The sequence below is a fragment of the Pantoea rodasii genome, assembly GCF_002095465.1.
GTDB classification, from domain to species: Bacteria; Pseudomonadota; Gammaproteobacteria; order Enterobacterales; family Enterobacteriaceae; genus Pantoea; species Pantoea rodasii.
Genome location: NZ_MLFP01000001.1, coordinates 288,358 through 346,028, shown reverse-complemented (window position 1 = coordinate 346,028; position 57,671 = coordinate 288,358). Strand labels below are relative to the sequence as shown.

35 protein-coding genes and 3 pseudogenes (2 of these 38 only partly in view) are annotated in these 57,671 nt (G+C 55.4%); 19 read left to right on the top strand and 19 right to left on the bottom strand.

Annotated features, from left to right (window positions below; translation table 11 throughout):
- The 9 genes from HA45_RS01570 to speA form a co-directional block, all read right to left on the bottom strand.
- Positions 1-453, bottom strand: the beginning of a protein-coding gene (locus HA45_RS01570; protein ID WP_100703516.1) for a capsule biosynthesis protein. Its footprint begins 696 nt before the window's first position; the window shows 453 of its 1,149 coding nt (coding positions 1-453); it begins with the start codon at positions 451-453; the stop codon falls past the left edge of the window.
- 1,038 nt (positions 454-1,491) lie between these two features.
- On the bottom strand, positions 1,492-2,715 hold the full coding sequence (locus tag HA45_RS01565; RefSeq protein ID WP_420849075.1) for an HlyD family type I secretion periplasmic adaptor subunit: 1,224 nt from the start codon (positions 2,713-2,715) through the stop codon (positions 1,492-1,494).
- The gene (locus HA45_RS01560) at positions 2,715-4,898 is read right to left on the bottom strand and encodes a type I secretion system permease/ATPase (protein WP_100703514.1); all 2,184 of its coding nucleotides are present in this window, start codon (positions 4,896-4,898) and stop codon (positions 2,715-2,717) included. The genes HA45_RS01565 and HA45_RS01560 overlap by 1 nt, the downstream gene beginning before the upstream one ends.
- Positions 4,895-6,346, bottom strand: a complete 1,452-nt coding sequence (locus tag HA45_RS01555; protein WP_100703513.1) for a TolC family outer membrane protein — start codon at positions 6,344-6,346, stop codon at positions 4,895-4,897. The genes HA45_RS01560 and HA45_RS01555 overlap by 4 nt, the downstream gene beginning before the upstream one ends.
- Before the next feature lie 76 nt (positions 6,347-6,422).
- Positions 6,423-22,163, bottom strand: a complete 15,741-nt coding sequence (locus HA45_RS01550; RefSeq protein ID WP_169718921.1) for an Ig-like domain-containing protein — start codon at positions 22,161-22,163, stop codon at positions 6,423-6,425.
- Positions 22,106-23,977 (bottom strand): Ig-like domain-containing protein, encoded by a 1,872-nt coding sequence (locus tag HA45_RS01545; RefSeq protein WP_244563355.1) that lies wholly within the window; start codon positions 23,975-23,977, stop codon positions 22,106-22,108. Before HA45_RS01545 ends, HA45_RS01550 begins: the two co-directional genes overlap by 58 nt.
- Positions 23,895-24,320, bottom strand: a complete 426-nt coding sequence (locus HA45_RS27830; protein WP_244563354.1) for a BapA/Bap/LapF family prefix-like domain-containing protein — start codon at positions 24,318-24,320, stop codon at positions 23,895-23,897. The genes HA45_RS01545 and HA45_RS27830 overlap by 83 nt, the downstream gene beginning before the upstream one ends.
- A gap of 470 nt (positions 24,321-24,790) precedes the next feature.
- A complete protein-coding gene (locus HA45_RS01535) occupies positions 24,791-25,327 on the bottom strand; it encodes an EAL domain-containing protein (protein ID WP_244563353.1) in 537 nt (178 codons plus the stop codon).
- Between the two features lie 716 nt (positions 25,328-26,043).
- On the bottom strand, positions 26,044-28,023 hold the full coding sequence (speA, locus tag HA45_RS01530) for a biosynthetic arginine decarboxylase (protein ID WP_100703510.1): 1,980 nt from the start codon (positions 28,021-28,023) through the stop codon (positions 26,044-26,046).
- 793 nt (positions 28,024-28,816) lie between these two features.
- Between speA and metK the strand changes: the two genes are divergently transcribed.
- From metK to ruvX, 10 genes and pseudogenes are all read left to right on the top strand, one after another.
- The gene (metK, locus tag HA45_RS01520) at positions 28,817-29,968 is read left to right on the top strand and encodes a methionine adenosyltransferase (protein ID WP_100703509.1); all 1,152 of its coding nucleotides are present in this window, start codon (positions 28,817-28,819) and stop codon (positions 29,966-29,968) included.
- Positions 29,969-30,258: 290 nt separating this feature from the next.
- Positions 30,259-30,654 carry a polymorphic toxin type 44 domain-containing protein gene (locus HA45_RS01515; RefSeq protein ID WP_100703508.1) on the top strand — a complete coding sequence of 132 codons (396 nt, stop codon included), beginning with the start codon at positions 30,259-30,261 and terminating at the stop codon, positions 30,652-30,654.
- Positions 30,584-31,015, top strand: coding sequence for a hypothetical protein (locus HA45_RS01510; RefSeq protein WP_158087304.1), 432 nt, complete (start codon positions 30,584-30,586; stop codon positions 31,013-31,015). Before HA45_RS01515 ends, HA45_RS01510 begins: the two co-directional genes overlap by 71 nt.
- A gap of 524 nt (positions 31,016-31,539) precedes the next feature.
- A complete protein-coding gene (locus tag HA45_RS01505) occupies positions 31,540-32,934 on the top strand; it encodes a sugar porter family MFS transporter (RefSeq protein ID WP_100703506.1) in 1,395 nt (464 codons plus the stop codon).
- Between the two features lie 195 nt (positions 32,935-33,129).
- Positions 33,130-33,642, top strand: a complete 513-nt coding sequence (locus tag HA45_RS01500) for a SprT family zinc-dependent metalloprotease (RefSeq protein WP_100703664.1) — start codon at positions 33,130-33,132, stop codon at positions 33,640-33,642.
- Between the two features lie 76 nt (positions 33,643-33,718).
- Entirely contained in the window at positions 33,719-34,426 is a 708-nt protein-coding gene (gene endA / locus HA45_RS01495; RefSeq protein ID WP_100703505.1) for a deoxyribonuclease I, read from the top strand.
- Between the two features lie 75 nt (positions 34,427-34,501).
- Positions 34,502-35,233 (top strand): 16S rRNA (uracil(1498)-N(3))-methyltransferase, encoded by a 732-nt coding sequence (gene rsmE, locus HA45_RS01490; RefSeq protein ID WP_100703504.1) that lies wholly within the window; start codon positions 34,502-34,504, stop codon positions 35,231-35,233.
- Between the two features lie 91 nt (positions 35,234-35,324).
- A complete protein-coding gene (gshB, locus tag HA45_RS01485; protein ID WP_100703503.1) occupies positions 35,325-36,269 on the top strand; it encodes a glutathione synthase in 945 nt (314 codons plus the stop codon).
- An 82-nt stretch (positions 36,270-36,351) separates the two neighbouring features.
- Positions 36,352-36,914 (top strand): annotated as a pseudogene (locus HA45_RS01480) (YqgE/AlgH family protein).
- Entirely contained in the window at positions 36,914-37,330 is a 417-nt protein-coding gene (gene ruvX / locus HA45_RS01475; protein WP_100703501.1) for a Holliday junction resolvase RuvX, read from the top strand. Before HA45_RS01480 ends, ruvX begins: the two are co-directional and overlap by 1 nt.
- A gap of 4 nt (positions 37,331-37,334) precedes the next feature.
- Here the strand turns inward: ruvX and HA45_RS01470 are convergent.
- Positions 37,335-38,326, bottom strand: a pseudogene (locus HA45_RS01470) (type IV pilus twitching motility protein PilT).
- A gap of 16 nt (positions 38,327-38,342) precedes the next feature.
- On the opposite strand from HA45_RS01470, the gene HA45_RS01465 reads away from it, so the two are divergent.
- The 4 genes from HA45_RS01465 to hemW are packed head-to-tail and all read left to right on the top strand — an operon-like array spanning position 38,343 to position 41,354.
- Positions 38,343-39,050 carry a YggS family pyridoxal phosphate-dependent enzyme gene (locus tag HA45_RS01465; RefSeq protein WP_100703499.1) on the top strand — a complete coding sequence of 236 codons (708 nt, stop codon included), beginning with the start codon at positions 38,343-38,345 and terminating at the stop codon, positions 39,048-39,050.
- Between the two features lie 12 nt (positions 39,051-39,062).
- The gene (locus tag HA45_RS01460) at positions 39,063-39,617 is read left to right on the top strand and encodes a YggT family protein (RefSeq protein WP_100703498.1); all 555 of its coding nucleotides are present in this window, start codon (positions 39,063-39,065) and stop codon (positions 39,615-39,617) included.
- Positions 39,618-39,637: 20 nt separating this feature from the next.
- Positions 39,638-40,231 carry an XTP/dITP diphosphatase gene (locus tag HA45_RS01455; RefSeq protein ID WP_100703497.1) on the top strand — a complete coding sequence of 198 codons (594 nt, stop codon included), beginning with the start codon at positions 39,638-39,640 and terminating at the stop codon, positions 40,229-40,231.
- Positions 40,224-41,354, top strand: a complete 1,131-nt coding sequence (gene hemW / locus HA45_RS01450) for a radical SAM family heme chaperone HemW (protein ID WP_100703496.1) — start codon at positions 40,224-40,226, stop codon at positions 41,352-41,354. Before HA45_RS01455 ends, hemW begins: the two co-directional genes overlap by 8 nt.
- 209 nt (positions 41,355-41,563) lie before the next feature.
- Here the strand turns inward: hemW and HA45_RS01445 are convergent, their stop codons facing one another.
- The 3 genes from HA45_RS01445 to trmB form a co-directional block, all read right to left on the bottom strand.
- Positions 41,564-42,280, bottom strand: a complete 717-nt coding sequence (locus tag HA45_RS01445; protein WP_100703495.1) for a YggN family protein — start codon at positions 42,278-42,280, stop codon at positions 41,564-41,566.
- Between the two features lie 195 nt (positions 42,281-42,475).
- Positions 42,476-42,802 (bottom strand): YggL family protein, encoded by a 327-nt coding sequence (locus HA45_RS01440; RefSeq protein WP_034823275.1) that lies wholly within the window; start codon positions 42,800-42,802, stop codon positions 42,476-42,478.
- Positions 42,802-43,521, bottom strand: a complete 720-nt coding sequence (gene trmB, locus HA45_RS01435; RefSeq protein ID WP_100703494.1) for a tRNA (guanosine(46)-N7)-methyltransferase TrmB — start codon at positions 43,519-43,521, stop codon at positions 42,802-42,804. The genes HA45_RS01440 and trmB overlap by 1 nt, the downstream gene beginning before the upstream one ends.
- 154 nt (positions 43,522-43,675) lie before the next feature.
- On the opposite strand from trmB, the gene mutY reads away from it, so the two are divergent.
- From mutY to HA45_RS28870, 4 genes and pseudogenes are all read left to right on the top strand, one after another.
- On the top strand, positions 43,676-44,761 hold the full coding sequence (mutY, locus tag HA45_RS01430) for an A/G-specific adenine glycosylase (protein ID WP_100703493.1): 1,086 nt from the start codon (positions 43,676-43,678) through the stop codon (positions 44,759-44,761).
- Positions 44,761-45,033: an oxidative damage protection protein gene (locus tag HA45_RS01425; RefSeq protein WP_100703492.1), complete on the top strand. Its 273-nt coding sequence runs from the start codon at positions 44,761-44,763 to the stop codon at positions 45,031-45,033. The genes mutY and HA45_RS01425 overlap by 1 nt, the downstream gene beginning before the upstream one ends.
- A 54-nt stretch (positions 45,034-45,087) precedes the next feature.
- Positions 45,088-46,167, top strand: a complete 1,080-nt coding sequence (mltC, locus tag HA45_RS01420) for a membrane-bound lytic murein transglycosylase MltC (protein WP_100703491.1) — start codon at positions 45,088-45,090, stop codon at positions 46,165-46,167.
- A 479-nt stretch (positions 46,168-46,646) separates the two neighbouring features.
- A pseudogene (locus HA45_RS28870) lies at positions 46,647-48,100 on the top strand (amino acid permease).
- 48 nt (positions 48,101-48,148) lie between these two features.
- On the opposite strand, the gene HA45_RS01410 reads toward HA45_RS28870, so the two are convergent.
- Positions 48,149-50,299, bottom strand: a complete 2,151-nt coding sequence (locus HA45_RS01410) for an ornithine decarboxylase (RefSeq protein WP_100703490.1) — start codon at positions 50,297-50,299, stop codon at positions 48,149-48,151.
- 549 nt (positions 50,300-50,848) lie between these two features.
- On the opposite strand from HA45_RS01410, the gene acuI reads away from it, so the two are divergent.
- The gene (acuI, locus tag HA45_RS01405) at positions 50,849-51,832 is read left to right on the top strand and encodes an acrylyl-CoA reductase (NADPH) (protein ID WP_100703489.1); all 984 of its coding nucleotides are present in this window, start codon (positions 50,849-50,851) and stop codon (positions 51,830-51,832) included.
- A gap of 286 nt (positions 51,833-52,118) precedes the next feature.
- Here the strand turns inward: acuI and HA45_RS01400 are convergent, their stop codons facing one another.
- The 5 genes in view from HA45_RS01400 to HA45_RS01380 are tightly spaced (at most 50 nt apart) and all read right to left on the bottom strand, a layout consistent with a single transcriptional unit that may run on beyond the window.
- On the bottom strand, positions 52,119-52,898 hold the full coding sequence (locus HA45_RS01400) for a heme ABC transporter ATP-binding protein (RefSeq protein WP_100703488.1): 780 nt from the start codon (positions 52,896-52,898) through the stop codon (positions 52,119-52,121).
- Positions 52,891-53,892 carry a FecCD family ABC transporter permease gene (locus tag HA45_RS01395; RefSeq protein ID WP_100703487.1) on the bottom strand — a complete coding sequence of 334 codons (1,002 nt, stop codon included), beginning with the start codon at positions 53,890-53,892 and terminating at the stop codon, positions 52,891-52,893. Before HA45_RS01395 ends, HA45_RS01400 begins: the two co-directional genes overlap by 8 nt.
- On the bottom strand, positions 53,885-54,709 hold the full coding sequence (locus tag HA45_RS01390) for a heme/hemin ABC transporter substrate-binding protein (RefSeq protein WP_100703486.1): 825 nt from the start codon (positions 54,707-54,709) through the stop codon (positions 53,885-53,887). Before HA45_RS01390 ends, HA45_RS01395 begins: the two co-directional genes overlap by 8 nt.
- Positions 54,706-55,728: a hemin-degrading factor gene (locus tag HA45_RS01385; RefSeq protein ID WP_100703485.1), complete on the bottom strand. Its 1,023-nt coding sequence runs from the start codon at positions 55,726-55,728 to the stop codon at positions 54,706-54,708. Before HA45_RS01385 ends, HA45_RS01390 begins: the two co-directional genes overlap by 4 nt.
- Positions 55,729-55,778: 50 nt before the next feature.
- On the bottom strand, positions 55,779-57,671 hold the 3' portion of the coding sequence (locus HA45_RS01380; RefSeq protein WP_100703484.1) for a TonB-dependent hemoglobin/transferrin/lactoferrin family receptor. It continues 477 nt past the right edge of the window; 1,893 of the gene's 2,370 nt are visible here — the last part of the coding sequence; its start codon lies off the right edge, out of view; its stop codon occupies positions 55,779-55,781.

Here is a 57,671-nt window from a genome sequence, read left to right as displayed (position 1 = left end):
GCCGGTTTTATCGTCGTAAGCAATACTGATGCGGTCGCGGTAGTACTGCAGGAAGCGCTCGGCCGTCTCTTCCTTCGCCAGATGGTTGAGGAAATCCAACCCGCTGTGGCTAAAGGCCTCATGGAAATCGAGCTGCTTATCCAGCACTTTCAGCATGTCCGGCGAGTTGATGTACTCCTTCAAATAGAGCGCATCTTCTGCCGAGCTAGGATTCGAGGCGCCTAACAGCAAACCAAAATTGAGGCTGCTGCTGGTAAGATCGTCAGAGCGTTTAATCGCAACCTTGGATTCGCTCATAAAGCGCGGTTGGCTGAAGATCACCAGGTAGATCAGCAGCAGCGCCATCGGCAGCAGAATGATAATTTTCGCCAGGTGCTTCTGGATTTCCGCCAGTGAAACGGCAGAAAAACGCGTGCGCATCGTGGATGCGGCGGACTTCACTTTCATCAACATGTAACAGTCATCAATTATTGTTGGGGTGTCCAAACTCCAATTCGAGTTTGGCAACATCTCTCACACCCACTTCTCCATGGTCAGCCGAAATTTTGTTCAAGGCTGGTTATTTTTATTCAGTTAATAGGCAATCAAAAGCGCAGAGACTCAGAGGTTCTGCACCCTATTGGCGGATTTTTAAATTCTATTGGATCATGCTGAGAGTTGAGGCTAAGCGCTGAATGCCACTTAACCAACATCGAAGAAACTGAAGGGATCAATCCCGACAAAATGCTGCCGCTTTGCTGCTCCTGAATAACAACCTGTGTCATGACAGTTCCTTTGCATGGGGGTTCTAGCAATTGCTCACGCCACACTCCCAAGCCAGTGGAAGCACAACGGCTAATTTTGTTAACGTTTCTGTTCTATCCCATCTGAAAACCAGACGGTTTATCTCGCTGCGTGACAAGTTAAGGCGTGCGCATAAGCATCCGCTTAACGGGTAGTGAGGTAAGCTCTTTTTATTATTTTTCACTGCGACGCTCACGGAAAAATCTGAAGTGAGCAAGGGATAGAAATTCGACACTCTATGTAACATACAGCAACAGGCGGCACAAGAATTTTAAGCATATTCTTATTGAAGGCTTATCATTTAAAAGGTCAATCCTTAACCACCCCAAAGAGAATTACTGATATAAAACGCTTTAATTCATCTGTTTAACCAGAATTTAAATCAAATCCCCAACACTCCACACTAAATCGCACTAAAATTTTCTAAAAAATGTCAAAAAGCTTCCAATAATTACCATTGCAACCCTTTAGGTCATGGAAAATCAAGAAAACCCCCTGAAAATTGCCTTTGTTAGCTGCATCCTTTCAGCATTAAATTTGGCGAACAGATTAACGCTAATACTGGATAAAAATGACACCACCACGCAAAACCGTCCCCACCTGCGCCCCAATTAAACATTAATTTTCTTTAAGTCACCTGACTTACTGGCACAAAAAAAGCCGCCATCTATTTCTAAACGGCGGCTTTTATACCTGGAGGTTATGCAATCAACGCTCGCGCATCGCCTCTTTCGCCTTGTTAAACGGTTTCACCAGATAATCCATAATGGTCTTCTCGCCGGTCTTGATATCGACCGTAGAGACCATCCCCGGACTGATCGAGTAACGCTTGCCGGCTTTGTTCTGCACGTAATCATTATCGGTGCGGATAAACACGCGGTAGTAGTAGATCTCAGGCTTGACCTCATCCTGAATGGTATCCGGCGAAATGCTCTCCACCACGCCATCCATCCCGCCATAAATGGCATAGTCATAGGCTGAGATCTTCACCACCGCCCGCTGGCCAGGATGGATAAAAGCGATGTCTCGTGGGGACAGACGCGCCTCAATCAGCAGCCGATCATTGAGCGGTACGATGTTCATCAACTCACCGTTGGGAGGAATCACCCCGCCGACGGTGGAGACTTTGATGTTTTTCACGATGCCGTTCATAGGCGAACGGATGGTCAAGCGTGTGACGGTGTCCTCGCGCCCTTTAATCACCTCGGCAAGGCTGTCAGCTTCAGCACTGGCCTTCGCCAGTTCTTCACGCGCCTGCACATAGTATTGCGAGCGCATGTCAGTGAGCTTCAGCTCCAGGTCCGATTTATCACGCTGTAAACGCAGCACTTCAACGCTACTGGCTGCCCCGGTTTTGGCTAATTTTTGGGTAATCGCCAATTCCTTGTTGGCCAGCGCCAGCGACTCGTTAAACTGCCTGGTTGAGTCAGTAAGCTGAGCGCGTTTGGTTTTGTACAAACGTGTCTCGGAGGCAATCAAATCGGGATACGCTTTAAGCTCATTTGGGAACGTGAGGGGATCGTCGTTAACTTCGGCCCTTAATCGCGATGCCGCCGCCAGTGCCGCACGATAACGCGCCGCACTTTCGCCGACGCTGGATTGTGAACGCGTGGCATCAAGCCGGGCAACCACCTGCCCCGCTTTCACCCGGTCGCCTTCATGCACCAGCAGTTCGGTGAGAATGCCGCCCTCCAGTGATTGCAGCACCTGATCGCGTGAACTCGGGATCACTTTACCCGTGCCGGTTGAGACCTCATCCAGCACGCCAAACCAGGCCCACACCAACGATACCAGGATCAACGCGGCGCTGATGGTGATCAGCCGTACCGCACCGGTGTAATGGGTCTCAGATTTCAGTTCCCCCAACAGATCGTCAGAAGAGTCGACTTCCGCCGCTGTCACCAGCCGCAGCTTGCCAGGAAGTTGCTTCATCATGGGCGCACCTCCGGTGGATTACCGCCTGCACGCGGCGGCGGTAGCGCATTCTCTTTCGGGCTGTCCATCACCAGTTGCCCATCCTTCAGCACCAGCACGCGATCCACCAGCGCGAGGATCGCTGCTCGGTGCGTTGCCACGATCAGCGTGCGGCCATTCAGCCACACACCCAGACGCTCGATAAACTCTCTCTCGGTATGGTCATCCAGCGCCGCCGTGGGCTCATCCAACAGGATAATGTTGGGATCGCGCAACAGCATGCGCGCCAGCAATACTGACTGGCGCTGGCCGCCCGATAATCCTACCCCGCCTTCCATCACCGGATGATCGAGACCGAGTGGCAAACGGCGGATAAAGTCTGCGCCGCCGCTTACCGTCAGTGCGCCGAAGATGGCATCATCGGTGGCGTGGGCCGCCCCCATTGTCAGGTTTTCGCGCAGCGTGCCGTGGAACAGGCGTGCGTTTTGCGTCATCAAACCGACGTTACGCCGCACATCCGATACATCAATATGTGGCAAGCTGAGGTTATCCAGGCGCAGTTCGCCGCCGACCAGATCCATGCCGCCGATCATCGCCTGCAGCAAAGTCGATTTCCCTGAACCGTTGCGCCCTAATACCGCGACGCGTTCACCGGGCTTGATGGTCAGGCTTTTGATACGTAGCGCGACGGTGAGTGAATCGGTGTAGTAGCGGAACATCGCATCATTGAACTGATAGTGGCCAAACAGCACCGGGCAGTGAATACGCGTCTCATCTTTACTGTTTTCCACCGGCAGGTTCATTAACGCATCCAGGCTGCCCTTGGCGGCTTTCACCTGTTGCCAGCGTGCCAGCACGCCGCACAGTGTTGCCATCGGCGCAATCATGCGGGATGAGAGCAGCGAGGCCGCGACGATCGCACCGGTAGTGATATCACCGTTGATCACCATTGGCGCACCGACCACGATCACGCTGGCGTACACCAGCCCCTGAACCGTCACACCCCAGCTGATCAGCGAGTGCATCACTTTGCGCATCTCCACACCGGATTGCGCCGTGATACGGATGTAGCTGTTCCACTGTTGCAGGAAGCGATCTTCCGCCTGCATCAGCTTGATGTCCTCCAGCCCTTGCACGCTCTCCACCAGCACCGCATTACGCAGCGTCGATTCTTTGAGGTTTTGCTGCGCCAGCTTTGCCAGCTTCTTCTGGCTGAGAATGCCGGGCAATATCATCAGAAGCACGGCAATCGGCGCGATCCACGCCAGCTGTGGCGCAATGATTGCCATCACCAGCATAAACAGCAGGAAGAACGGCATATCGACGATGGCGGAGACAGTGGTTGAAGTGACCATCTCGCGGATCGATTCCAGCTCGCGCAGCTGCGAGATAAAGGTGCCCGTAGAGCGCGGCACCGCGCTGTTACGTAGCCGCAGCGCATGACCAAACACGCGATCCGAAACGCGCATATCGGCGCGCTTGCCAAGCAAATCAGTGACATGATCGCGCCCGACACGCAGGATGTAAGTGAACACCACAGAGATAATCACCCCGATATAGAGCACATACAGCGTGGGATAGGATTGCGCCGGAATCACGCGGTCATACACCTGCATCGAGAAAATAATCCCGACCATCGCCATTAGGTTGATCAGGAAGGAGCCCAGCATCACATGGCTATAAGGCCGCAGATCGTGCAGCACCAAACGGCGCAGCCAATCGGGTTTTACGGTCGCCAGATAGCGATCGACACGGCTGTCTTTCGCGGCGGTCACCGGGCGTAGTGCCGCGGCGAAGCGGATCTCCGGCAGCAGCGTTTCCAGCGCTACCGGTGACGGTTGCTCATCCCCGGAAAAGTGCACGCGCACTTCATCCTCGCCATCAAAGCTGGTGATAACCCCAACCTGCCCATCGGCCAGTTCCACCGCCAACGGCAAACGCCAGGTGGTGATTTCCCACTTGTTTTCTTCATACAGCTGCAGCGATAAACCCGCCTGACGCGCTAAATGGCGCAGCGCTTTATCGCGCGACTGCTTACCCTGCCATTCGGCAGCGGCCATGATCATGCCCGGTGAACAGGGCAAACGATAATGGGTGGCGATCTGAATGATGGCGGTTGCCCATCCATTCAACGGGACATCACCGCCCGTTGCGCTGCTGGTATCGCCGTTAGGGGCATCGGGAAGTTGTAATTGGGTCATGGCTGGATCTCCACATTCTGGATCCGCTGATTATTCAACGCGAACGCCGACCGGATGTGCCCGGTGCTGTATAAGCAGTCAAGCTGCAGCGTTCGTAATTGGCTGATGGTCTGTTGCAGCGTTAATCGCGTCTGGAATACCTCCTGCTCGGCGTTGAGCACATCCAGTAAAGGACGGGTGCCGAGTTGCAGATATTGGTCTTGATAGAGCTGCTGAGTTTTCTCACCCAGCGTCTGTTGCCGCGCCATAATCGCCAGGCTCTGCGACAGGCTGAGCGCTTGCGTCTGAGATTCACTCAGCTGTTGCCGTGCTTTAAGCCGCGCCGAGTTCACTGCTGCATTCGCCGCCAGTACCGCATTCGCCGCCGCATCGCGCGCAGCGGTGATCCCGCCGCCCTGATAAATCGGCATTTCTACTTTGACGAAGGCCTGATATTGAGTGCGATCCAGTGTTTCACTGCCGGAATAGTGGTTGTTGAGATAGTGGGTAACCTGCGGCTCCAGTGAGATGGTCGGCAGGTTTTGCGCATTGGCGTTATCCAACTTAGCTTGTGCCTGGTTGGCCTGCGCCCAGGCTGAGAGTACCGCTGGGTTGAGTTTGTCATCGGCTTTTCCTACCGCGCACGAACGCGTCAGATTGACCGGGAAATCATCGTTCACTTTCTTCACCAGCGGCCAGCCCAGATAGGTCGCCAGCGTGGCACGCCAGCGATTAAGGTTAGCCTGATACTGGATCAGGGTAGTACGTGCGCCTTCGATACGCGCATCGGTTTGCGTAGCATCGGAAAGCGAGGCGGCGCCCTCGTCATTACGCTGTCGTGCCAGATCGCCAATTTTACTCAGCGAGTCCAGCTGCTGCCGTGCAATCTTGACCAACTGCTGATAGCCCTGCACTTCCACCAGCGCGGAAGCCGTATCGTGGGCCACGGTATCAATACTCACCAGCACATTGGCTTGTTCCATCGCCACGCCTGCCTCGGCGGAACGTACCGAACTGCTGACTTTGCCGAAGTCATACAACATCTGTGAAACCGATAGCACGAACGATGGGCTAAAGCCTTTTTCGGTATAGGCATTACTGTAACCGTTGTTCATGCCGCCGCTAACCTGCGGATAATATTTGGCTTTCGCCACATCCACCTGATTGGCCTGCTCCAGCATTTTTCCCACCGACTGTGCGATATCGGGATGCCACTGGATAGCGCGTTGTACTGCCTGATTGATGGTTAAGGAGTCCGGAACATTGGCCAAAGCGGGCTCGGCCACTTCTCCGGTTAACGAGGGCAGATCCTGCTGTTGTGCCAGCCCTGTTGAAGTAATGGTGCCTGCCGCGGTGATCGCGTCACTGGCAGCCATAAGTTGAGAACAATGAAATAAAGCGATGCCCGCACAGAAGACGCTGAGCTTAGAGTTACGGCGAGTTGGAGCGCCTGATTGCATCAAATCCATCGATAATCCACCAGTCAGTAACAAAGAAAGGGGCACATCCCTGTGCCCATAATGCTTCCCTGCTTGATTTACACCGTTAAGCCGTGGTGTTTTGGTGCGGTTGCTGCAGCAATTCCTCCAGTGAAACGTTGACGCCTTCCAGCGTAATCAACTGGGTACTGCTGTAACCCGTTCCGGTACCATCACGGTCAATTGAAAGTACGGTGCTGCCATCTGAAGTATGATCCACTTTCACGAAATCATTAATATTACTTGTGGAATCATTCCAGCCAATTAGCAAGCTACTGATGTCAACTTTGTCGCCTTGCGCAACATTAAAGTCGGTCCAGGTATCGTGACCGTTGCCGCCAGTGGAATCTGCACTCGCCAACAAGTGGTAGACAAGGGTGTCCGCACCGGTACCGGTAGTGATGGTATCGTTGTAGGCACCGCCGGTAAGGGTGTCAGCCCCCGCCGTTCCTGTGATGGTTGGATGCAGGTCGATGGTGAACGAGTGCGTAGTAATGGTGCCATCGGTCGCGGCCAGCGTGTAACTGAACACCTCTTTATGCAGAATGCTCTGTCCATCCACATTCGCATTCAGGTTGTAGGTGTAGCTACCGTTGGCGGCAATACTCAGCACACCATAGTCTCCAGCAATCGAAGTCGTACCCACACTGTGCACCGTGGTGATATCACCGTGTTCATTAGTGATACTCAAGGTTCCGGTATGCGTCGTTGAATCGCTGTAGATACTGCCGCTGGCATCGTGATCGCCGGTTGAGGTGGTTTCCGCCAGCAGGCTGTTCACCGTCAGCGACGTTGCCGCACCGTTATGCAAGGTGACCGTCAAGGACGCAGAGGTGACCGCACCACTCGAGTCCCTCACCGAGTAGGTGAAGGAATCCGTTGCTGGCAAGCTACCGACATCCAGTCCCGCCTTCAGCACGTAGGTATAGTTACCGTGCGAATCGATGGTCAGGGTTCCGTAAGTGGTATTGATCACCGTGTTACCACTCGCGGCGACTGAACTGCCCGACACCGTGGTGACCGCAGTACCGGTTGGTACCGTGCCTGCCACTGAACTGGTGTCGTTTGTCAGCAGGTTACCTGTCACCGTTGAGGACACAGTGACCGCATCCAGCGTGGTATCCGTTACCGTGGTGATGGTGGTGGTTGGCAGCAGAGCAATACCGCCACTTGAACCAATCACTACCGCATAGGTGCCTGCGCCCAGTCCGCTATAGGTAACGTTGGCACCGGTTTGCGTACCAATCGACAGCAAGGTTGTCGCCAGATAGTTCGATGTCACGCTTTTCAGTGTCCAGGAACCATCTGTGTTCTGCTGGTAGAGATACAGCGAGTAAGTCGATACCAGCGCAATACCACCGACCGAACCGTGCAATACCACCGAACGCGTATCACCCGTGCCTACGTTGAAGGTATAAGCGTTACCGTTAGACAGAACGCCAACACCCAGCAGAGTCCCCAGGTTCACCGTGGCCAGAGCCGCATGCGAGACGCTGGTGGTGCCGTTGTTCACCGTTTGTGTGGTGGTACTGAAATCCACCTCATTGGTATCGTTGGCGGCCACGATACGAATCGCGCCGGTCAACGCGGCAGACGGTGAGACGTTGCCTGCAAGGTCGGTCTGAATGACCGACAGCGAAGCCCCCGTGGTCTGCGCAGTGCTCAAGCTCACTGACCAGGTCCCCGCCGATCCCACGATGGCCGTGCCCAGTGCGTTGCCACCCGCATCACGCACGGTAACGGTATCCCCCACCTCACCATTACCGGTCACGGTGGTACCGGCGGCGTTAATCGCCAGATTGGTTACCGCCACCGGTGCCACGTTATCGATATTCACCGTGGCGGTGGTGTTACCGGTACTGATGTTACCGGCCGCATCCGTAACGGTGGTGCTTAGCGGATGTGTACCGTTTGCCAGCACCGCCGTGGTGTAAGTCCAGGCTCCGGTGCTGCCTACGGTCAGGGAACCGAGAACGGTCGCGCCATCATAGATGGTGACAATCGCACCCACTTCCGCCGTACCGCTCAGCGTTGGCGTGGTGTCTTTGGTGTAAGCGCCATTGGCCAGCGTCACCGGCGCAGTGCCGGTATCGTCGGTAATGGTCAGACTACTCGCCGTTGGTGCCACGGTATCCACACGCAGCGTGGTCGTGGCCGTTGGGCTGGTGTTACCTGCCGCATCGGTCTGTGTCACGTTGATGGTGTGCGTGCCGTTAGTCAGCGTGGTGGAGATGAAGCTCCATGTACCGTTACTGCCTACCGTCGTGGTGCCGAGCAGCGTGGTGCCGTCGTAAACATTGACGCGAGCGCCCACTTCACCGCTACCGGTCAACAATGGCGTGCTGTCGTTGGTGGCTCCGTTGTTCGGGATGGTCACCGCCGTGCTGCCGTTATTGTTCGCGGCAACCAGACTGGTCACTGCCGCTGGTGCCACGCTATCGACAATCACCGTGGCTGACGTGGTGCCGCTGACATTGCCCGCTGGATCCGTCACCGTGACGTTGATCGGGTGGCTACCCTGCGTCAATACCGCCGTGGTGTAGGTCCAGGTGCCACCACTGCCCACGGTGAGGGTGCCGAGTAGTGCGCTGCCATCGTAGATGGACACTTTGCTGCCCACTTCCGCTGTACCACTCAGGGTTGGCGTGGTGTCATTGGTGTAACCGCCGCTTGCCACCGTGGTGTTGGTAACATCATTGGTAATTACTAGCGTAGAAGCCGCTGGTGCGATGGTATCCACGGTAATGGAGACTGTCGCCGAAGCTGCGCTGCTGTTACCTGCTGCATCGGTCACGGTGACACTCAACGGATGGGTACCGTTGCTAAGCGTGGCGGTGGTGAAGCTCCACGCACCAGTGCCGCTGGCAGTGACTGAACCCAGCACCGTGGTGCCATCGTAAATGGTCACAATGGCATTCGCTTCTGCGGTACCGCTCAGGGTCGGTGTCGCATCGTCGGTGACTGCGCCATTGGCCAACGGTCCCTGACTCGCGCCAACATCATCAGTGATCACCAGGTTGTTGACCGCTGCTGGTGCCACAGTATCGATCGTCATCACAGTCGATGCATTCGGGCTGACGTTGCCCGCCGCATCTGTCTGAGTGACATTCAACGTATGGCTGCCGTTGCTCAGCGTGGTGGAGATAAAGCTCCAGGTACCATTGCTGGCGACCGTGGTGGTGCCCAACAACGCTGCGCCGTCATAGATACTGACTTTCGCGCCAACTTCACCCGTACCGCTCAACAGCGGCGTGCTGTCATTGGTGACCCCATTGTTCGGGATAGTCACCGCCGTGCTGCCGTTGTTGTTGGCCGCCACCAAAGTGACCGCTGTCGGAGGTGTGGTGTCGATAACCACCGTGGCGTTGGTTCTGCCACTGATGTTACCGGCCGCATCCGTCACCGATACGCTGATAGGGTGTGAACCTTGCGTCAATACTGCAGTGGTGAAGGTCCATGCCCCGGTGCCACTGGCAATCGCGGTTCCCAACACGTTAGTACCGTCATAGATGGTCACACGACTGCCCGCTTCCGCCGTACCGCTCAGCGTTGGCGTGGTGTCGTTGGTGGAACCACCGCTGGCTACCGTGGTGTTGGTGACATCGTTGGTGATCACCAGCGTTGAGGTGTTTGGTGCCACGGTATCCACGGTGATGGTGACCGGCGTCGATGCAGGGCTAACGTTACCTGCCGCATCTTTCACCGTTACATTCAGTGGATGGCTACCATTACTCAATACCGGACTGACAAAGCTCCACGTACCGGTGCCGCTAGCGGTAACAGAACCCAGCACCGTCGTGCCGTCATACACCGTGACAATCGCGTTCGCCTCAGCCGTACCGGAGAGAGTTGGCGTGTTGTCGTTGGTGGAACCGCCGGTTGGCACCGCTGTGGCGGTGACATCGTTGGTGACCACCAGGTTGGTGACGGTGTTAGGGACGACTGTGTCCACGGTGAAGTTGGTAGTAGCGGCAGGACTGACGTTACCCGCCGCATCGGTCGCGGTCGCCGTGATGGTGTGCGCGCCTTCACCCAGGGTGGTTGAAGTCCAACTCCACGCGCCCGTACTGCTGGCCGTCACGGAACCGATCTGCACTCCGCCATCGAATATTTTGACGACGCTGTTGGCTTCTGCGGTGCCGCTCAGTGCTGGCGTGTTGTCGTTGGTGCTGGTACCCGCGCCAATCGCTACCTGCGTACTGCCGTTGTTATTGGCTGCCGCCAGAGTGATGGTCGGAATCACGGTATCGACGGTCACCGTGGCGCTGGTGGTACCGCTGATGTTACCTGCGGCATCCGTTGCCGTGACGCTGATCGGGTGTGAACCCTGGCTCAGAACCGCGGTGGTGTAGTTCCAGTTACCTGAAGCGCCGACCGTGATTGAGGTAAGCAGCGTGCTGCCATCGTAAATTCTGACGATGCTGCCGATCTCCGCCGTACCGCTCAGGGTTGGCGTGCTGTCATTGGTCGATCCGCCGTTCGGCACTGTGGTATTAGTGATGTCGTTGGTGATCACCAGCGTTGAAGCATTTGGCGCCACGGTATCAACAATCACGGAAACCGTGGTTGATGCCGGACTGACGTTACCGGCCGCATCTTTCACCGTCACACTCAGCGGATGGGTACCGTTGCTCAACGTTGGGCTGATGAAGCTCCATGCGCCAGTGCCGCTGGCGGTGGTGGAACCCAGCACCGTTGTGCCGTCATACACCGTGACAATCGCGTTCGCCTCAGCCGTACCGGTGAGGGTTGGCGTGTTGTCGTTGGTCGAACCGCCGTTTGGCACGGTGGTGCTGGTGACATCGTTAGTGACCACCAGGTTAGTGACCGCGATAGGCGCAGCGGTATCCACTGTGAAGGTGATAGAGGCATTCGGGCTGATGTTGCCCGCCGCATCGGTCGCCGTCACATTGATGGTGTGGCTACCGTCAGCCAGCGTGGTGGATGTGAGACTCCAAACACCGGTGCTGCCCGCGATAACAGAACCGAGCAAGGTTCCGCCATCGTAGACTCTCACCACGCTGCCCGCTTCCGCCGTACCGCTGATGGCTGGCGTGTTGTCGTTGGTGCTGCTGCCAGCGGTAATCCCAATCGGCGTACTGCCGTTGTTATTAGCCGCAGCCAGGTTCAATACCGCCGCCGGAGGCGTGGTGTCGATCACTACGACAGATGATGTGGTACCACTGACGTTACCTGCCGCATCGGTCACCGTGACGTTCAGCGTATGTGAGCCTGTAGCCAGTGCCGTAGAGGTGAAGGTCCATGCCCCGGTGCCGCTGGCAATCGCCGTGCCGATTAAATTGGTACCATCGTAAATGGAGACGCGACCGTTAGCTTCTGCCACACCGCTCAGCGTTGGTGTGGTGTCGTTGGACGCGCCACCGTTTGGTATTACCGCTGTGGAGATATCGTTGGTGACCACCAGTGATGTGGTCGCCGGTGCCACGGTATCCACCACCACCGTGAAGTTGGTGGCGGTACTGGTGTTACCGGCCGCATCACGGACGGTGACACTCAGTGGATGCGATCCTTCACTCAGTGCTGCAGTCGTGAAGGTCCAGCTTCCACCCGTGCCGACGACTACCGAACCGAGCACGGTAGTGCCTTCAGTGATCACCACGATGTTGCCTGCCGTTGCGGTACCGCTCAGGGTTGGCGTGTTGTCATCGGTAGATGACCCACTCGTCAATGGCCCCTGTGAAGTGCCCACGTTGTCGTTGACCACCAGGCCCGCAACCGGATTCGGCGCACCGGTCACCACGGTAAAGGTGATTGAGGCATTCGGGCTGATGTTGCCCGCCGCATCAGTCGCCGTCACGTTGATGGTGTGTGAACCGTCAGTCAGTTGCGTTGAGGTGTAACTCCACGCGCCCGTGCCGCTTGCAGTGACAGAACCCAGCAAGGTGACGCCGTCATAGATCCTGACGACGCTGCCCGCTTCCGCCGTACCACTCAATGCTGGCGTGTTGTCGTTGGTGCTACTGCCTGCGGCAATCGCCACTGGCGTACTGCCGTTATTGTTAGCAGCCGCCAGCCCCGCGACAGCAGCCGGTGGTGTGGTATCGACCACCAGGGTTGACGATGTAGTACCACTGACGTTGCCTGCCGCATCGGTGACGGTGACATTCAGCGTATGTGAGCCCTGAGTCAGTGCCGTTGAGGTGAAGGTCCATGCCCCTGTGGCACTGGCAATCGCCGTGCCCAGCAGCGTTGTGCCATCGTAAATAGAGACACGACCGTTGGCCTCCGCCGTACCCGTCAGCGTTGGGGTGCTGTCGTTGGTAGCACCATTGTTTGGCACTACCGTGTTGCCGTTGGCGTCATTAGTGACCACCAGCGTAGTGGCATTCGGCGCAATGCTATCAATGGTGAAGTTGACCGTAGAAGAACGAGGTCCTACGTTACCCGCCGCATCCGTCACCGTGACGCTCAATGTATGTGCGCCCTGGCTCAGAGTCGGCGAAATAAAGCTCCACACACCCGTGGCACTGGCGGTGGTAGAACCCACTACGGTGTTGCCGTCATAGATGGTGACAATGCCGTTGGCTTCCGTGTTACCGGTGAGCAGCGGTGTGCTGTCGTTGGTGATGCCGTTATTGGCAATCGCAACTGGTGCGCCGCCATTGTTATTGGCAGCGGCCAAATCGGTTACGGCGATTGGTGCGATGGTATCAATGGTAAAGGTGATGGTTGGGGAGTCGGTGCCCGCAACGTTTGAGACATAAATAGAATGAGTACCATCGGCCAACGTTGGTGTGATAAAGCTCCACTGCCCATTGGCATCAACGACCGCGCTGCCCAGTACTGTACCGGTACCGCTGGTGTCGTGAATGATAATCACATCACCGGTAGTCGCGGCACCGGTCAACACTAACGTGTTGTCTTTGGTATTCGCACCATCTGCCAGCGTCACAGGCATACTGCCGCTGTCATCAGTGATAACCAGCGTACTGCTGGTGGTTGGCAAGCCTGCTTCGATGTTCAACGTGAAGGCCGGGGAGCTGGCAGCACTAACGTTGCCCGCCTGATCCGTCACCGTGAAGGTGAAGCTATGGTTACCGTTAGACAGTCCTTCCGGTGGTGTGAATGTCCATGTGCCGCCCGTTGCCGTAGCAGTACCCAGCAGCGTTGTACCATCGTAGATCGATACCGTGCTGCTCGCTTCCGCTGAGCCCGTGAAGATTGGTGTGTTGTCATCGGTGGTTTGCCCCGATGTCAGATCACCGGTAGAGCCACCTTCGTTATCACTCACCACCAGCGTACTCACCGTTGCCGGTGCACTGGTATCAATGGTTATTTCAATTGGTGTGGTCAGTGGTCCAGTGGTGCCAGCTGCATTGGTCACCGATACCGCATAGGTGTGCGGACCATCACCTTCAACAGCTGTTTCATAACGCCATACACCATTGCTCGCCACCGTGGTGGTCGCGACTTGGACCCCATCAATAATGATATTAATGGTGGTGCCTGCCACACCGGTTCCGCGCAATACAGGCGTGTTGTCGTTGGAGAAGCCATTGTTCGCCACTTCAACAGGCGTGGTATTGGCATTGTTGTAAATCGCGAACGTCAGGACTTCCGCTGGCGTGGTGTTATCCACGGTCAGCGAGACCGACGATTCCGCACTCACGTTACCCGCCGCATCCGTAACCGTAACGTTCAGCGTATGAGCAGCGTTTGAGAGCGCGCTGGTCGTGATGCTCCAGCTGCCGTCTGTACCTGCCGTTGTGGAACCTACCAGCGTGGTGCCGTCATAAACACGGACTATCGCGTTAGCTTCTGCCGTGCCGCTGATTGCCGGTGTATTGTCGCTGGTGGTACCGCCATTCGGAATGGTGGTTTCTGGCGCTCCGTTGTTGTTCTGCAACAGCAGTTCGCTAGCCGGCTGCGGCGGTGTGGCATCGACGCGCACAATAGTCGCACCGGAGGTACTGACGTTGCCGACCTCATCCGTCACGGTGACGGTTAAGGTATGCGAACCGTCCGTCAGGGTTGGGGATGTGAAGGACCAGGTCCCGCCGCTGGTGGCCGTGGTTGAGCCAATCACCGTGGTGCCATCGTAAATGGTCACCAGGCTGCTCGCCTCCGCGTTACCGCTCAGTGAAGGCGTGCTGTCGTTGGTCAGTCCATTGTTGGCAACAACGGCGGAAGTGATGTCGTTGGTCACCACCAGCGTTGGTGTGTCTGGCGGTGTCGCATCCACGGTAAAGGTGATCGGAGTAGAGGCCTGGCTGACGTTACCGGCAGCATCCGTGGCGGTCGCCGTCAGAGTGTAAGTGGTATCAGCTAATGTCGGTACGCTGAAGCTCCACTGACCGTTACCCCCCACCGCTGTGCTACCTAATTCAACAGTGCCATTATAAATCTTGATGATACTACCCGCGTCACCTGTCCCCGTCAGGAATGGCGTGTTGTCATTAGTAATGGTATTGCTGCCGATAACAACAGGCGTTGTGCCATCGTCATTAGTGGCAACAATAGCGCCTGGTATTGCAGGTGGTGTGGCATCAATCACCGCACTGATGGTGGCAGTACCACTGACGTTACCGGCCGCATCGGACGCACTGATACTAAAGGTATGCGAACCATCTGCCAGCGCCGTCGCCGGAGTAAAGCTCCAGGTGCCGCCTGTACCCACGGTGGTGGAACCCAGCACTCCGCTTGCGTCAGAGATGGTGATAATGCTGCCCACCTCGCCGTTACCGCCCAGCACGGGTGTGCTGTCATTGGTCAACCCGCCATCAGGAATGTTAACCGAGCCGCCGCCAATATTATTGGTCAACGTCAGTTCGGTCACGGCTGATGGAGCAACCGTATCAACCGTGACGGTAACCGTTGTACTGGCCGGGCTGGTATTGCCTGCCGCATCCTGTACCACCACGCTCAGATTGTGGGTGCCGTCTGTGAGGGTTGGGGAGAAACTCCATGCGCCATTCGATCCAGCAGTCGCCGTACCCAACACGGTCAGCCCATCGGAAACAATAATGGTGCTGTTCGCTTCCGCCGTACCACTCAGTACTGGTGTGTTGTCATTCGTGGTGCCGTTATTGGCGATAGGGACATCTGTGCCGCTGTTGTTATTGGCCAGCGCCAGACCCGTTGCCGCATTCGGTGCTTCGCTATCCACCGTGAAGGTCAGGGTTGGTGAATTACCGCTGATGTTGCCCGCCGCATCAGTGACGGTGACACTCAGGTTGTGCTCACCCTGCGGGAGAGGATCAGTGGTGTAGCTCCAGTTACCGGTGCTGCCCACCAATACCGAACCGATTTCATCAGTGCCGTCATAAATTCTGACGATACTGCCCACTTCGGCACTGCCGGTCAGTTGTGGTGTGGTGTCGTTGGTCGCGCCATCAGCAACAATTGGCACCAGCGTGCTGCCTGCATTGTTGTTAACGGTAACGCCCTGCGCCACATCTGGCACCACGGTATCAACATTGACCGTGACCACAGAAGAAGCCGGGCTGACGTTACCGGCAGAATCCGTCACCGTAATAGTTAATGGATGCGCGCCGTCATCCAGTGCAGCGGTGGTGAAACTCCAGCCGCCCTGCGCATTGGCGGTGACGCTACCAATGGCGGTGCTGCCATCATAAATGGTGACCACGCTGTTAGCCGTAGCGGTACCACTCAACACTGGTGTGTTGTCGTTGGTGTAGCCATTGTTCGCCACAGGCACTACTGGGTCGACATCGTTGTTGTTCACCACAAAATCTGGCGTTAACGGAATGGAGGTATCCACTGTCACCGTTACCGCATTACCCGCCGCACTGACGTTACCTGCCGTATCGGTGGCGGTGGCAGTCAGCGTATGCGCGCCGTCGGTCAAGGTTTGAGTGGTGAAGTTCCAGGCACCGCCAGTGCCAGCCTGCGTCGAACCGATCAGGGTGGTGCCATCGTAAACTTTGATGATACTGCCCACTTCCGCCGTGCCGCTCAGGGATGGCGTGCTGTCGTTGGTCACACCGGTTAGCGTATTACCCGCGTCATCTTTCGCCACCAAATCATTAATAGCGTTAGGCGCAATGGTATCGACGTTGAAAGTGATGCCCGCAGAAGGTGCACTGCTGTTGCCTGCGGTGTCGGTTGCGGTAACGGTCAGAGTGTGGCTGCCCTGGCCCAGCGCCGTAGTCGGCTCGAAGCGCCAGATGCCGTTGGTGCCGACGATCGCCGTACCCAGAACCGTACTGCCATCACTAATGGTCACGGTGGCACCGATTTCACCGGTACCGCGAATCACTGGCGTTGAGTCATTGGTGGTGCTGCCCGCCGTGAACACCACGGCAGTACCGCCGTTGTTGTTGCTGAGGCTGGTCACCACTGGTGTCGCTGGCGGTGAGCTGTCCACGGTAAAGCCAATTGCCGCCGATGGCGCACTGACGTTGCCAGCGGCATCGGTAACGGTCGTGGTGATGCTATGCGCACCCTCGCCCAACACCAATGCAGGCGTGAAGGTCCAGGTGCCGCCGGTTCCCACAACCACGGTGCCCAGCACATTACTGCCATCAAGGATGGTAACTGTTGTGCCCACTTCCGCCGTACCGCTCAGTACTGGCGTATTGTCATTGGTGACACTTCCGGCGGCGATCGGTACAGGCGTGCCGCTGGTATCATTGCTCAACTGCACGGCACCCGCGGTGTTTGGCGCCTGGGTATCGACGGTAAAGGTGATTGCCGTAGAAGGTGCACTGCTGTTGCCTGCTGCGTCCGTCACGGTTGCGGTGAGGCTGTGCGAACCCTGACTGAGCGCAGGTGAAGTGAAGCTCCATGTACCTTCATCTGTGACCAGCACGGTGCCGAGCACGGTATCACCATCACGCACGGTGATGATGCTGCCCTCTTCTGCCGTGCCGCTCAGTACCGGCGTGGTGTCATTAGTGGCACCATTGTTGGTGATCGGTATGTCGGTATTGCCATTGTTATTATTCAGCACCACCGCATTGGCAGCCTCTGGTGCAATAGTATCCACGCTGAACTCAAACGCTGGCGATGCAGGACCGGCGTTGCCGGTTGCATCGGTGACGATGGTGGTCAGGCTGTGTGGGCCATCACCCAACGCCGTTGTCGGCGTGAAGCTCCAGTTACCGTCACTGCCAACTATGGCTGTGCCTAATACGCTACCGTTATCACTCACGGTGACGATGCTGCCCGCCTCAGCGGTGCCGCTGAGCACTGGCGTAGCATCGTTAGTGGCACTGCCTGCGGTAATAGGCACCGCCACACCCGTTGAGTCATCACTGAGTTGCAGGTTGCCAACTTCACCCGGTGAGGTGCTATCGACAATGACAATCACTTCAGAGGTTGGCGCACTGCTGTTGCCTGCCGGGTCAGTGACCACGGTGGTCAGACTGTGACTGCCCTCTTCCAGCGGCGTTGTTGGAGTGAAGCTCCAGGTCCCCCCGCTGCCGACCACGACGGAGCCAAGCACGGTGGTGCCTTCAGAGATGGTGACCGTACTGCCTACTTCCGCCGTTCCGCTCAGGGTTGGCGTGGTATCACTAGTGGATCCGCCAGTAGCGATTGGTGTGCCATCGTCAGTGGTGAACTGCAGACCGCCCGCAGAAGCCGGTGCCTGAGTATCCACATTGACGACGATCGGCGCTGAAGCGTCGCTGACGTTACCAATTGGGCTGGTCACGGTGGTGGTCAGGCTGTGCTCACCCTGGCTCAAGGCCGGAGTGGTAAAGCTCCAGGTACCACCGCTGCCCACCACCACAGAGCCCAGCACCGTAGTGCCATCCAGTACGGTGACCGTGCTGCCCGCTTCGGCTGAACCCGTTAATACCGGCGTGGTGTCATTGGTTGCGCCATTGGTAATCGGCACTGGCGTGCCGGTGATGTCATTGTTCAATACCAGACCACTTGCCGGGTCTGGCTGTGTCGTATCAACGTTGAAGGCAATTGCTGTTGATGCCACACCCGTGTTACCTGCCGGATCCGTCACGGTGGTCGTCAGGCTATGTGGACCCGTCTCCAGTGGTGTCGTTGGGGTAAAGCTCCAGCTACCATTGCTGCCAACGATGGCCGTTCCCAACTCGGTGCCATTGTCAGAAACGGTCACAGTGCTGCCCGGTTCAGCGGTACCACTCAGAACAGGCGTGGTGTCATTAGTGGTGCCACCGGCGGTAATAGGGACCGGCGTGCCGCTGGTGTCATTATTGAGCTGCAAACCAATCGCTGCGCCAGGTGCGGTGGTGTCTACGGTGATCACGATAGGCGTCGATGGACCGCTGGTATTACCGGCAGGACTGGTGGTGGTTGCGGTAATGCTGTGGTTGCCCTCACCCAATGGATCGGTTGGGGTGAAGCTCCAGGTGCCGCCCGCGCCGACAACCACTGTGCCCAGCACGGTGCCGCCATCAGAGACGGTGATAGTGCTACCTGCCGCCGCGGATCCGCTCAGAACTGGAGTGGCATCATTCGTTGCCGTGCCGGAGGTAATCGGTACAGCAGTGCCGCTCTCATCGTTGCTCAGCGCCACACCACCCGGTGCAGCAGGGATGGTGGTATCAACGGTGACGGTGATTGGCGTGGTTGCCGCACCCGTATTGCCCGCAGGGTCAGTTACTGTAGTGGTGAGGCTGTGGCTGCCATCGCCCAACGGTGAAGTTGGCGTAAAGCTCCAGTTGCCGTCATTACCCACCGTGGTGGAGCCAATAACAGTACCGTTGTCAGATACATTGACGGTGCTGCCAGGTTCGGCTCGGCCACTCAGTACTGGTGTGGTGTCATTGGTGGTGCCGTTGGTGATCGGTACCGCCGTGCCGCTCGAGTCATTGCTCAACTGCACACCGGTTGCTACAGCTGGCGCCGCAGTATCGACTGTCACAATGACTGGTGTGCTAACCGGTCCGGTGTTACCCGCCGGGTCGGTCACTGTGGTGGTCAGGCTATGGCTGCCATCGTCAAGGGGATCCGTTGGCGTAAAGCTCCAGGTGCCATCGCTGCCTGTGGTCGCTGTGCCCAATACCGTGCCACCATCAGAAACGGTAACGGTACTGCCTGGCTCTGCGGTGCCATTCAGCGTTGGCGTATTGTCATTGGTGCTGGTACCCGCCACGATTGGCGTGCCGCCATCATTGCTGAGCTGGAGATTGCCCGCCGCTGCCGGAGGCTGTGTATCGACAGTCACGGTGACCGCCGTCGAAGCCGGCCCCGTGTTGCCCGCCGGGTCGGTCACTGTGGTGGTCAGACTGTGGTTGCCGTCGCTCAACGTTGGCGTGGTGTAAGTCCAGGTGCCATCGTCGCCGACCGTAGTGGTACCGATGACGGTAGTGCCATCCGTAATGGTGACGGTGCCGCCGGGCTCACCGCTCCCTTCCAGGGTTGGCGTATTGGTATTAGTGCTGCTGCCAGATGGAATAGGATCGCCATCACCATTGGTCAACCCAACGTCCGTTGGTGCTGCTGGCGCAACGGTATCAATGGTGACATTGATGGTTGGGGTATCCGTGACCACACCGGTTGTTGGGTTAGTGGCGGTGGCATGGAAGGCATAAGTGCCGTCAACGAGTGTTGTTGGGGTGAAGTTCCACTGCCCATTGCTACCTGCGGTGACGCTGCCGAGCACGGTTGTGCCGTTGTAAATGGTGATCAGATCACCCGCACCAGCCAGACCGCTCAATACTGGCGTGCTGTCGTGGGTGCTGGAGTTGTCCGTCAGCTGCACAATCGTACTGCCGCTGTCGTCCGCCACCACAATGAGTTCATTGGTGGCAGGAACGCCAGCATCAATGTTAACCGTAAAGGCTGGTGATGCCGGGCTAACGTTGCCTGCAGCATCGGTCACCGTGGTTGTGAGGTTATGCTGGCCGTTGGTGAGCGGAGACGCAGGCGTGAAGTTCCAGTTGCCGTCGGTCCCTACCGACGCTGAACCCAGCAACGTGCTGCCATCGTAAACCTTCACGATGCTGCCCGCTTCTGCCGTACCGCTCAGCGTTGGCGTGCTGTCATCGGTGGTCGCACCGGAAGTCAGCGCACCGGTGCTGGTGCCCACATCATCGGTCACGACCAGGCCGCTGGCTGCCGCTGGCGCGGTGGTATCAACGGTGAAGGTAACGGGTGTGGTGGCCGGACTGCTATTACCCGCAACATCGGTGACGGTGGCGGTCAGGCTGTGGCTGCCATCACCCAGTGTTGGGGAGGTAAAGCTCCAGTTGCCATTGCTGCCAACCGCAACAGAACCCAGCACGGTATTCCCATCACGAATAGTTACCACACTGCCCGCTTCTGCGCTGCCGCTCAGGACGGGCGATGCATCACTGGTGACGCTGCCAGCGGTAATCGGCACTGATGTGTTGCCCGCATCGTTAGTGACCTGCAAGCCGCTCACCGCATCAGGTGCGATGGTATCCACGGTGATATTAATGGTGACGGTGTCGGTGACGTTGCCTGCGGCATCGGTGATGGTGCCGTGGATGGCGTGAGGCCCATCGCTCAAGATACCCGTTCTGAACGACCATTGGCCGTTGCTACCTGCTGTGGTGCTGCCGAGCAGTTGGTTACCGTCATACAGCGTGATGATATTACCCGCGCTAGCCGAACCGATAATGACTGGCGTAGGGTCGTTGGTGCTGGCTCCATCAACCAATGGCTCAACGGTGTTACCGTTATCATCGATCACTTCCAGTGAGTCACTGGCCGTTGGCAGATTCGCTTCAATATCAACAATAAACGGAGGGCTGGCCGGTCCGACGTTGCCTGCGGCATCCGTGGCCGTGATGGTGAAGCTATGCGAACCGTTGCTCAGCGACGGTGTGGTGAAGCTCCATGTGCCATCAACACCAACGGTGGCATTACCCAGCAACGTGGTGCCATCATAGATACTCAGCAGCGCATTCGGCTCGCCGGTACCGCTAAGCGTTGGTGTGTTGTCATCAGTGATTGCTCCTGAAGTCAGTTCACCCTGCGAATCACCTACATTATCCGTCACCACCAATCCACTGACGGCGGCTGGCGGCGTAGTATCCACGGTGACCGCAATCGGAGAAGAGGCTGGGCCAGTATTGCCTGCTGCGTCGGTCACGGTAGTGGTCAGGCTGTGGTTGCCTTCACCGAGTGCCGGTGAGGTAAAGCTCCAGCTACCATTGCTTCCAACGGTAACGGTGCCCAACACATTATCGCCATCACGCACGGTAACGGTGCTGCCAGCTTCGGCCGTGCCGCTCAGCACTGGCGTATTATCACTGGTGGTGCCGCCCGCCGCGATCGGTGTCACCGTGCTGCCGTTGTTGTTGCTCAGCTGCAGATCGCCAGCCGCTGCAGGTGCAACGCTATCGATGGTGATATTGATGGTGACAGAGTTGGTCGGATTTCCGGTGCTGTCGGTGGCAACCGCATGGAAGGAGTAAGCGCCATCTGCCAGCGTGGCGGGCGTGAAGCTCCATTGGCCATCCGTACCTGCCGTGGTACTGCCGATCACGACAGTGCCGTTGTACAGCGTAATGATATCCCCGGCGGCTGCCAGGCCGCTCAGCACTGGCGTTTTGTCATGCGTGCTGGAGCCATCTGGCAGCACTTTCAGCGTACTGCCGCTGTCGTCAGTGACCTGCAGGGTGCTGGTGGTCGGCGGTACGCCAGCCTCCACAGTCAGGCCGAATCCGGTAGTGGCTGGGCTGACGTTGCCCGCCGCATCCGTGACTGTCACACTCAGCGTATGCGCGCCGTTACTCAGCGTTGGGGTGGTGAAGCTCCAGTTGCCATCGCCATCGGCCGCTACACTGCCGAGCAGCGTGGTGCCATCATAAACTTTCACGATGCCATTGGCTTCAGCTTTACCGCTGAGGGTTGGCGTGCTGTCGTCAGTGATTGCGCCTGCGGTGAGGGCCCCGTTGATGCGCCAACATTATCGCTGATCACCAGATCGCTGGCACCTGCAGGAGCCTGAGTATCCACGGTAAAGGTAATAGGATCGGAAGCAGGGCTGGTATTGCCTGCGGGATCGGTCACGGTGGTGGTGAGGCTGTGATTACCCTCAGACAGCGTTGGTGAAGTGAAGCTCCAGCTGCCATTGCTGCCCACGGTTGCGGTACCGAGCACCGTATTGCCATCACGAACGGTGACAGTACTGCCGGGTTCAGCCGTGCCGCTCAACACTGGCGTCGTGGTGTTGGTTGCGCCACCAGAAGCAATCGGCTCTACCACTCCACTATCATTGTCACTGAGCTGCAGGCCCGTTGCCGCATCCGGTACCACGGTGTCGATAGTGATCACGATGGTAGGCGTTTGTGTCACGGTGCCATCGGTATCGGTTACAGAGGCATGGAAGCTATAGGAGCCATCCGCTAGTGCAGCTGGCGTGAAGCTCCACTGTCCATCCGCGCCCGCCACCACACTGCCAATTTCTGTAGTGCCGTTGTATAGGGTGATCAGCGCACCGGCAAAAGCAAGGCCACTCAGGGTTGGCGTGCTGTCATGAGTGCTGGATCCGTTAGTCAGCTGCACCAGGGTGCTGCCGGAATCGTCGGTGATTTCCAGTGAGGTGGTGGCTGGAGGCAGACCAGCCTGCACGGTAAAATCAAACGCATCAGATACGGAACTGACGTTGCCGGCAGCATCGGTCTGCGTCACGGTCAGGCTGTGCGCGCCGTTGCTGAGGGCTGGTGTGGTGAAGCTCCAGGTGCCATTGCTGCCAACCACCGCCGATCCAATCAGGGTGTTGTTGTCATAAACGCTAATCACCGCACCCACTTCACCCGACCCGCTCAGGGTTGGCGTGCTGTCATCGGTCGTTCCGCCGCTAGTCACCGTTGTTGCTGTGCCGTCAGCATCCCCGCTTAAAGTCAGACCCGTAGCGCTAGCCGGTGCCTCGGTATCGACCGTGAAGGTAATGGTGGTGGCTGCACTGGTGTTGCCCGCTGCATCCGTCGAAGTGATGCTGATGGTATGGCTACCCTGCGCTAACTCTGGGCTGGTGAAGCTCCAGCTACCGTTGCTGCCGACCGTCACGCTGCCAAGAACGGTGTCGCCATCACGAATAGTGATAATACTGCCCACTTCGCCTCTGCCACTCAGCACCGGCGTGGTGTCATTGGTCGAACCGCCGTTAGTGATCGGCACCACCACGGAGCCTGCATTATTCCCGACATTGAGATCGCTTACCGCTTCCGGCGCGGTAGTGTCCACGGTGAAAGTGATGGGATCGCTTGCCGCACTGGTATTGCCGGCCGCATCCGTTGCCGTCACGGTCAGGCTGTGTGAACCGTCTGCCAATGCTGGCGAGGTGAAGGTCCATGTACCATTAGCCCCAACGACAGCAGAGCCCAGCAACGTTGTGCCGTCATAAACACGAATAATGGCACCGACTTCGCCGCTGCCACTTAAGGTTGGTGTGTTGTCATCGGTGACGGAGCCTGAAGTGATCGCGCCCTGATAAGGGCCAACGTTATCGCTGACTACCAGGTTAGTGACGGCGCTTGGTGGCGTGGTATCGCCCCCGCCATTGTTGCCCCCACCATTGTTACCGCCACCATTGTTACCCCCACCGTTATTCCCGCCGCCATTGTCGCCGCCGCCGGTATTACCATCACCGACCGCCGCGTTACCGCCGCCGCCGCCGGATGCACCGGCAAACATCGCACCCAATCCCGCCAGCGCAGCACCACCGATACCAAAAGGCGGCAATCGTGCCGTCGTTGGTGGTGTTTTCCGCTAACAGCCCTTCAGTGCTGTCGATGTTGACGTACTGGAATGCATCAGTGCCTGGATCTTCAACCCACCACAGCGCGCCTTTATCGTCCTGCAGCACCAAATCGCTGTCGCCCGCTGCGGTGTAAAAATTATGTATAACCACGACGTCACCAGACTTGGTGGTGACAACTAAATCATTACCATTGCGTGTGAAAGACTTAATATCTGATTGATTAAGGTGAAGTTTAACCACACTGGGTGCGGTTAAATTGACTTGGCTGCCATTGACTACTGTGTCAACCGTCCCACCTTTAGGAGTGATAGAGATATTATTCATTTTATCGAAATCCCGCACAGTTATTAAATTCCATAAAAACGTCCGGTATCCGCAGATACCGGCTTCAATAGTGAATAACCCATGCGTTTATTCACTTTTTCTCTGGGTCAACCTCATACAAGCTGATGATGAAGTTGCGCTGAGCCGCATTAAGCCTCCACCCGGAAAGTGAGCTGGATTTATTTCGCAGTAATACGATGGGAAAAATGTCTTTATTTTCCATTGGACGGGCGCAAATCAGATGGAACGCGTTGAACCCATGCTTAGACATTTTTTCTTCCCCGAGAGTATTGAACGAACCCGAGCCATTTCAGGATTGCTTAATAAAATCACCTAGATAGACACTCTGCCAGTGATAACCCTGCATACCGAACACCGCTTTATGTGCCAGCAGGTCAAGGTGTGACTGGGATTCAACCCCTTCCACAATCACGCCATCGCATAATTGGTTGAGGTGGCTGAGCAGCGTGTCAAAAATGTGACCGTCGCCAAAATTGCCAAAAAAATCTTTTATCAATCTTGACGATTTCAAATATCCCGCTATCAAGCATGGTCAGGTTGGAATAACCCGGACCAAAGTCATCAAGCCATAAAGGGGCGGGCGTCAGTTTTGCGACGCCTTTTAATATCAGCAGATCTGCGCTGTTAAACCGCGCGGTAAAGAAGGCCGAGATCTCTAAACGTAACAACGTCATTTTCGCCAGTTTTTCTTGTATTTCAGCATCTTCAAAAATGCCGGCGACGATATCTCTATCCACATTTACACTGACTATCTGATCAAACCCTTTCTGGTATAGCTGAATAAGTTTTCCGATCTGGTGGAGGAATAACTGCCATTTCTCGTCAGCAGGAAGCCGACTGAAGAACCCTTCATCTCTGCTAGGGTTACGTTTATTATTAATATCTGCATCATCTGAAAACCGTGTTAACAATTCCCAGGCAATCAACTCGTCAGCTTTACCGTGAACGGGCTCTAGCATGAAAATGTAATCGGGTTGATTGCTCATTTTACGGTCCCTTCTCGCAACTAACTGATACCCCTGAAATGTCAGGATTACTCATGTGAGATGTAAGGGAAACATCGATAAAACTTAACACGTTAACTGAAGCCTAACGTACAGCTTACAGTTTGCAAAATAGATTTCAGTAAAGACCAGTACCTACTTTAATCGTTTAAAACTATCAATTTCGCTGCTGAATTTCTTTTACTTTCACAAAAGGATCAGATAATTCCTAGAAAAATTTAAGTTACTGCCAATCTTGACAGATTTAAAAACAACGAATTAATTGATTTTAAACGATAAAATTTTAATGGATTATCCTATAAAGATATTGGCATCCCAAAATGCAATTTTTTTGTTCTGGAATGCGTCATTCCAAAAAGCGCTAGAAAATATAGTTACACTAAAGGACTATTCAATCCTTAATGTTTAAATTTTCATTATGCATTAGTGGAAAAACATAACAGAATGACTGTCTAATCCTTACGAAATCAGTAGCTAATGCAAGGTTATTGCCGCTTCAAGCGCAGCGGTGTTTTGGCTTTATGAATAAAAATGAAGGAGATAGAAAAGGCGTATTTAAGGCGCGAGTTATCAATCGCCGATTAACATTTATCGAGAGTGATCTTCATCACACTTCAAATAAAAGATCGGAGAAATAAGAAAATTGAATGAGGGAAAATAAAACGGGCCCTGAATAGGCCCGGTGAGATCACTTGCGATTACTCATCTTCAAGATAGGTGTAGCCGTATAAGCCGCTTTCAAACTCTGCGAGGAACTGCGCGCGCAGCTCTTCATCAATGTCTTTCTGCTGCGTAACTTGATCACGGAACAGCGTCATCAGATCGTTTGGATTCAGCTGCACGTACTCCAGCATATCGGCAACGGTATCGCCCTCATCTGACAGCTGGACTTCGACGCTGCCATCCGGGAACGCAAACACATCAACCGCTTCGGTATCACCAAACAGGTTGTGCATGTTACCGAGAATCTCCTGATACGCACCGACCATAAAGAAGCCCAGCATCGGCGGATTATCAATGTCGTATTCTGGCATCGGCATGGTGGTGGCAATACCGTCGCCATCCACGTAGTGATCGATGGTGCCATCCGAGTCACAGGTGATATCGAGCAGCACGGCACGACGCTCTGGGATCTTATTCAGACCTTCCAGCGGTAATACCGGGAACAACTGGTCAATCCCCCACGCATCGGGCATCGACTGGAACAGTGAGAAGTTGACGTAAATCTTATCCGCCATACGCTCTTGCAGTTCGTCAATGATTGGACGATGCGCGCGGTTACTCGGATCAAGATGCTGTTGGATATAGTGGCAGATGCTCAAATAAAGCTGCTCTGCCCAGGCGCGCTGACCGAGATCGTAGGTGCCGGAAGAGTAGCCGGTGTGGATATCGAACAAATCCATCTGGCTATCGTGCAGCCATTCACGCAGTGAACGACGGACGTTCGGCTCGTGCATCTCTTGCCAGGTATCCCACAGGCTCTGAATCGGGCGCGGTGAATCGGCATCCGGTGCCACTGGCGTACTGAACTCGTTGCGCTCAACCCCGATGATGTTGGAGACCAGCACGGTGTGGTGTGCCGTAACCGCACGGCCAGATTCGGTGATGACGGTAGGATGCTCAAGACCGTTCTCTTCGCAGGCATCGCCAATCGCCCAAATCACGTTGTTGGCATATTCGTTCAGGCCATAGTTCACCGAACAGTCAGACTGCGAGCGCGTGCCTTCATAATCGACGCCCAGACCGCCGCCAACATCGAAACATTTGATGTTAACGCCGAGCTTGGCCAGCTCCACATAAAAGCGGGCTGATTCACGCACGCCGGTCGCGATGTCGCGAATGTTGGACATCTGCGAGCCAAGATGGAAATGCAGCAGTTGCAGGCTATCGAGACGACCGGCCTTGCGCATGATGTCCACCAGCTGCAATACCTGCGACGCCGACAAACCGAACTTCGACTTCTCGCCACCGCTCGACTGCCATTTACCGGAGCCCTGCGAGGCAAGACGCGCGCGAATACCCAAACGCGGGATCACTTCCAGGCGCTCGGCTTCTTCCAGCACCAGGCGCACTTCGGTCATCTTCTCGATCACCAGGTAAACCTTGTGACCCAGCTTCTCACCAATCAGCGCCAGACGAATGTATTCACGGTCTTTATAGCCGTTGCAGACGATTACCGAACGGGTTTTACCGGCGTGCGCCAGTACCGCCATCAGCTCGGCTTTCGAACCGGCTTCAAGGCCCAGCGGCTCACCGGAGTTCACCAGCGATTCGATCACGCGTTTGTGCTGGTTCACCTTGATCGGGTAAACCAGGAAGTAGTCACCTTTATAGCCATAGGATTCACGCGCGCGTTTAAAGGCGGCGTTAATGGAACGCAGGCGATGCTGCAGAATCTGCGGGAAGCAGAACAGTGCAGGCAGACGTTGGCCGTCAGCTTCACGCTCTTTAACCAACTTCGCCAGGTCAACGCGCACTTCCGGCTGATCCGGATCCGGGCACACGCTGATGTGCCCCAGCTCGTTGACGTCGTAATAGTTATTACCCCACCAGGCGATGTTGTAGGTACGCAGCATTCTGCTTGCTTCCTCATCGTTCATCGCCACCTCTTGCATCGAGCGGAGTACACCCTGTTCGCCAGCTGACGAACCCTTGATATTCTTCATGTCGTCAGACATCGCGAACCTCAATTTTCCGTTGAAATATGAAACCGTTGCCGGGTTTTGCTGTTGTGAGTCCGGGTAAAGATTTCCCCATCCTGCTGAGCTCCGTTTATCGGGTTGGCATGCACGTTGCTGTCTCTAAGTGTAAAACACCACGCCGCAGTCAGTAAAAAACGGGCTGAAAAGCCACGATCTTCACCGCCCATAGCGAGTGAAACACAGCAACTGAAATGTGGGAATAGCTTAGCCTGCGCTCGTGTCGGGATAATTACCGCAACGCACAAAACTTCGGCGAGAGAAAAGAACAGAACTGGATTGGGGGAGGATTGCCAGCGCGCCCATTGAGCGCAGTGAACCGGGAAGAAGAGAAATGTGGTTCATTACTTTTATCACCTCCAACGTCTGCCAGAAGCAAACGAGAAACGGCCAGGGTGAAAGTCAGAGAACAGCTCTGACGGCGCGACGCATAACGGCGTCATCCTTTTTGTGCAGCGGCGTTTTATACAGCCAGACCGGGGGAAATGCAAAATCTTTAGCTGAGATCTGTGGAAAGTGTCAGGAATTTCTTCCAGGGCGACGCTTGAGTAAACGTGCTGAAACTGAAAAAGCACTGGAAAAGTGCTCACCGAGTGACCTAGAATAGCCGTCCAGATGGTTGTCCATCTAAACTGATTAACATCCAGGCGGTGTTGGCGAACGTTGTTAACACTCCCTACTGCTCGCGGCTTTGCCTGAAGGGGCGTCGAGTCGGCCTGGTCCACTTACGCTATGCAGTCGAATTCAAACCATTTGTAAGGTAAAGAACAGAATGGCTAAACACCTATTTACATCTGAGTCCGTATCAGAAGGACATCCTGATAAAATCGCTGACCAAATTTCCGATGCCGTGCTGGATGCGATCCTCGAACAGGATCCTAAAGCACGCGTGGCCTGCGAAACTTACGTGAAGACCGGTATGGTGCTGGTTGGCGGTGAAATCACCACCAGCGCATGGGTGGATATCGAAGAGATCACCCGTAATACCGTCCGTGAAATCGGCTATGTCCATTCCGATATGGGCTTTGATGCCAACTCTTGCGCCGTATTGAGCGCGATTGGTAAACAATCTCCAGACATCAACCAGGGTGTTGACCGTACCGATCCGCTGGATCAGGGCGCGGGCGACCAGGGCCTGATGTTCGGTTACGCCACCAACGAAACCGACGTGCTGATGCCCGCTCCGGTAACCTACGCACACCGTCTGGTGCAGCGTCAGGCCGAAGTGCGTAAAAGCGGTTCACTGCCGTGGTTGCGTCCGGATGCGAAAAGCCAGATCACCTTCCAGTACGATGGCGGCAAAATTGTCGGTATCGATGCGGTTGTGCTGTCAACGCAGCACGCTGAAGAAGTCTCAACCGCCGATCTGCGTGAAGCGGTGATGGAAGAGATCATTAAGCCGGTTCTGCCTGCTGAGTGGGTGAATGCCAGCACCAAATACCACATCAACCCAACCGGTCGTTTCGTGATCGGCGGCCCAATGGGCGACTGCGGCCTGACCGGTCGTAAAATCATCGTGGATACCTACGGTGGTATGGCACGTCACGGTGGCGGTGCGTTCTCGGGTAAGGATCCATCAAAAGTTGACCGCTCTGCAGCTTACGCTGCACGCTACGTGGCGAAAAATATCGTCGCGGCTGGCCTGGCTGACCGTTGTGAAATCCAGGTTTCTTACGCGATCGGCGTGGCTGAGCCAACCTCGATCATGGTGGAAACCTTCGGTACAGAGAAAGTCTCAACCGAACAGCTGACCCTGCTGGTGCGCGAGTTCTTCGACCTGCGTCCATACGGTCTGATTCAGATGATGGATCTGCTGAAGCCTATCTACAAAGAGACCGCCGCTTACGGTCACTTTGGTCGCGAGCACTTCCCGTGGGAGCAGACTGATAAAGCTGCTCAGCTGCGCGAGGCTGCGGGCCTGTAATTTAGCCCGCTTCAGCGAAAAACAAGTCGCTGCATACGTAATGCCAGTCAGTTGAGTCTGACTGGCATTTTTTATTGATGTCATCTCAGCAGCCTCAACATCCAAACTATCGAGCACACGTCGTTTGTCCATTTCATAATGTAACCCGGTGATGCTTCTTCGAACGGACAAATCACTCTTTCAACCAATCCTTAACTGCTCGCAATTGCGCGTGGGCCAGCCTTTTATGTTGTTTCGATTTGTTTCATAATCCCACACAAATAACATGGAAAATGTAAAGGGAGTTAGATATGGCATCACCACCTGGCATTGGCCCAAGCGGCGCGATTCAGATCTTGCATAACAATATGAGAGAAGCACGCAGTCGCGGCTATGGATGCAATATGGCATTGCCGCAAACCTACTACTGGTTCTACCAAAAGGTCCGCGGGCGTGGGCCATGGGATTACAAACAATTTGATCCATACTGGGCCGCATTTGGTAACTTTAACTTTGGTGCGACAGGTACTGCAGCGGGTATTCCAGCTGAGATTTTACTGATGGGAGCCGGGTGGGCACAGTCCCGTGCCGGAACCTCACGTCCTGAATGGGGAAACTGGCGAGGTGGCCCGCCTTATGGTGATGACCCTGAAGACCAACGAGCTATCCGTGAGGGCATCAATTATGCGCGCCAGAACGGTTATTAATGGTATCCACTGGCTGATCACTGTCATGCTATTGGCTTTCGTTTGGTTTACTCATCAACCAGATCCTCGCGCGGATGATTCACTTCAGGGTGTGCGGCAGGTCAGTGCGGGATTATGGCTTTACACTACGCAAAACCATGATGGTGGGGCAACGGTGCCAACTGTTTTCCGTTACTACTTTCATGACGCTAGCGGCGCAGATGTAAAGGAGCTAAATGCAGAATTCCCATTCCTAACAGGGGGTGGAACAATATCCTCCGTTGCCGTAGATGGTGACAAAATTCATGTTGATTACAGCGGAAAGGTATACGGTATTGAAAACAAATCCGGCCCGTACTCCCTGAGTTATTCGATTAAATAATCCCTTACTTATCTGCATTGGGTCCGCTTATTGCGTAATGCCAGCCAGTTAACCCTGACTGGCATTTTCTTTTTTTGCACATGCTGTCGAATCATCAAAGCTGAACGGGTTTGTCTAAATCCCCCTCATGAATGGGGCCTTTCATGTCTTCTAATGCCTCCCCCGTAACCGGCCAGCACGTTTTTTCCCGCCGTCTACACTTCATTTTCTACGTTTACAACAAAGTGTTAACGATTACATTTTGAAATCCTTTTGTAATCTGTAATTTAGAGAATTTTCAGCGTAGTTATTCATGTGAAAATGCGTTATTTTCAGCGTCGTCTGATAGCCCATATTTAGAGAGATGTCAGAAACTTAAAGGGTGCTATACCTTACTGGTTACGTAACTATTTCAGGCGGAATATGCTGGATTGCAGGGTTTCAGCGTGTGTAACCGATTACACTGATGTGATCGCCCTCACTTTTTCTGCCGGCAGGTTTCATAACATTGATAAAAACAACGATAGATAAACTTCGGAGGCATTATGCCTGGTAATACTCATAAGAGCAGAACATCGAATAAGGTTATGACCTTGTTTGTCTGCTTCTTAGCGGCTCTGGCCGGCCTGCTGTTTGGTCTGGATATCGGCGTTATCGCTGGTGCCCTGCCCTTCATCGCAAAAGATTTCAACGTGACTGCCCATCAGCAAGAGTGGATTGTCAGCTCCATGATGTTCGGTGCTGCTGTGGGGGCTATTGGTAGCGGCTGGATGTCTTCAAAACTGGGCCGTAAAAAGAGCCTGATGGCCGGTGCAATTCTGTTCGTCATCGGTTCACTGTGGTCAGCCATGGCGGTTAGCCCGGACATGCTGATTGCTGCACGCGTGGTGCTCGGCCTGGCCGTGGGTGTCGCGTCTTATACTGCTCCTCTGTATCTTTCTGAAATCGCACCAGAAAAGATTCGTGGTAGCATGATTTCTCTCTACCAGCTGATGATCACCATCGGTATCCTGGGCGCGTATCTGTCCGATACCGCGTTCAGTGATGCAGGCGCATGGCGCTGGATGCTGGGCATCATCACCATCCCGGCACTGCTGTTGCTGGTGGGCGTATTCTTCCTGCCAAACAGCCCGCGCTGGCTGGCGGCAAAAGGCGATTTCCGCAGTGCGGAACGCGTCTTGTCTCGTCTGCGTGATACCAGCGAGCAGGCCAAACGTGAGCTGGATGAGATTCGTGAAAGCCTGAAGATCAAACAGTCCGGCTGGCAGTTGTTCCAGAGCAACAGCAACTTCCGTCGCGCGGTGTTCCTTGGCGTGCTGTTGCAGGTGATGCAGCAGTTCACCGGTATGAACGTCATCATGTATTACGCGCCAAAAATCTTTGAGATTGCGGGCTTCGCCAACACCACTCAGCAGATGTGGGGCACGGTGATTGTCGGCCTGGTGAACGTGCTGGCAACCTTTATCGCGATTGGTCTGGTGGATCGCTGGGGTCGTAAACCGACGCTGGTGCTGGGCTTCATCGTGATGTCGGCCGGTATGGGCATCCTCGGCACCATGCTGCACATTGGCATCAACTCTGCTTCAGCGCAGTACTTCGCCGTCGGCATGTTGCTGATGTTTATTGTTGGCTTCGCGATGTCTGCCGGTCCGCTGATCTGGGTACTGTGTTCCGAAATTCAGCCGCTGAAAGGCCGCGATTTTGGTATCACCGTGTCTACCGCAACCAACTGGATTGCGAACATGATCGTCGGTGCCACCTTCCTGACCATGCTGAATACGCTGGGCAACGCACCGACCTTCTGGGTGTATGCGGGTCTGAACGTGTTCTTCATCCTGCTGACCGTTATGCTGATTCCCGAGACCAAAAACGTCTCGCTGGAGCACATTGAGCGTAACCTGTTGTCAGGCAAAAAACTGCGCGATATCGGCCAGCAGTAAGGTCGATAAGCGGGAACAAGGGCTGCCGATTGGCGGCCCTTTTTTTTACAAAACGCACCGTCGTTAATCAGCAGGCTGGGGCCGCTTTGGGGATGGCAATCCACAGCGCCTGCATTTTACCCATAATGACGTCACGACCATTTTTGCCGTGTTCGTGAGGTGCGCATTTTTGCGTACCAGGTTATCCTGCCCGGCATGAAAACACCTCGCCTTCCCATCGCCCTGCAACAAGCCGTGATGCGCTCGTTGCGCCACTATCTGCAGCTCGCCAATGAAAAGCTGGAACGTCACTATGACGAGCCAAAGCTGGTGTATCTGCAGCGCGGCACCGCCGCTGGAACCGCGTGGCTGGAGAAATGGGAGATCCGCATTAACCCGGTGCTATTGCTGGAAAATCAGCAGGCATTTGTGGATGAGGTGGTGCCGCATGAGCTGGCGCATCTGCTGGTATGGAAAACCTTTGGCCGCGTGCCGCCGCACGGTAAAGAGTGGAAGTGGATGATGGAGAGCGTGCTCGGCGTGCCCGCGCGTCGTACCCATCAGTTCGAAATCGCCTCGGTGCGCAGCAACACCTTCCCCTATCGTTGCCGCTGCCAGCAGCATCAGCTCACCGTACGACGCCACAACCGCATCGTGCGTGGTGAAAGCGAGTATCGCTGCGTTCACTGCGGCACACTGCTGCAACCCGGTGAATTTCCAGCGGCTTAATCCGTTTATCTGATATCCCACCTTCCCCCATTCTGTTACCCTGCCGCCTTTTTCCGCACCAGGTTAATTTTGGAATATGTCTCGCAAAACGCTGTTGTTACTCTCCTTATTAGTTGTTCCCGTTAGTGCGTTCAGCCTCAGTTTTTCCAACTATCATCAGAACAACTTCCAGCAGGCCAAAGTGGTTGCCGCGCAAATCAATGCCGACGCACCAACAGAATTTTACTGCGGCTGCAAAATCAGCTGGCACGGCAAAAAAGGCGTGCCCGATCTGAGCAGCTGCGGCTACAACGTGCGGAAAAATGCCAATCGCGCAGAACGTATCGAGTGGGAACATGTGATGCCCGCGTGGGAGTTCGGCCATCAGCGCCAGTGCTGGCAAAACGGCGGGCGCAAAAATTGCAGCAAGGATGCCGATTACCGCCGCATTGAGAGCGACTTGCACAACCTGCAACCAGCAATCGGTGAAGTGAATGGCGATCGCAATAACTTCCAGTACAGCCAATGGAATGGCGGCGACGCGCAATACGGCCAGTGTTCAATGAAGATCGATTTCAAGCAGAAGCTGGCGCAGCCGCCGGAGCGTGCACGCGGGGCCATCGCCCGCACCTACTTCTATATGCGCGACCAGTATCAGTTGCGCCTTTCCCGTCAGCAAACCCAGCTGTTCACCGCCTGGAACAAGCAATATCCGGTGAGCAAATGGGAGTGTGAACGTGATAATCGCATCGCGCAGGTACAGGGAAATCACAACCCCTATGTACAACAGGCTTGCCAGCGCTAAAAGCGCTACCCTACACTAGCTTTTTTTCCGATTGGGCCGTGTCGTGTGACACGGCATAACGCTGGCAGGAACCGCATGCGTATACCTCGCATTTATCATCCCGAATCCTTAGAAGTTAATAGCGAAGTCTTCCTCGATGAAGATGCGGCAAACCACGTCGGGCGCGTGCTGCGCATGACCGTCGGTCAACATATTGAGCTGTTTGATGGCAGTAATCTGACTTTTAGCGCTGAAATCACCCAGGCCGATAAAAAGCGTGTAAAAGTAAGCATCCTTGCCAGTCAGCTCGATGACCGTGAATCACCGCTGCACCTGCACCTTGGTCAGGTGATGTCGCGCGGTGAAAAAATGGAATTTACTGTCCAGAAATCGATTGAACTCGGCGTGAATGTCATTACACCCTTGTTTTCTGAGCGCTGCGGCGTAAAGCTGGATGCTGAACGACTGGCGAAGAAGATTCAGCAATGGCAAAAAATTGCGATTGCCGCCTGCGAACAGTGCGGCCGTAATCGCGTGCCGGAAATTCGTGAAGCGATGACGCTGGAAGCCTGGTGTGCGGAGCAGGACAGCGGTTTAAAGCTGAATTTGCACCCGCGCGCCAGCCACAGTATCAACACTCTGCCACAGCCGGTTGAACGCGTTCGCCTGCTGATTGGTCCGGAAGGCGGCTTGTCTGCTGACGAGATTGCCATGACCGCACAGCAAGGTTTTACCGATATTTTGTTAGGTCCACGCGTACTGCGCACAGAAACTACCGCGCTGACGGCAATAACGGCACTTCAGGTGAGGTTTGGTGACGTCGGTTAAGGGATACTTTCGGGTTGTATCACTACGCACGTGAAAAGCCGCTGCGCTGTCACGGAACGGGGCAATAAATTCCCCCTTTGAGGAGAGAATAATGATTAAGCTTGGCATCGTTATGGACCCAATTTCGTCCATCAACATTAAAAAAGACACCAGCTTCGCCATGTTGCTGGAAGCACAGCGTCGTGGTTACGAAATTCATTACATGGAGATGGGCGATCTCTCCCTGCGCGGTGGCGTGACTTATGCACGCACGCGCCTGCTGAGCGTCGAGCAGAATTACGACAAATGGTACGACTTCGGTAGCGAGCAGGTGATTCCGCTGGCCGATTTGAACGTGGTGCTGATGCGTAAAGATCCGCCATTCGATACCGAATTCATTTACGCCACCTATCTGCTGGAACGTGCGGAAGAGCAAGGTACGCTGATCGTTAACAAACCGCAGAGCCTGCGCGACTGTAACGAGAAGCTCTATACGGCATGGTTCGCCGACCTGACGCCAGATACGCTGGTGACCCGCAATAAAGAGCAGCTGCGTGCCTTCTGGCAAGAGCACGGTGACGTGATCCTCAAGCCGCTGGACGGCATGGGCGGCGCATCCATCTTCCGCGTGAAGCAGGACGATCCAAACTTTGGTGTGATCACCGAAACTCTGACCAATCACGGCCAGAACTTCTGCATGGCGCAAAACTATCTGCCAGCGATCAAAGATGGCGATAAACGCGTGCTGGTGGTAGACGGCGAACCGGTGCCTTATTGCCTGGCGCGTATTCCACAAGGTGGCGAAACTCGTGGTAACCTCGCTGCAGGTGGTCGCGGTGAAGCACGTCCACTGAGTGACAGCGATTGGGAAATTGCCCGCCGCGTGGGACCAACGCTGAAAGCTAAAGGGCTGATTTTTGTCGGCCTGGATATCATTGGTGATAAACTCACCGAAGTTAACGTTACCAGCCCAACCTGCGTGCGTGAGATCGAGGCGGCGTTCCCGATCTCGATCACCGGCATGCTGATGGATGCCATTGAGAAACGCCTGGGCTGATGTCAACGGCGTGTAAGCGCCGTGAGAACCCAAAACCGACGTGACTGCGGTCACGCCGGTTATTTTTGGTATACGAGTGAGAATGAATTTACAGCACCATTTTTTGATTGCGATGCCGTCGCTGCAGGATCCGCTGTTCAAACGCTCGGTGGTGTATATCTGCGAGCACAATGAAGATGGCGCCATGGGTTTGATTGTGAACAAACCGATGGAAAATCTGACGGTCGAAGGCATCCTGAAGAAACTTAAAATCAGCGCAACCGATCGCGATCCCGCCATCAAACTGGATAAACCGGTGTTCTCAGGCGGGCCGCTGGCGGAAGATCGTGGCTTTATCCTGCACTCTGCCCAGAAGATTTACTCTTCCAGCTCCGTATCTCCGACAACACGGTGATCACCACCTCACGTGATGTGCTGGAGGCCATCGGCACCTCGGCCCAGCCGGAAAATGTGCTGGTGGCGTTGGGTTACTGCGCCTGGGAGAAAGATCAGCTGGAAAACGAGCTGCTGGAAAACGCCTGGCTAACCGCACCTGCCAATAGCAATATTCTGTTCCAGACGCCGATAGCCGAGCGCTGGCGCGAAGCCGCACGCAGCATGGGCATCGATATTCACAACATGACCAGCGACGCAGGGCACGCCTGATGGCCAGTGAAACGTTGCTGGGCTTCGATTTCGGCACCACAAGCATCGGCGTTGCTGTCGGTCAACAGCTAACCGGCACCGCACGCGCCCTGACCGCCATCAAAGCACAAGACGGCATCCCCAACTGGAACCTGATTGAAAAGCTACTGAAAGAGTGGCAGCCCAATTATGTCGTGGTGGGTTTACCGCTCAACATGGATGGCACCGAACAGCCGCTGACCGATCGCGCCCGTAAGTTCGCCAACCGCCTGCATGGCCGTTTTGGCGTGCGCGTTGAAATGCAGGATGAGCGTTTGAGCACCGTCGAAGCACGAGCTGATCTGTTCGAACGTGGCGGCTTCCGGGCGCTACAGAAAGGCCAGGTTGATTCACAATCAGCGGTGATCATTCTGGAAGATTGGTTCGACACCCACTAAACCGTTAAATCAATCCTGCCTGGCGCCGCGCCTGTTCGCTTTGGGCGAATGTCTGCATACCGGCCTGAGCGCCGGTTTGCAGCACGCCAGGTAACTGATGCATCTTGCCTTCGCGGATGAGATTCACTACTGCAGGCGTGGCCACCAGCACCTCGAATAACCCAATCCGCCCCCCCGCCAGAGCGGGCACCAGACGCTGTGCCAGCACGGCTTTCAAACTGCCCGCCAGCTGGGTGCGCACCAGGTTTTCTCCTCAGCGGGAAACACATCCACTAATCGATCCACCGCTTGCGTGGCACCGCGCGTATGTAAGGTTGCCAGCACCAGATGCCCGGTTTCCGCCGCCGTCAGCGCCAGCCGTATGGTTTCGCTGTCACGTAGCTCACCCAGCAGAATCACATCGGGGTCCTCGCGCAGGGCGGCCTTTAATCCCTGTTGGAACGAGGCGCTGTGTGCCCCGACTTCGCGTTGCTGAATCAGAGAACGCTGGCTGTGATGCACAAACTCAATCGGATCTTCCAGCGTGAGAATGTGGCGCGCCTGTTCGCGGTTAAGGCAGTCCACCATCGCCGCCAGCGTGGTGGATTTGCCGCTGCCGGTCGCGCCGGTGATTAAGATCAGCCCTTCCTCCAACTGTAACAGCTGCTGCACCACCCCGGGCAGATGCAGACGGGCAATCTCCGGTGCCTCGCTGGCAATCAGCCGTAGCGCCAGCGATAAACCGTGACGCTGCATAAACAGGTTGCCGCGCAGACGTACGCCGCTCTGTAAAGTCATCGCAAAATCAACATGACCGCTCTCCTCCAGATCCGCCTGTTGCGCGCTGCTCAGCCACTGCTGGATAAACCCTTCCAGCCAATTGTTATCTAGTGGGTCGTAATGCGGAATCGGCTCCAGCACGCCCTGCCGCCGCCAGTGTGGGAAATGTCCGCTGCAAAGGTGCAGATCGGCGGCGTTATGCTTTACACTAAGCGCCACAACTTCATCCAAATCCATTTAACTTCTCCTGACTATGACTTCCATTGAGCACAACTTACAGCAAGTGCGCCAGCGTATCGCCGCTGCTGCCGCGCGTTGCGGCCGCGCGCCAGAAGAAATAACGCTGCTTGCAGTGAGCAAAACCAAACCTGCGAGCGCAGTCGCAGAAGCTATCGCTGCCGGACAGCAGGCGTTCGGTGAAAATTACGTGCAGGAAGGGGTTGAAAAAGTCACTGAGCTGGCCGCACATCCTGAACTGCAATGGCACTTTATTGGGCCACTGCAATCCAATAAAAGTCGTCTGGTGGCGGAGCACTTTGCCTGGTGTCACACCGTGGATCGTGAGCGGATTGCCCAGCGTCTGAATGACCAGCGCCCGGAGACATTGCCGCCGCTAAACGTGTTAATTCAGGTAAATATCAGTGACGAGAACAGCAAATCTGGCATCATGCTGGAGGCTATTCCGGCGCTGGCTGAGCAGATAGCGGCATTGCCACATCTGCGTTTGCGCGGATTGATGGCCATTCCGGCACCGGAATCGGATTTCGAACGGCAGTTTGCGGTCTGTAAGCAGATGGCAGACGCGTTTCACGCTCTAAAGCAGGATTATCCTGACGTCGATACGCTTTCTCTGGGAATGAGCGACGATATGGACGCGGCAATCGCCGCGGGCAGCACCATGGTGCGTATTGGCACCGCCGTTTTTGGCGCGCGGGATTATGCGCGACCTTCACAACAATAATTGAGGAACCTCATGTTAACAATGACGTTTTTAGTCAAAACGCTGATCGACCTGTACGTGATGGTACTGCTGCTGCGTATCTGGATGCAGTGGGCGCGCTGCGACTTTTACAACCCGCTGGCCCAGTTTGTAGTTAAAATTACTCAGCCGATCATCAAACCTTTGCGCCGTATATTGCCCGCGCTAGGCCCGATTGATACCGCCTCGCTGGTATTGGCCTTTGTGCTGACCACGTTGAAATACCCGGTGCTGTTACTGATTCAGGTCGGGGTGTTCTCGGTTGACCCAACTAACCTGCTGGTCGGCTTGCTATCGTTGGTGAAATCCGCCGGTTATCTGGTGTTCTGGGTGATCATCATTCGTTCACTGATGAGTTGGATCAGCCAGGGTCGCGGCCCGATTGATCACGTGTTGATTCAGCTGACTGAACCGCTGATGTCACCGATTCGTCGTATTTTGCCTGCCATGGGCGGCATCGATTTCTCTGCCATGATCGTGATTCTGGTGCTGTACGCGCTGAATTTCCTCGGCATGGACCTGTTCCCAGGTCTCTGGTATTTGCTGTAATTCGTTAATCTGGAACTGTTATGCAAAAAGTCGTACTCGCCACCGGTAATCCGGGCAAAGTTCGTGAACTGGCCGATTTGTTAGCGGCCTTCGGCCTCGACATCGTGGCGCAAACCGAGCTGGGCGTTGAGTCAGCGGAAGAAACCGGCCTGACCTTTATTGAAAATGCCATTCTCAAGGCGCGTCATGCGGCGCAGATCACTGGCTTGCCAGCGATTGCCGATGACTCAGGTCTGGCGGTGGATGCTCTTGGCGGCGCGCCGGGCATCTACTCTGCGCGCTACGCCGGTGAAGACGCCAGCGACCAGCAGAATCTCGATAAGCTGCTGGTGGCGCTGGAAAACGTGCCGGATGGCGAGCGTCAGGCGCAGTTCCACTGTGTGTTGGTATACGTGCGCCATGCGGCCGATCCTGTGCCACTGGTGTTCCACGGCAGCTGGGCGGGCGAAATCACCCGCGCGGCAACTGGCGAAGGCGGCTTCGGTTACGACCCGATTTTCTATGTTCCTGAACTGGGCAAAACTGCAGCCGAGCTGAGTAAAGATGAAAAGCGTGCTGTTTCTCACCGTGGCAAAGCATTGACGCTGTTACTGGATGCGATGCGCAATGCCTGAGTTACCTCCGTTAAGCCTGTACATCCATATTCCGTGGTGTGTGCAGAAGTGCCCGTACTGTGATTTCAACTCTCACGCGTTAAAAGGCGAGGTGCCGCACATCGAGTATGTGCAGCACCTGCTCAACGATCTCGAACGAGATTTGCCGCTGACCGCTGGCCGCGAAGTGCGCACCATCTTCATCGGTGGCGGTACGCCGAGCCTGCTGAGCAGCAACGCGATGCAAATGCTGATGGATGGCGTGCGTGCGCGCCTGACGCTGGCTGCCGATGCGGAAATCACCATGGAAGCCAATCCGGGCACCGTAGAAGCGGATCGCTTCAGCGCCTACCAGAAAGCCGGTATTAACCGTATTTCGATTGGCGTGCAGAGTTTTAGCCCGCAGAAATTAGAGCGCCTAGGACGCATTCACGGCCCTGAAGAAGCGGTACGTGCCGCCCATCTCGCGGCCGGTCTTGGCCTGCGCAGCTTTAACCTCGATCTGATGCACGGTTTGCCCGATCAGTCGCTGGAAGAGGCGCTGGACGATTTACGTCAGGCGATTGCGCTTAACCCACCGCATCTGTCGTGGTATCAGCTGACCATTGAGCCCAACACCCTGTTCAGCTCGCGCCCGCCGGTGCTGCCGGATGACGATGCGCTGTGGGACATCTACGAACAAGGCCATGAGTTGCTGAGCGCCGCCGGTTATCAGCAGTATGAAACCTCGGCCTATGCGAAGCCGGGCTATCGCTGCGAGCACAACCTCAACTATTGGCGCTTTGGTGATTACCTCGGCATCGGCTGTGGTGCGCACGGCAAGCTGACGCAGCCGGATGGCAGAATTGTGCGAACCGTGAAAACCCGTCATCCACGCGGCTTTATGCAGGGAAATTACCTCGATAAGCAGCACGATGTGGAGATCGAGGATAAGCCGTTCGAGTTCTTTATGAACCGATTCCGCCTGCTGGAAGCGGCACCGCGCGCCGATTTCCATCGTTACACCGGGTTGGATGAAGCAGTAATTCGTACACAGATGGATAACGCTATCAAGGCGGGATATGTGGTGGAAACGGCAGAGCTGTGGCAAATCACGGAGAAAGGGAAGTTGTTCCTGAACTCACTGCTTGAACTGTTTATGTAGGTCAGAGCCAACAGGTTCAAACCTAAGTACGAGGCTGCACTGAGTCGCCCCCTATGTTGAGCCGTCCGTAGCATTCAAAACGGCTTAGCAGTCGCCCCTGACATTCAAGGCGGCTGCTAATTCAAAACGGCTTAGCAACCCCTGACATTTAAAGCGGTTGCTAAGCCACCTATGCATAGCGGCGCACCCATCGTGCGCCACTACACAACTTACTTAACCTTCTGCATCAGACCTTTACGCTGCCCTTCCAGATCCGTCACGCGATTACACACCTCATGGCCGAAGTTCTGGAAGTCCTGTTCCTGATTCTTCCACTCCGCCTGAACCGCCTGCTGCAAGCCGCCAAGGTTGCCCATGATCGCCTGCAGAGGATTACTGCCGCTGGCAGCCTGGCTGCTGCCCATCTCGTTCAGGCTATCCTGCATAATGCCGCCCAGCGTGCTCTGCACCAGCTTCTCGCCGTCAGCGCGTACCTGGTCAATCGCCTGATGGTGGAAGGTCAAACCATCTGGACGATGCTCAATAATGCGGTTCATCTGCTGTTTCAGCTGTTCATCCAGCTTGGTCAGGCGATTGCGCACGTTGCTGTTGGCACCGAGTTTTTCCACAATCACTTTATCCAGCGCCACACGGCTGCGTTCCAGACGCGTTGAGGCACCGTTATCCACCCACGGCAAATCGCGGCGTAGCGCATTCTGATAATCGATGGCTTTCTGACGCGTGGCGTTATCCACGTTGGCGGGTTGCCCGTTGAAGGTCACGTCGCCCTGCGGTGAGATTTCAAGGTTACCGTTGGTGCCCACCACCTGCACGCTCTGCGGTTTGATGATCACATCATCCTGAGGATTAACGCTGCACTGATAATCAGCCTGCGCCTGTGTCGCTGCAGCCAGCAGCAGTGCGGTAAGAAGCGCCTTACGAACCATGAAACCTCCCTAAAAACGAAAAGCCGCCAACGCCTTGCTGTTAGGACAGGTCAGGCACAGGCGGCGCAGCGAATTTGGTGACGGCCAGCGCACAGCATCCGGAGCGTACTCAAGTACGTGAGGAATGCGAGCACTGCCCGGCGCCAAAAGCGCAAGTGAGCTAGCCTGAAGCGATCTCTCAGACCAGTAAAGTCATTAGTCCCACCAGACGTCAAAGAGTTCAGTTACCTGAACATCCGACAGCTCGCGTTTCTCCAGCCATTTACGCACCAGCTCACGATGCTCATCGGTGCATTTGCCGGTTTCCTGCAGGCAAACCAGACCTTCCCACACCAGATAACCGCTGCCGTCATACGCCAGACCATTTGGATCAATCACTTCAGTAATAAATTGATCCAGCGTGGCATCAATCTGCTCTTCAGTGGTGCCTTCGGCAAAGCGCCAGGCAACGGAGAAACCTAACTCCTGAAACTCATCAATATGCAGTTTTTTACGTAAACGACGGCTACGCTGTACGGCCATTATTTCACCCTCTCAAACATCAAATCCCATACGCCATGGCCTAAACGCTGCCCGCGCTGCTCAAATTTCGTTAACGGACGCGTTTCCGGACGCGGCACGTAATCGTGACTTTCTGACTGGTTTTTATACCCATCAATGCTGCTCATCACTTCCAGCATATGTTTCGCATACTCTTCCCAGTCGGTCGCCATATGGAATACGCCGCCCAATTTCAGCTTGCGCATCACCAGCTCAGCAAAAGGTACCTGCACAATGCGACGTTTGTTATGACGCGCTTTATGCCAGGGATCCGGGAAGAACAGCTGTACCATGCGCAGTGAGTTATCCGGAATCATCTGCTGCAGTACTTCAACTGCGTCGTGACACATCACACGCAGGTTATCGACACCGGCTTCTTTCGCCGATGCCAGGCAAGCACCCACGCCAGGCGCATGCACTTCAAGACCAAGGAAATTCTGGTGCGGATTGTTTTGTGCCATGGTCACCAGCGAGGCGCCCATGCCAAAACCGATTTCCAGCACCACTGGCGCTTCGCGGCCAAACAGTGCAGCCAAATCCAGCGGCTCCTGCTGGAACTCGACACCCATCTCCGGCCAGTAATTATCGAGCGCGTGCTGCTGCCCTTTCGTTAAGCGCCCCTGGCGGCGCACAAAACTGCGGATACGGCGCAATGGCCGGCCGTTCTCATCAAATTCCGGGGTGATGACGTCATTAATCATGTTGAAGCCTGCTGGTTAGCCTTTTCTGGGAAACGGGCATTATGCAAAGTTAGATAGCAGAAGCAAGCCTTTGCAATCTTCCGGTTTACACCCTGATGTCTGTGTGCTGGAATTCCTGCCTGATTGTAGAGTAAACACGGAAAATTTCCTTCAAATGATGCAAGCGCCGCAGTTCGGGCAACAGGTGCTGGAGTGGTATCAGCGCTTTGGCCGTAAAACCCTGCCATGGCAGCAGGAGAAAACACCTTATAAAGTGTGGCTCTCCGAAGTGATGCTGCAGCAGACACAAGTTGCCACCGTTATTCCTTACTTTGAACGCTTTATGGCGCGCTTCCCGACGATTGCCGATCTGGCTGCGGCACCGCTGGATGAAGTGCTGCATTTGTGGACCGGGCTTGGCTATTACGCCCGTGCGCGCAATCTGCACAAAGCGGCGAAACAGGTGGTCGATAAGCACGGTGGTGAGTTCCCGCGTAATTTTGATGATGTGGCCGCGCTGCCTGGCGTTGGACGCTCCACGGCAGGCGCGGTGCTGTCTCTGTCGCTCGGACTGCATTTCCCGATTCTTGATGGCAACGTCAAGCGCGTGCTGGCACGTTGCTATGCCGTCGGCGGCTGGCCGGGCAAAAAAGACGTTGAGAAACGGTTGTGGCAGATCAGTGAAGAAGTGACGCCCGCAGAAGGCGTAAGCCAGTTTAATCAGGCGATGATGGATCTCGGTGCGTTAGTGTGTACTCGCTCACGTCCTAAGTGTGAGATTTGCCCGGTCAGCAGCGGCTGCGTGGCTTATGCCAACAGCAGTTGGGCGGAGTATCCGGGCAAGAAGCCCAAAGTGACGATTCCTGAGCGCACCGGTTGGTTCCTGATGATCCAACACGGCGACGAGGTGTTCCTCGAGCAACGTCCGCCGGTGGGATTATGGGGCGGCCTGTTCTGTTTCCCGCAGTTCACCAGTGAGCAAGCGCTAACTGACTGGCTGGCCACGCGCGGCATTCACACCAAACCGCAGCAGCTGACAGCGTTTCGTCATACCTTCAGCCATTTCCATTTAGACATTGTGCCTATGTGGCTGGCGTGGCCTTCTGCCGGGTCGCTGATGGATGAAGCGAGCGGTCTCTGGTATAACTTAGCGCAACCACCGTCAGTGGGTTTGGCAGCGCCCGTTGAGCGCTTATTGCAGGAATTGCGCCATCCCCAGCAACTGGCACTGCACACGCGCGTGATCCAAGAGGAAGAGTAATGAGCCGCACCATTTTTTGTACATTTCTGCAACGCGACGCTGAAGGCCAGGACTTTCAGCTCTATCCTGGCGAGATCGGTAAACGCATCTATAACGATATTTCCAAAGAAGCCTGGCAGCAGTGGATGGCCAAGCAAACCATGTTGATCAACGAAAAGAAGCTCAACATGATGAACCCGGAAGATCGCAAAGTGCTGGAAAAGGAGATGATCAATTTCCTGTTTGAAGGCAAAGATGTGCACATCGAAGGTTTCACCCCGCCAGAAAAATAATCGTTCAGGGCCTTCCTTTGAGGCCCTCTTTTTCGAATCAGGCACGCATTTACAATGAATAAAAAACTGATAGCGCTGTTAGTGATTGCCCCACTTTTGGTTTCCTGCTCTGGACAAAAAAAATCGCAGTATCACGAAGAGTGGGTCAAGGACACCAACGGTTTCGACATTCTGATGGGGCAGTTTGCCGCCAACATTGAAAATATTTGGGGAATCAATGAGGTCCTGATCGCCGGGCCGAAAGATTACGTCAAATATAGCGACAGCTATTACACCCGCAGTCACATTAACTTCGACAGCGGTAGCATCACCATTGAGACCATTGCCGGCACCGATCCGATGGCCAGCCTGCGCCAGGCGATTGTCACCACCCTGTTGATCGGTGACGATCCGGGTAATGTCGATCTCTACTCCGATGCCAACGATATTCAGATCAGTAAAGAGCCACTGCTTTACGGCCAGGTGCTGGACAACACCGGACAACCGATCCGTTGGCAGGGCCGCGCGGCCAGTTTTGCTGACTATCTGATCCAGAACAAACTGCAGAAACGCACCTCTGGACTGCACGTTATCTGGTCGGTAACCATTCCGATGGTGCCCAACCACCTCGACAAGCGTGCGCACAAATATTTGCCGCTGGTACGTAAATCGGCGGAACAGTACGGCGTGGATGCGTCACTGATTCTGGCGATTATGCAGACCGAATCGAGCTTCAACCCTTATGCGGTCAGCAACTCTGATGCATTGGGCTTGATGCAGGTGGTTCAGCACACCGCTGGCGTGGATGTGTTCCGCATGAAAGGCAAATGGGGCAAACCGAGCCGCAGCTATCTGCTGGATCCGGCGAACAACATTGATGCCGGCACCGCTTACCTGTCACTGCTGCAGAAGAGTTATTTAGGCGGGATTCAGGATCCGCTGTCACGCCGTTACGCCGTGATCACCGCCTACAACGGCGGCGCGGGTAGCGTACTGCGCGTGTTCTCCAGCGATAAAGATCGCGCCTTCGCCAAGATCAACGACATGTCGCCAAATGAAGTCTATCAGACGCTGACCACCAGCCATCCGTCTGGCGAATCGCGCCGCTATCTGTATAAGGTAAATCAGGCGCAGCGTAGTTATCATCGTTATTAATCATCTCCCAAAGAGATGACGCATTAGTTATTGTAGGGGCAGGCAGAGAAAAAATTATTGACTCTGCCTCCGCCTTTTTCATTGTTAGCAATAAGCCTAAAACTCTACCGCGAATATCGCCCAACCTCACAAAAATAAGAAATCAATATGGTGAAAGTTCGCCACTCACAAGCTGTTGTTTTCACAACACGCTCGCCAATCTCACCTGATTTTATTTTCTATCTTTTTAACTTTTCATCCCATCTCACACTTCACGCCTAATTGACCCCTTTTAAAATAAGGTGCAAATATTTATTCACCTTCTCATTCATCACTAAAAATTAAAGTAGTAGACATGAAAACTGAACTTGATAATAACCCATGGATTTTATTTTAAAAATTAAGATGAACATCACACTTCACTGATTATATTGACATCGCTCTGGCGCATTACATTGTTATCCCGGTAACACGAATTCAATCCGTGTGCGGGACAGTTAATGTCATGCCTGAATGCCAAAAGGACAACTATGAGCCATTCACCCGCAAAAAATGATTCGTTAGGCGACGGCCTTTCGGATCGACAGGTTAGTATGATCTCCATCGCTGGCATCATCGGTGCTGGCTTATTTGTTGGTTCCGCCAATGCCATTGCCACCGCAGGCCCGGCGGTGCTGCTCTCCTATGCCATGACCGGCGTACTGGTACTGCTGGTGATGCGCATGCTGGGTGAAATGGCCGTGCTGCAACCCGACTCAGGTTCCTTTTCAACCTACGCCGCGAAAGCCATTGGTCCGTGGGCCGGTTTTACCATCGGCTGGTTATATTGGTGGTTTTGGGTATTGCTGATTCCGGTTGAGGCGATTGCCGGTGCCGATATCCTGCACGCTTATTTCCCCTCCATTGCCTCGTGGCAGTTTACCACCGCCATTATCCTGCTGCTCACAATGACCAACCTGTTTAGCGTGAAAACTTTGGTGCCTTTGAGTTTTGGTTCGCGATCATTAAAGTGGTGGCGATTATTGGATTTATTGGTATTGGTATCATGGCAATTTCAGGATATTGGCCGCTGGCGAATGTCAGTGGCGTGGCGCATTTATATAACAGCATCGGCTTTATGCCACACGGTTTTGGCGCGGTATTAACCGGTATTTTGCTGACCATCTTTTCATTTTTTGGCGCAGAAGTTGTCACCATTGCCGCCGTGGAATCCAAAGATCCCAGTAAGAAAATTAGCCGGGCAATTAACCTTGTGGTTTACCGCATCGCGTTATTCTATTTGCTCTCTATTTTTCTCGTGGTGTCACTGGTGGCATAGAATGATCCGCAGCTGTTAGCCCAGGGCACTTTCCAGTACGTGCTATCCACGCTGAATTTCCCCGGTGCCAAACTGCTGGTGGATTTGGTGGTGCTGATTGCGGTGTGCAGCTGCATGAACTCCGGTTTATATACCGCTTCGCGTATGCTCTATTCGCTGGGAAAACGTGGCAATGCCCCGGCCTCTAGTGCCACGGTGTCGAACGGCGGCGTACCCCGCGTGGCGGTATTGGGTTCGACGCTGGCCGGATTTATCGCCTGTATCGCGAACTACGCTTTTCCGGGAGAGGTGTTCGCCTTCCTTATCTCCACTACCGGAGCGATTGCGCTGATTGTCTATTTGGTGATTGCCGTTTCACAGCTGAGAATGCGCACGGCGATGGAAAAACAGGGCATCACGCCTGATTTCAAAATGTGGTTGTTCCCGTGGCTGACCTGGCTGAGCATTTTGATGATTGTCAGTGTGCTGGGCTATATGTTCTATCTGCCACAGTATCGCTACGAGAGTCTGATGACGCTGATGGTGACGTTTATGGTGCTGTGCGTCGGTGTTTACATCACGGGTAAACGCCGCAAGCAGGCAGCATATCCGGCGGGAAGACTGGCTAAAGATAAAATTCAGGTGGTTCGCCACTGATAAGATGCTGACGGCGTGCGGTGATTGCACCGCACGCCGTCGAGCCCGTTAGCGCACCATCATGTTCGCCACTAAGTGCTTACGACCGCTGTCATCTTCCTCGGTATAAACCCCTTGCAGCTCCGGTGAGAAGCCCGGCAACAAGTTGATGCCCTCTTCCAGCGCGAGGAAATAACGCTGTACCGCGCCGCCCCACACTTCGCCCGGCACCACGCACAGCACGCCCGGTGGATACGGCAGCGCACCTTCGGCGGCAATGCGCCCTTCTGCTTGCGCAATCGCCACCAGTTCCACCTCACCACGAATGTAAGCCTGATGCGCATCCTGCGGATTCACTTCCACTTTCGGGAAGCAGGCTTCGCGGAACATCGCCTTCTGCAGATCTTTCACATCGTAGCTGACGTAGAGATCGTGCATCTCCTGGCACAGGCGGCGCAGCGTGTAGCCTTTGTAGCGTTCCATGTTTTTGCGATAGACGCTCGGCAGCACTTCAGCCAGCAGCGCATCTTCTTTCACATGGTGCTCAAACTGTTCCAGCATCGCCACCAGATGCGCCATCTTCTCCGGGTTCTCCGCTGGCGTCAGCAGGAAGAGGATGGAGTTGAGATCGCACTTCTCGGGCACGATACCGTTCTCGCGCAGGTAGTTGGCCAGAATGGTGGCCGGAATACCGAAGCTGGTGTATTCACCGCTGGCGGCATCAATGCCTGGCGTGGTCAGCAGCAGCTTGCACGGATCAACCAGATACTGATCGCTGGCGTAACCCTCAAAGCCATGCCATTTCTCGCCTGGCGCCAGGCTGAAGTAGGCAGGATCGGCGGCAATCGCTTCAGTTTCTGCCAACTGCCACAGCTTGCCGTGCACTTTCTCCGGCAGGAACGGCTGGATCATCTCACAGCGTTCCAGAATCGCTTTGCGCGTATCAATGCCGATAGTGACGCATTCGTGCCACATGCTGCGTCCGGCTTCGCCTTTGTGCATGCGCGCATTGATATCCAGCGCGGCAAACAACGGATAGAACGGGCTGGTTGAGGCGTGCAGCATAAAGGCGTTGTTGAGACGCTTGTGGGGACAGAAACGCTTCTGACCCCGGATGTGGTTATCTTTTTTGTGAATCTGCGAAGTCTGCGAGAAGCCTGCCAGCTGTTTGTGCACCGACTGAGTGACGAAAATGCCGGGATCGTTCTCGTTCAGCTCCAGCGTCAGCGGCGAACAACCTTCCATCAGCGGGATAAATTGCTCGTAGCCCAGCCACGCAGAATCAAACAGGATGTAGTCACACAGATGGCCGATGCGATCCACCACCTGACGCGCGTTATACACGGTGCCATCGTAGGTGCCGAGCTGAATGATCGCCAGACGGAACGGGCGCTGATCTTTGGCGCGGTGCGGCGCGACTTTCTGCACCTGTTCGCGCAGGTAAGCTTCATCAAAGCAGTGCGCATCAATCCCGCCGATAAAGCCGAACGGGTTGCGTGCCGCTTCCAGATACACCGGCGTTGCGCCCGCCTGAATCAGCGCACCGTGATGGTTGGATTTATGGTTGTTGCGGTCAAACAGCACCAGATCGCCGCGCGTCAGCATGGCGTTGGTCACCACTTTGTTGGCGCTGGAGGTGCCGTTCAATACAAAGTAGGTTTTATCGGCGTTGAACACTTTCGCCGCGTACTTCTGTGCATCCTTCGCTGACCCTTCGTGGATCAGCAAATCGCCCAACTTCACGTCGGCGTTGCACATGTCGGAACGAAACAGGTTCTCGCCATAGAATTCATAGAACTGACGCCCGGCCGGATGCTTGCGGAAAAACGCCCCGCCCTGATGTCCCGGACACGCAAAGGTGCTGTTCTGCATATCGACATAGCGCGTCAGCGTATCGAAAAACGGCGGTAGCAGGTCAGATTCATACGCCTGCGCGGCTTCTTCCAGCGCATCCCACTCTTCCGATGCGCCATTGATTTCACCGGTCACGCCTGGCAGCTTTAGCACTTCTTCATCAAACGCGTTGGCGACAAACACCGGCAAGTTGAAGCCGGTCTGGCGCAGTAGGCCTAACACGCCGCTGCGCGTATCCGCCAGTGAAACGACGACCGCCGCCACATCGGTAAAATCGGTATTGTCGAGCGTCACCACGTCACGCGCGGTGTTCAGGCTCAGGCTTGGCGCTACCGCAACGCTGGCAGCAATTTTCAATGGATTCATAACACAAATCCCCGTAATGAAGGATGAGTGGGTGCCAGTGGCACAGCAATGAGGAAATTTCCCCGGCGAATAACGTCAATCGGGCGGATCAACCGCCGCAACCGATAGACATCAGTAAAGTCAGATCGCGTCTGTCTTTAGTCATGTCCAACAGCATAGCGCGTTAAGCTGGCCTCACCGCATGGTGAGCGAGAAATGCGAACAACAAATGACGGAGGGCCGCTTATCATAAAGCGAACGGAAACAAGTGCAGATGCGCATTGTACCGAGCATGGCGGCGTCCTCAGAACGGTGGAAGTGGGTGTTTTACTGGGGCGCAATGATGGCATCTTTTTTTGCTGGAACAACCCAAAGCAGCGAGATTGACACGCATAAGCAACAATTAATAACCAATTGATTAATAAGTAATTACCATTTTGGCCCGTGATAAAAACCGCTTAAATATCTTTGTGTTATGAGAATTTATGCAAGCCATCACCTGAGCTGTGTTGCTCCCATAATCCAGAGGAGTAATATGACCCGCACTTCCCTCACTCAGCCGGAGGCTGCATGTTTAAGGCATTGGTCATTGAAAATGATGAACAGGGTTACCGCACATCCCTGCAGGATCTGTCAGAAAAACAGTTGCCCGATCAGGATGTCACCCTCGACGTTAGCTATTCCACCCTCAATTACAAAGACGCGCTCGCCATCTGCAATAAAGGGCCGATTGTGCGTCAGTTTCCGATGGTGCCGGGTATTGATTTTGTGGGTCGGGTCATCAGCAGCCGCCATCCCGAATGGCAGCAGGACGATGTAGCATTGCTTACCGGTTGGGGCGTGGGCGAGAAACATTGGGGCGGACTGGCACAAAAGGCCAGCGTTTCCGGTGACTGGCTGGTGAAAGTGCCTGATGCGCTCAGCCCGCTGCACACCATGGCTATTGGCACCGCTGGTTTCACCGCGATGCTGTGCGTGCTGGCACTGGAAAAACAGGGCATCACGCCGCAGCATGGCCCGGTGCTGGTGACGGGTGCCAGCGGCGGCGTCGGCAGTTTTAGCGTCAGTTTGCTGGCCCGTTTAGGCTATGAGGTCGTGGCCTCCAGCGGTCGCGCCAGCGACAGCGATTACCTGATCAACACCCTCGGCGCTTCCTCGATTATCGATCGCGCTGAACTGAGTGCGCCCGGCAAACCGCTGGCGAAAGAGCGCTGGGCGGCGGCGATTGATAGCGTCGGCAGCCATACGCTGGCCAACGTGCTGGCGGGCATCAAGCGTGATGGCGTGGTCGCTGCCTGCGGCATGGCGCAAGGTCTGGATCTGACGACCAGCGTGGCACCGTTTATCCTGCGCGGCGTGGTGTTGGCCGGTGTGGATAGCGTGATGTGCGCCAGGCAGTTGCGTGAGCAAGCGTGGCAGCGTCTGGCTGAGTTGGTAGATGGCGCACTGCTCGAGCAGTTAACCAAAGTGATCCCGCTGAGTGAGGTACGTGAAGGTGCCGAAGCATTGCTGGCGGGCGAAGTACGTGGACGTCTGATTGTGGATTGCCGCTAACGTTTTGGGCGCCATAAATGGCGTAATAACGATCAGATAAGCCATGAACGAATTAACCGCACCTACGTAGCGGCGCGATTTATCGCGCGCCTTTGCTCAGCGGAGTGGATGACAGAAGCGCAATGAATTGCGCTGCACCTAAGTAGCGGCGCGATGCATCGCGCGCCTTTACTCAGCGGAGTGGCTGGCATAAGCGCAATGAATTGCGCTGCTACGGGATGAGCGCTGCGCATTCAGGTGCCTCTGTTTTCGTAGCGCGCGCATTTATACGCAGCAGGAAAAGCTGCTATGCCCGCAGCTGAATCTGCGGCCGGCCCTGCTCTTGCGGGGTCACCACGTTCAGCTCAGCCTGATACCAGCGCGTCAGCGTGGTTTCCGTCATCACCTCTGCGGGCGAACCCTGCGCCACCAATTTGCCCTGATGCAGCAGCAGAATACGATCGGACCACAGCGACGCCAGATTGAGATCGTGCAGCACCGTACACACGCTGAAATGGCCATTACGCGTCAGTTTATGCAGCAGTCGTAAGCTATATTGCTGCCAATACAGATCCAGCGCCGATGTCGGCTCATCAAGAAACAGCCAGCCGCGTGGACCGTCATCGTGCCATAACTGCGCCAGCACTCGCGCCAGTTGCACGCGCTGCTGCTCGCCGCCCGACAGCGAACGATAATCGCGCTTCGCCAGCTCCAGACTGCCGGTGATGTGCATCACCTCTTCAATCACCGCTTTGGATTTGCTGGCTGGCCACGGCGCACGTCCCATCGCCACCACTTCTTCGGCAGGCAGCGGGAAAGTCACGCTGTTTTGCTGACGCATCACCGCACGACGCTGGGCCAGCGGTTCACGCGGCCAGTCACTTAACGGACGATCGCCGAGCCAGCACTCACCCGCTTCCGGCGTCAGAAACCCAGTTAGCAGGCGCAGCAACGTGGATTTGCCCGCGCCGTTTGGCCCGATCAGAGCGATCATCTCGCCAGGCTGCAAAGTGACAGAGACATCATCAATCAGCGCACGCGAACCGTGACTAAAGCGCAGGCCGCGAGCCTGCATTGAATCACTCATTCATCCCCCGTTTCTGGCGCAATATCAGCCAGAGAAACCATGGACCACCGAGCAGGCTGGTGATCAATCCCACCGGCATCTCGGCTGGGATCACCACCGTGCGCGCCAGCGTATCCGCCAGCAGCAACAGAATGGCACCTGCCAGTGCCGAACCCGGCAGCATCCAGCGATGATCGCTGCCGACGCAGAAACGCATCACGTGCGGCACCACTAATCCGACAAAGCCGATAATCCCGCTCACCGACACCGCGGTGCCCACCAGCAGTGCACTCAGCACCAACAGCTCGCGCTGGGTACGCTTCACATCGATACCCATGTAATGCGCATCTTCTTCACCGAGTTGCAGCAGATTAAGACGACGCGCGCGGGTCTGGATGGCGATCAGCGCGGGAAGGATCAGTACAGCACACACCGCCAGACTCGGCCATTGTGCGGCGCTCAAACTGCCCATGCCCCACAGCGCCAGCTGGCGCAACTGCTGGTCATTGCTGAGCCAGGAGAGCACACCCACCGCCGCGCCACACAGCGCATTGATGGCGATACCGATCAGCAGCAAACGTGACAAGTTTCCCAGCGCCAGCCGACTAAAACTGAAGATCAACAGCGTCACGATCAGGCTGCCGATAAACGCGGCAACCGATGGCAGCCACAGCGCCAGCAACGGCGGTAAACCCAGCGGCACCACGATCGAAACCGCTACCGCCAGCCCAGCGCCACTGCTGATACCCAGCAAACCCGGATCGGCCAATGGATTGCGGAACAGGCCCTGCATCACCGCACCGGACACCGCCAATGCCATACCGAGCAGCACCGCCAGCAACACGCGTGGCAGGCGGATATTGAGCCAGATTTGCCACGCCATATCGCTGAACGGCGCATGAAACAGCGTGCGCATCGACAATGGCATCGCACCGAAATTGGCAGCCATCAGCATGCAAACCAGCATGCTGATGCCCATCAACAACAGCCAACGCATCACGGCTGCATTAGTCATGTTTTACCGCTTCGGCGGCTTTACGCAGCTTAACGATGGTCTCCGGTGTATCGAGACCAAAGCTCAGCAGCGCCATGTCATCCACCACCAGCAGCGCGTGATGCTGGCCCGCTGGCGTCAGTGCCAGACCGGGCAGCGACCAGATTTTCTCTTCGCCGCCCAGCGTGCGCAGACCATCTTCACCGACCACCACCAGATCCGGTGCCGCAGCGACGACGCCTTCCTGCGACAGCTGCTGATAATGCGGAATCGCCGCCATAGCGTTGACCAGACCAGCACTGCGGATCGCGGCGTCAGCGCCAGTTTGGTTGCCTGCCGCCTGAGTGCGCATGCCACCGTGCGCCATCACAAACAGCACTTTCACCGGCAGCGGCTGCTGCGGAATCTGCGCGCGCTGCTTGTTCACTTTTTCAATCAGCGCTTTCGCTTCGGCATCACGATGCAGCGCTTTACCGATGGTAGCGATTTTTTCCGGGATGGCGTCGAGGCTGGTTTTGCCAGTGACATCCACCACTTTCACGCCAGCGCTCTCAACCTGTTGCAACACCAGCGACGGTTTCGCCAACTCGCTGGTCAGCACCAGCGTGGGCTTCATGGCCAGAATGCCTTCGGCATTCAGCTGGCGCATATAGCCGATGTCCGGCAGCTTGTTGGCCTGCGCCGGATGTTGGCTGGTGCTGTCGCGCGCGACTAAATCTGCCTGCGCATCCAGTGCATAGATGATTTGCGTCACGTCACCGCCAATCGAGATCACCCGTTCGGCAGCAAATGCCGGCAGCGCCAGGGCGCCCAGCAGTAACAGCGTCAGATGTTTCATGCCTTGGCTCCCAATGCAGTGACTTGCTCACGCCAGCGCGCCTGCTCTGGCGTCCCTTCGCTGCGCTGACCGAACAGCTGCGCAATCTGCGTGCCGTCGGCGGCAAACAGTTCGAGGCTGGTGACAAAGCCATCGCCACTTGGTTTACGCGTCACCCAGCTCTCGGCGATGTGATCGGCCATCAGGTGCAGTGTGAAGGTGGGATTGAAGATGTTGACCCAATTGTCCATCGGCATCAGCTTCTCCACCGCACCGGTGAAGATCTGCGTGCAACCACGGTTGCCGATGAAGATCATGATTTCGTTGCCATCCTGCTGCGCCTGCGCCAGCAGTTGAGCCAGTGAATCGTTGCTGACCTGACGCGCCAGATCGTCCGGCACCGCCTGGAACGCCTGCTGACGCGAAATGTTGTGACGCTTCAGTAAGCCAAAGAATTGATGCACATCGGTAATAGCGCGCCATTCGGCTTCCACTTTTTCGGCATCGATTGCGCGGCTATGTTCCGGCGCGACGGCAGGTTGTGGATCGAGTGCGACTGCGGCTTCAACGGTGAATTCTGCGATCAGCGCATCCCATGCCGCCGTATCGGTATTGTCAGTGGTATAGATTTTCAGCACCGCATCCGCGTGGCGGTCAAAAATCTGAATGCTTTGACGCTCGCCGCGTGCCGTCTGCTCACGCAGGAAGAACGCGCTGTGCCATTGTGCCGGGAACAGGCGCTGATCGAGCGCGCGCGGGTTGAGGATCAGTCCGGCGTGTTCGCCGAGGTGCAGGTTTTCATATTTGCCGACCTGCTCATGTACCGCATATTCGTTGCGGGTAATGCTTTTGGTTTCGCCAACGGCTTCCAGTGCCTTCAGCAGCGCCGGGAAATCCGCTTTTAATGCGTGAGCATCCTGGCCAACGCGCGCTTCACACAGCTGCGCTTCGCCAATGCCCATTAAGGCCGCCAGATCGCGTGCATACTTCTTCGGATGTTCGCCTTTCAGCGCCAGATAGTGATCGTAACGTGGGTTCATTGCTCTTGCTCCATGAAAAGGCCCTGCGCGAACGCAGGGCGAAAAAGTGATTAGAAATCGACGTTCACACCGAGCTGGAAGGTGCGGCCTGGCTGAGTTGCCAGTGCGATATCGTTGCGATCCTGTGCGGTATCGCTGGTCATTTCGCGGCTGCTCAGGTAATCCCAATATTTACGATCTGTCAGGTTATACACGCCACCGCTTAGCTTGACGTTTTTCGCCACCTGCCAATAGGCCGTCAGATCGACCATACCGTAACCCGGCACGCGCTCGTAGTCGGTGGTGGAATCGGTCAAACTGGAACCGGTATTGGTGTAGCTCTGGCGGTTGGTCGCCGTGGCTTTTTTGCCCTTCACGAAGGTTGCCGTCACCGCAGCACCGTACTCGTTCTGCGGCGCATCCCAACCCAGACCCAGTACCGCTTTCATTGGCGGTACGCTTTCCAGATCGACATAACGGTCGCCGAGGTAGCTCGACTTCGATTTACCTTCGTTATAGCTAAAGGCGAAGCGTGCGCTCAGGCCCTGCACATCTTCATACCAGGTGCCGAAATTCACTTTTCCACTCAACTCTGCACCATAGATATAGGCTTTATCGCGGTTCTCTGCCTGATAAGTGGTGTAAATGTTGCTTGGAACGTTGGTGAATTTCTCCGGGCTACCAGCACGGGTGTAACGGTTATAGGCGATGAAGTTTTTGTAGGCGTTGTAGTAAACCGCCGTGTTCATCACCACGCCTTCGGTAGGCTGTCCTTTCAGACCCCATTCGAAGTTGTTACTGGTTTCGGTTTTCAGATCCGGGTTACCAATCAGCGCATATTGCGCGCTACCTGCATAGCTTGAACCGAGGTTCCATGAGCCATACAGCTGGCTGGCATTCGGGAACTGCGCGCCGCGTTTGTATTGCAGATAAGTCATCAGGGTTGGCGTGAGCTCATACTGGAATGCCAGTGATGGCAGAACCTGCGTATCGCTATTGCCAGAGCCGTAAAGCGTTTCAACTTCTGATTCGGTCAGCACGGTGCTGCCGCTGGTCAGGCTGCTGAGGTTCTCAGGCTTGGTATTTTGGTAAGCCACACGCACGCCCGGCACCACAGCAAAGTTGTGGCCATCCAGGTCGAAGTTGATCTTATCCTGCACGAAGCCGCCGAGCGTATAGCTGCGGCTATCTGCTTCAGGCTGCATGATCACGCTGTAAACGCTTGGCGTCGGTGACTGGCGGAATGGACGCTCGGTTTTTTCCAGACGTCCATTCAAACCCGCAGTCAGCTCATGGCGTCCCAGTGTTTTCGCCAGGTTAGTTTCAAAGCCGTAGCTGTCAGTGTTGTAATCGGAGTAAACCGTTTCATAGGCTGACGCGCTCGAAGGCATATAGGTGTTGTCATGTGCTTCGGTGTGCTGCCAGTAGACACGCGTGTTGAGGCTGTCGATGAAATCGTTATACGGCGTGTACTCGTCCGCCAGGCTCAGGCCAAAGCGACGGGTATCGCTCTGCTGCTGTGCGGTGCCATACACGGTATTGCCTGAACTGTCCCAGCTGTCGTAATGGGTATGATTGGTTTTATGGTAGAAGTCGGCGGTACCGGTGATTTTGTGCTCGTCATTCGGCTCCCACACCACGCTGCCCAACAGTGCGTCAGAATGCCAGTTAGCAGGATATGCCCCACGGCTCGCATCATTGTTTTGCGTTTCCTGACCATCGCGGCGGCTGTAGACAAAGATACCGCGCAGTTCCTCATCGCCCGCAGCAGCAGTGATGCCGTTGTGCCAGCTGCGGTTAGAGGAATCGAAGTCGCTTTGGTAGCCGAAATAGGTGGTTTTACCTGGATGTAAGTAGTCGTCTGGCGTCTTGTTACGGAACGATACAGCACCACCAATCGCGGTGTTGGCCTGAGAGACAGAAGTCGCGCCTTTGTCGATATCCACCCGACCAAACATGTAAGG

Excerpts from the sequence above, each read along its gene's own strand:
- HA45_RS01460 (WP_100703498.1), top strand. The coding sequence starts at position 39,063 with ATGTTAACAATGACGTTTTTAGTCAAAACGCTGATCGACCTGTACGTG.
- mutY (WP_100703493.1), top strand. The coding sequence starts at position 43,676 with ATGATGCAAGCGCCGCAGTTCGGGCAACAGGTGCTGGAGTGGTATCAG.
- HA45_RS01390 (WP_100703486.1), bottom strand. The coding sequence starts at position 54,709 with ATGAAACATCTGACGCTGTTACTGCTGGGCGCCCTGGCGCTGCCGGCA.
- HA45_RS01445 (WP_100703495.1), bottom strand. The coding sequence starts at position 42,280 with ATGGTTCGTAAGGCGCTTCTTACCGCACTGCTGCTGGCTGCAGCGACA.
- HA45_RS01560 (WP_100703514.1), bottom strand. The coding sequence starts at position 4,898 with ATGACCCAATTACAACTTCCCGATGCCCCTAACGGCGATACCAGCAGC.
- hemW (WP_100703496.1), top strand. The coding sequence starts at position 40,224 with ATGCCTGAGTTACCTCCGTTAAGCCTGTACATCCATATTCCGTGGTGT.
- HA45_RS01555 (WP_100703513.1), bottom strand. The coding sequence starts at position 6,346 with ATGGATTTGATGCAATCAGGCGCTCCAACTCGCCGTAACTCTAAGCTC.
- speA (WP_100703510.1), bottom strand. The coding sequence starts at position 28,023 with ATGTCTGACGACATGAAGAATATCAAGGGTTCGTCAGCTGGCGAACAG.
- HA45_RS01395 (WP_100703487.1), bottom strand. The coding sequence starts at position 53,892 with ATGACTAATGCAGCCGTGATGCGTTGGCTGTTGTTGATGGGCATCAGC.
- ruvX (WP_100703501.1), top strand. The coding sequence starts at position 36,914 with ATGGCCAGTGAAACGTTGCTGGGCTTCGATTTCGGCACCACAAGCATC.
- HA45_RS01535 (WP_244563353.1), bottom strand. The coding sequence starts at position 25,327 with ATGAGCAATCAACCCGATTACATTTTCATGCTAGAGCCCGTTCACGGT.
- acuI (WP_100703489.1), top strand. The coding sequence starts at position 50,849 with ATGTTTAAGGCATTGGTCATTGAAAATGATGAACAGGGTTACCGCACA.
- HA45_RS01410 (WP_100703490.1), bottom strand. The coding sequence starts at position 50,299 with ATGAATCCATTGAAAATTGCTGCCAGCGTTGCGGTAGCGCCAAGCCTG.
- HA45_RS01515 (WP_100703508.1), top strand. The coding sequence starts at position 30,259 with ATGGCATCACCACCTGGCATTGGCCCAAGCGGCGCGATTCAGATCTTG.
- HA45_RS01425 (WP_100703492.1), top strand. The coding sequence starts at position 44,761 with ATGAGCCGCACCATTTTTTGTACATTTCTGCAACGCGACGCTGAAGGC.
- HA45_RS01510 (WP_158087304.1), top strand. The coding sequence starts at position 30,584 with ATGGTGATGACCCTGAAGACCAACGAGCTATCCGTGAGGGCATCAATT.
- HA45_RS01465 (WP_100703499.1), top strand. The coding sequence starts at position 38,343 with ATGACTTCCATTGAGCACAACTTACAGCAAGTGCGCCAGCGTATCGCC.
- gshB (WP_100703503.1), top strand. The coding sequence starts at position 35,325 with ATGATTAAGCTTGGCATCGTTATGGACCCAATTTCGTCCATCAACATT.
- HA45_RS01500 (WP_100703664.1), top strand. The coding sequence starts at position 33,130 with ATGAAAACACCTCGCCTTCCCATCGCCCTGCAACAAGCCGTGATGCGC.
- HA45_RS01400 (WP_100703488.1), bottom strand. The coding sequence starts at position 52,898 with ATGAGTGATTCAATGCAGGCTCGCGGCCTGCGCTTTAGTCACGGTTCG.
- HA45_RS01505 (WP_100703506.1), top strand. The coding sequence starts at position 31,540 with ATGCCTGGTAATACTCATAAGAGCAGAACATCGAATAAGGTTATGACC.
- HA45_RS01455 (WP_100703497.1), top strand. The coding sequence starts at position 39,638 with ATGCAAAAAGTCGTACTCGCCACCGGTAATCCGGGCAAAGTTCGTGAA.
- rsmE (WP_100703504.1), top strand. The coding sequence starts at position 34,502 with ATGCGTATACCTCGCATTTATCATCCCGAATCCTTAGAAGTTAATAGC.
- HA45_RS27830 (WP_244563354.1), bottom strand. The coding sequence starts at position 24,320 with ATGAATAATATCTCTATCACTCCTAAAGGTGGGACGGTTGACACAGTA.
- mltC (WP_100703491.1), top strand. The coding sequence starts at position 45,088 with ATGAATAAAAAACTGATAGCGCTGTTAGTGATTGCCCCACTTTTGGTT.
- endA (WP_100703505.1), top strand. The coding sequence starts at position 33,719 with ATGTCTCGCAAAACGCTGTTGTTACTCTCCTTATTAGTTGTTCCCGTT.
- metK (WP_100703509.1), top strand. The coding sequence starts at position 28,817 with ATGGCTAAACACCTATTTACATCTGAGTCCGTATCAGAAGGACATCCT.
- HA45_RS01565 (WP_420849075.1), bottom strand. The coding sequence starts at position 2,715 with ATGAAGCAACTTCCTGGCAAGCTGCGGCTGGTGACAGCGGCGGAAGTC.
- HA45_RS01440 (WP_034823275.1), bottom strand. The coding sequence starts at position 42,802 with ATGGCCGTACAGCGTAGCCGTCGTTTACGTAAAAAACTGCATATTGAT.
- trmB (WP_100703494.1), bottom strand. The coding sequence starts at position 43,521 with ATGATTAATGACGTCATCACCCCGGAATTTGATGAGAACGGCCGGCCA.
- HA45_RS01385 (WP_100703485.1), bottom strand. The coding sequence starts at position 55,728 with ATGAACCCACGTTACGATCACTATCTGGCGCTGAAAGGCGAACATCCG.